Source organism: Methylobacterium sp. DB0501 (assembly GCF_011043735.1).
Lineage (GTDB): Bacteria > Pseudomonadota > Alphaproteobacteria > Rhizobiales > Beijerinckiaceae > Methylobacterium > Methylobacterium alsaeris.
In genome coordinates this window covers 56633-111266 of record NZ_JAAKGV010000017.1, presented here as the reverse complement: position 1 = coordinate 111266, position 54634 = coordinate 56633, and the positions used below count along the sequence as shown (strand labels likewise).

Sequence of the window (54634 nt, the reverse complement as noted above, 5' to 3'; positions counted from 1 at the left end):
GAGGCGTTGCAGCCGGCCTATGAGCGCCTGCGCGCCGACCGGATCCGGGCCGAGAGCGACGTCGAGCGCCTGACCGCCGAGCTGGCCGCCGCCCGGGCCCAGGCCCGCGAGGAACTCGGCACCGACGACGAGGCCGAGATCCGCCGGATGATCGAGGAGGCGCGGGCCGAGAATGCCCGCCGGGTCGAGGCCTTCGCGCAGTCGCTCCGGGCGGTGCAGGACCGGCTCGACGCCCTCGATGCGGGCCGCTGACGCCCTGTGACCCTGCCCACGACCTCCGCCGACATCCAGGACGCGCTCACCCGCGCCGGCCGCCTCCTCGCCCGGCTGGAGGCGACCCGCGACCGCGACCGAGACGCGCTGGCGGCGCGGACGAAGGCCGTCGCCGCCGCCAAGGGCCGGCTCGCCCAGCGCGACGCGATCGACACCTACCTGCGCGAGTTGCAGCAGGACGCCAACCGGCGCAGCGTCGCGACCTTCGAGACGCTGCTCACCGCCCTCGTCCGGGAGGTGCTGCCCGGCGAGAAGCCGGTGCGCCTGGACCTGACCACCGAGCGCGGCCTGCCGGCCCTCGATATCGGGGTCGAGCGCCCGGATGGCGGCCGCGAGGACGTGCTGGAGGACAATGGCGGCGCGATGACCAACGTGGTCGGGATGGCGTTACGCCTGATCGCCGTGGTCAAGGCCGGGGTCGGCCGCTTTCTCGCCCTCGACGAGGCCGATTGCTGGATCGCGCCGGACCGGGTGCCGGCCTTCTACCGGGTGCTCGACGACGGCGCCGCCCGCCTCGGCGTCCAGTGCCTGGCGATCTCCCATCACGACGTCGCCGGCTTCGAGGCCGGGTTGACGGTGAGCCGCATCGCCGGGCGCCCCGAGACCGGGGTGGCGATCGACGGACCGGCCGCCGCCTGTGCCGCGGCCTGGACGCCCGAGATGGCGGGCTTCCGCTTCATCCGCCTGATCGACGTGCAGGGGTTCGCCGATGCGACCCTGCCGCTGGCGCCGGGGGTCAACGCCCTGGTCGGGCCGAACAACCACGGCAAGTCGACGGTGATCCGGGCGCTCCGGGCGGTGTTCTACGGCGAGGTGCGCGACAGCCTGGTGCGGGCGGGCGCCGGCGCCGCGCGGGTCGAGATCGGCGTCGCCGCGGGCCGGGTGCTGCGCTACGTGCGCCAGCCGAAGCGCACGCCGGTCAACCTGTGGTCGCTGCACGAGGCCGACGGGTCCCTGGTGCAGGACAACGGCACCACCTTCGAGACCGGCGGGCGCGACGTGCCGCCCTGGGTCGAGCGGCTCTACGGCATCACCCGGGTCGAGGACCTCGACGTCCACGTGGCGCATCAGAAGTTCCCGGTCTTCCTGCTCGGCGAGAAGCCGGCCCGGCGCTCGGCCGTTTTGTCGATCGGCCGGGAGGCCGGACTGATCCGCGACATGCAGGCGCTCCAGCGCGAGCGGGTCACCGAGGACCAGCGCACGGTTCGCGAAGGCGAGCGCGAGATCACCCGGCTGCGCGAAGCCCTCGCCGCCCTCGACGGGCTCGACGCCCTGGGCCGGACCGTGCACGGCCTGCAGGACGAGGCCGGCACCCTCGCCGCGGCGTCCGCGGGCCTGCGCGCCCGCGAGGCCCTGGCCGACCGTCTCGCGAGGGCCCGCCGCCTCGCCACCGGCGCCGCCGCCCGGGCCCGGGTTCTCGCCGACCTGCCGGGGCCGGAGACGGGCGCCGAGCTGGGGCGGAGCCTCGCCGAGGCGCGCCACCGCGCGGTCGTGGGCCGGCGGGTGCTGGCGACCGCCGCCGGCCTCGCGGGGGCGGCGGGCCGCGTCGCGGCCCTGGCCGACCTGCCGGAGGTGCCCGCGCCGCGCGGGACGGGCCAGGCCGCCGCCCACGTCGCCCGGCTGCGCCGTCTGGCACGGGACCTTGCCGACGCGGAGCGGCGGGCCGCCGCCCTGCGCGGCCTGCCCGCAGGACTGCCCCAGCCGGTGCTCCGGCCGGACGCCGCCGCGACCGCCCGCCGCCTCGCCGAGATCGGCCGCCGGCTCGCCGAGGCTCAGGGACGCGGGGCCGCGTCCCGCGACGGGCTGGCGGCGGCGGAGGCCGAGATGGCGGCGGTGCTGGCCACGACCGGCGGGCGCTGCCCGGCCTGCGGCCATCCGGCCGCCCCCGCCACGCTGCTCATCGGGCACCGCCATGCCCGGGCGGGGGAGGCGGCATGATCCTCGGCCGCGAGCGGCTCGACGCCGCGCCGGTCGCGTGCGCCGGCCTCCTCGTCATCGGCGATCCGCACGTCTCGTCGCGCCGTCCCGGACGTCGCAAGGATCCCGACTGGCCGGCGCCGGTCCTGGCCAAGCTCGAGCATTGCGTCGCCCTGGCGAACGACCGCGACCTCGCGCCGGTCCTCCTCGGCGACCTGTTCGAGCGGCCGGTCGAGCCGGACGAGAGCCTGAAGTCGCGGCTGATCCGGATCCTCAAGGGTTTTCGCCATCGACCGCTCGCCAATGTCGGCAACCACGACATCCGCCACACCCGCCTCTCCGACGGCGACAGCCTGGCGATGCTGGCGGTGAGCGACGTCCTCGACGTGGTGCCGGAATCCGGGCCGGCGGCTCTCTACCGCCTCGGCGGAACGCGGCTGGGCCTCGGCGCCACGCCGTTCGGGCAGGCGATCCCGAGCGACGTGCGCGGACTCTTTCCCCAAGCCGACGACCCCAGCGCCCGCACGGTCTGGCTCACCCACCACGACCTCGCCTTCGGGGCCGGCTATCCCGGCGCGGTACCGCCGGCGGCGATTCCAGGCTGCGCGCTCGCCATCAACGGCCACGTCCACAGGCGCCACCCGCCGCTGCGGGTGGGCGAGACGCTGTGGTTCAACCCGGGCAACATCACCCGCGGCTCGATCGACCTGATCGCCCACGTCCCGGCGGTCTTCGTACTGTCGGGCGACCTCTCGCTCGCCGAGGAGCGCCTGCCCTTCACGGCGGACGTGTTCGATCTCACCGGCCGACAGGTCGCCGCCGATCCCTCGCCCGAGGCGATCGGCCGGATCGAGAGCGCCTTCGTGTCGCTGCTCCAGGCCGAGACCACCACCGACCTCGCCCGCAGCGACGACGGCGCGCTGATCCGCGAGGAGATCGAGGCGAAGTTCTCCCGCGACGAGACGCCGGAACCGGTGCGGGCGGCGATCCGGTCGCTGATGGAGGCGGCGGTGGCGAAACGGAGCGGGTGAGGGCGATCAAGACTCGATGCGGAACACGCGCGACTGGTCTTTCAGGATGTCGACCAGCGTCTGCCGTAGCTCGCGGACGTTCGCCTCCGCCTGTGCGCGGGTCGTTTTGTTGGCCTCGTCATCGGGAATTTCGGAGCAGAGCTTTTCGGCTCGCCGTAGAAGGAAGCGCGTGCCCTGATACCGCGCATAGTTGAGTCCCATGCCGGCCAGGACAGGAGACAGGCTCGCGACGCCGATGGCGAGCCAAGGAGCCGCAGCCTCGATCAAAACCCGGGTATTCGCAGCCAGCTCAAGCGATTGCGCCCAGACGATGAACCCTGATCCGGTTCCGGCGCTTGCGACACCGGAGAGAACTGCTTTGCGTCGAGGACGTGAACGGTGCTGACCGACTGCTCCACTACGCGGCTTTGTCATCTCGGATCCGACGTTTCACGATCTCATGGAAGCGCTTCAGTTCCGTCGGATTGGCACGAAGGATCGCCTCGGGAGTTATCTCGCGGACGACGCGGCCATTACGGTCTTTAATGAAGAGTCTGGATGGAAACAGGTTTCGCCACATCTCTCGGGCAAGTAGAGTTAGAGGAATAGCGATCGAAAATATCGATACTGCTATGATGACCTCTTCTGCCACGTCGCCCTCCCAAATCGACCCTGTTCGCGCATCAAATAACCAGACATTGGTTAGAAGGACTCTATCAACTCGCAGTTTTCTGCCCCGTTCCAACCCTCCTAGCAAGGAATATTTTCGATTCTGCACCGCCCAGAGGCATCGATTATAATTTCATATATTTTGCAAATATTACCGAATAATATATCTTTCTGTATATAATCCATATCAGCTTCAACGGTGAATCCATGGACAAAATTTAGCGCCCGCAACAGATCGCGGACGCATTTCATTCGTCCTGTAAGATACACTGTAGCCTATCTCGACTCCCTTCTCAGAACCCGAACGGATCCGGATACGGCAACGCCCGTCGCCGCACCGGCGTCTCGGGCAGGATCGGCCGGCTGGTATCCACCGCCACCAGCCCCTCGACCGCCAGCGCCAGCACCGCCGCGACGCCATCCTGGGCGTTGATCGCCATGGCGGCGCACTCGACCAGGCGCCCGGTGCCGCACTCGTCGAGATGGTGCAGGATCCGCACCCGGTCGCCCGCCGAGACGGAGGTGCGGCGACAGGCCATGATCAGGCGCACGGTCGAGATCCGCGGCTCGGCCCGCAGGGTCGCGGCGCTCTCGATGACGAAGCGGCGACCGTCCTCGGCCACGACCGGCTCGCCCGCCACGTAGGCTGTACGGAACGGGTGGCGGCCGAGATCGGCCTCCGCCACCACGTCGATCAGCAGGCCCGGCTCGTCGGTGCGCCATTGCTCGAAATCGGCGGCATGCTCGACCATCGTGTCGCCGAGCGCCAGGCGGACCGGGGCGGGGGCGGCGCGCAGGCGCTCCACCGCCGGGTCGAGGGCGGCGATGGCGAGGAAATCCGCCACCAGGGCCGGGCGGGGCACCGCCGGCGCGAGGGTCGCGCCGCGCCGGGAGGCCGCGCCCCGCACCGCGCTGCGGCGCAGGCCCGGTCGCTCGAGCAGGGTCGAGGAATCGAGGAGGGCGGGGGTGCTCATGCGGGACTCCGAAAAGGCGGGGGACCTTGCGTCAGGGCGACCTGGGTGCGGCGGGATACAGCCAACGAGCCACAGTCTTGCACCGAAAGCTCTTTAGGAACATTTAGCGAACATACCCGTCCGGGGCAACGGTGGCGAAATCCCCTCCCTGAAAGCGCGGCCGTTACGGACCGCGAATGATCTGGCAAGGTCGTGGCGCCAAGCGACAGGCGCGACAAAACATCATCATGCCGCACTGATTTGTCTGATCCGGATATCGCGAAAACGCTCGCGCATCCCCATTTTGCATGCTAGACGGAACAAACGTGGAACCGGTCGTCTCGCCCCGTCCGGAGCCGCTGTCAGCAGGTGAGATCGATCGAGATGAGCGCAACCACGGACAAGCAGATCGCGGATATCCTCGCCACCTACGGCGAACCGCTGGCCGGCAACGTCTGGCGCGTGCAGGGCACCGCCGTCATCTACCACAAGGCCCTGGAGCGGATCGCCGTGCAGGCCCGCATCCGCTTCGATGCGCCGGTGATCGTGCGGGCGGAGCGGGACGAGGCGGTGATTCTGGTGACCGGTCACATGCCGGGCCCGAACGGCGACCGCACCGAGTGGTCGATCGGCGAGGCCCTGATCGGTGTGAACTACCGCGTCTCCGGCAGGCAGGCGGCCTACGTCTTCGCCATGGCGGAGAAGCGGGCCAAGGACCGGGTGATCCTCAAGCTCGCCGGCCTGCACGGCCTGCTCTATTCCGAGGACGAGGCCGACGAGTTCAAGGCGAGCCGGCCCGACCTGGTGGCGGCGAACCAGTCGCGCCGGCCCGAGCCGGCGCGCGAGGCCGACGACGCCGAGCGCGAGGCGGAGGTCGCCAACGACGTCGAGGCGGCGCCCGCCGGAACCGGCGGCGCATCGGAATCCGAGCTGACCGCGCGCATCGACCAGGCGCAGTCGATCAACGCCGTCACCGACCTGATGCTCGCTCCCGAAACGCAGGCCGCGCTCGCCGCGATGCCGCCGGGCCTGCGCGACGAGGTGCGCGAGCACGCCAAGGCGCGGCTCGTGGCGCTCGGCTGGCCGGCCCGCAACCCGGCCAAGGGCCGCAAGGCCGCGGTGGCGTGACCCGTCCCCCCAAGTCGATGACGGGGCCGCCCGCGCGCGCGGGCGGCCTTTGTTCTGGGCGCCGTCCCGGCCCCTGACCGGATCGTGACCGTGGACGGATCATGTTCGCGCTTGCTCCCCGGGCGCCGGCCCGCATGATCGCGCCCCGGCGCGAGACGGCGCCGTGACAAGGGGAGGGCCGGAATGGCGATGAGCGACGACGCACGGGGCGACGATGCGGGCGACCTCGAACAGCTCGACGGCCTGGTGACCCCGCCCTTCTCGCGGCGCGGCTTCGTGATGACGAGCCTGATGACCGGGCTGACACTGGCCACCACCCGGGTCGAGGCGCAGGCGATCCATACCGACGAGACCGGCATCGTCGCCGGCGAGGTGCGGATCCCGGTCGGCGACGGGCCGATGCCGGCCTACCGGGCGATGCCGCAGGGGGCCGGACCGTTCCCGATCGTGCTCGTCGTCGAGGAGATCTTCGGGGTCCACGACTACATCAAGGACATCTGCCGGCGGCTCGCCAAGGCCGGCTATACGGCCGTGGCGCCGGAACTCTTCGCCCGCCAGGGCGACGTCTCGAAGATGACCGACGTGCAGGAGATCGTCCGCGAGGTGGTGTCGAAGACGCCGGACGCGCAGGTGATGGGCGACCTCGACGCCGCCGCCGCCTGGGCGGCGGCCGAGGCCAAGGGCGATTCCGGCAAGCTCGGCATCACCGGCTGGTGCCGTGGCGGTCGCACCGTGTGGCTCTATGCCGCCCACAGCGCCAGCCTGAAGGCCGGCGTCGCCTGGTACGGCAATTTCGGCGGCACCCGCACCGGCATCCAGCCCAGGACCGCCGCCGACGTGATCCCGGACATCCGCGCGCCGATCCTCGGCCTCTACGGCGCCGCCGACACCGGCATCCCGGTCGCCGACGTCGAGAAGGCACGGGATGCCGCCAAGGCGGCGGGCAAGGATGTCGAGATCGTGATCTTCCCGGACGCCCCGCACGGCTTCCACGCCGATTACCGCCCGAGCTACCGCAAGGGCCCGGCGGAGGAGGGCTGGACCCGCATGCTGGCGTGGTTCCGGCAGCACGGCGTCGCCTGAATATCCGCCGGTGTTGCGGCGGCCCTTGCATTGCCGCAACACCTCGGAAAGGATGAGAGCAGGGTCCCGGGAGCTATGCAACCACTGGGCCGTCCGCTCGTTCCCTGCACATGACCGAGTCCAGCGCAGCCGCGAAGACCCAGCCCGTGATCCTGGTCGTCGAGGACGAACCGGAGGAGCGTTTCCTCGCGGCCACGCTGCTGGAGGAAACCGGCTTCCGCGTCATCGAGGCCGAGACCGCCGAGAAGGCGCTCGCCATCCTGCGCGAACGCGGGGACGAGGTGAACGTCGTCTTCTCGGACGTGCGGACTCCCGGCCAGATCGGCGGCTTCGAGCTGGCGCGGATCATCGGCGTGACCTGGCCGCGGGTGCACGTCCTGCTGACCTCCGGCGATGCCGGCGACCAGCCGAGCGACCTGCGGATGTCGGCCACCTTCATCCCGAAGCCGTGGCGGGCGCTCGACATTCTCACCCTGGTCGAGCAGGCGGCGGGGTACCGCGCGGCGGGCGACGCGCACTAGACCGCCGCCCGATCGCGGTGCGATCGAAAGGCGCGTCCGGCTCTCGTGTTCGGCCGCATTGCCGGCGACGAAGCGGCATCCGCTTCGTCACACGGTGTTCTAACCCTCATCTCACCTCGAAGATCCCGTCCACCTCCACGCTCGCATTGGCCGGCAGGCTCGCGACGCCGATCGCCGTGCGGGCGTGGCGACCGGCCTCGCCGAACAGTTCCGCCATCAGCTCGGAGGCGCCGTTCACCGCCTTCGGGACGTCGGGCCAGCCCTGCTCCACCTGCACGAAGCCGCCGAGACGGTGGCAGCGCACCACGCGGTCGAGGTCGCCGTCGAGGGCGAGGCTCAAACCCGCCAGGAGATTGAGGGCGCAGATCCGCGCCGCCTCCCGCCCGGCCGCGATGTCGGTGACGGGGCCGGTGAAGCGCACCTCGCCCTCCCACTCGCAGATCTGCCCGGCCAGCCACAGGGTCGAGCCGATGCGCGAGAACGGCAGGAAGGCGCCGCGGGGCTCGGGCACCCGCGGCAACGTCAGCCCGAGGGCGGCGAGGCGGCGGGCGGGCTCGCCGCGCAGGGTAGGGGGTTGGCTCATCGAGGCCTCGTGAGGGATTGATGCAGCACCGATCTCCGCTCGATCACGTCCGGTGCGATCAAGTCCGGGGAAAGTAGGGCGCATCTCGCCTCGCCCATACGGGGGACCGCCGTCACGCCCCGCGGCCCGACCGGCTCACCCTCCGCGGGGAGGCGTCGCGGGGCCCGTGAGGCACCGCCGAGGCTCATGCGGCGCGCCCAAATCCTGTTTCGTCGACGTGAGGACGCATCGCGTTGCCCGGCGAGAGCCGGCGGCGAGGCCGCCGACGCAGTGCCCGGAGAAAATACTTACCTAAGGGAACGTCCCGGCGGGGCCGCGATTTTAATCCCTGCATCGAAGCTTTGTGACCAGAAAACTCCCATGCTCCGACCACGATTTCTCAGAGCCGTCCTCCTTCTCGGCGCCGTCGCCCTGCCGGGCGCGGCCGACGCGGCGACGGCGGTCGCCACCGCCGACATCAACCTGCGCGCCGGCCCCTCCACCGCCTATCCATCCGTCAACGTCGTGCCGGACGGTCAAGCCGTCGATGTCCGCGGGTGCCTCGCCAACCGCTCCTGGTGCGACGTCGATTACGACGGCCAGCGCGGGTGGATGTCGTCGGACTACCTCGCCTTCCTACGCGGCGGCGCGCGTTATACCGGCGAAGAGGCCGCGTCCTATATCGGCGCTCCCGTCATCACCTTCTCGTTCGGCGATTACTGGGACCGCTACTATCGCGACCGGCCCTTCTATCGGGAGCGTGAGCGCTGGGATGGAATCTACGGCGAACGCATCTTCGACAACGCGCCGCCTCCACCTCCTCCCGCGGCCGGGCCGCCGCCCGCGCCTCCGCCGGTCGCACCGCCGCCGCCCGGACATCCTCCGGGTGCGCCGCCCCCGCCCCCGCCCGGACCTGCGGCCGGCGGGCCACCACCGCCCCCGCCCGGACATCCGGGTGGACCGCCGGGTGGACCTCCCGGGGGTCCGCCGCGGCCCTGACGGAGCCCGGAGGCCCGACCCTCGCTCCGGCGGGGCGGGCCTCCGATATCGCCGGCATCGACGGCGTTTGCCGCCGGGCGAAAACGGGAAACCCCTCGTTCATCCTCCCTCCCGGCGGACGTGCCTGGGGGACCTGCCATGGGTGCCGAAGGTGGCACCGGCCCTTGTCCGACCGTGTCCCCTTGAGAAGGGCGCGGGAGGGGGCCCGCGCGTCACGTCACGGGGACGGATCGAGCGAAGACCGGATCAATAGCGCCGCGCGCCGGGGATCGGCGGCGGCACGACGAAGACCCCGCCGGGCGGCGGCATCGGAGTCGCAGAAGGGCCGCCATAGGGGGCGGGGCCGTAGCGGTCATAGCGGTCGTAGCGGGGATCGTAGCGATCCGCCCGGGACCGGTCGTCCCGCCAGCGGCCCTCCGCGTCCCGGCGGTCGCGGTCATCGCGGTCGCGCCGGCGGGGCATGATCTCGTCCGGGTCGCCGCGCGCGGCCCCCCGCCGGTCGAAGTCCCGGATGCCGTCGCCCCGGTCGTCGTCTCCGAAGCGTGGACCGTCGCTCCGCCGGACCGCCGGGCGGTCGTCGTAGTCCTCCTGCGCCGAGACCGGACAGGCGAAGAGGCCGACGAGCAGGGCCGCGGCCAAAAGGATTCTCATGGCGACAGGATTCTCATGACGACAGGCTTCTCTTGGATCGGAGCCCCGGAGCGAAAGAAAGGTCGCCAACCAAAGCATGATCCGCCGAAACGGATACCGGCTCGTCGCGGACGATGCGACGAACCAGGGGTCTGGAGCACGGCCCGATCGGGCCGTCCCGAACGACCATCGGGCGCGGTGCGATCAGGCCACCGAGCGATCGTCCCCGGCGGTGTATTCCCGCCACAGCAGCACCAGAGCCGCCATCACGGCCGGGCCGAGAAACAGGCCGAGCAGCCCGAAGCTCTCGACGCCGCCGAGGATCCCGAGCAGCACCCACAGGAAGGGCAGCCGGGTAGCGCCGCCGATCAGGGCCGGGCGGACGAAATGGTCGGCGACGAAGGTGACGACGAGGCCGGCGACCGCCACCACGATGGCCGCGGTGACACCCCCTTGCGCGGCGGCCAGCAGCGCTGCGAGTCCGAAGGCGACGGGCGCCCCGAACGGGATCATCGCGGCGAGCGCCGTGAAGGCGCCGAGCAGAACCGGATGCGGTACGCCGGCGAAGTAATAGACCACGCCGAGCAGGAAACCCTCGCCGAGGCCGACCAGAACCAGCCCGTCGACGGTGCCGTGGACCGAGGCCGCCATCTGGCGCGCCACCCGCTCGCCGCGCGGGCCGAACAGCCGGCGGGTCGCAGACAAGCCCTGCGCCGCCACCGAGGGGCCGTCGCGGAACAGGAAGAACAAGGTCAGGAGCGTGAAGCTGAACAGCATCACCCGGTGGACGATCTGGCTGCCGAAGGTGCGCCCGAACCCGACCAGCGACGAATGGTTGATCGACTGGTCGACCCGCTTCAGCACCTCGGACGAGCCCTGGGGATGGCTCAGGTTCTCCTGCCACCAGGCCGCGACCTTCGCCGCGCCGAAGGGCAGGTGAGAAACGAAGTCCGGCACCGGCCAGCCCTGCTCCTCGATCTGGCGCCAGAACGCGACGGCGTCGTGCGCCTCCCGCGCCGCCTGCACGGCGACCACGATCAGCGGCACCAGGATCACCAGGGCGACCGCCAGGGTGAGGAGGGCCGGCCACAGGATGTTGTGCCTGCCCGGCGGCTTGATCCGCACCAGCCGCTCGCGCAGGGGCCATAGGGCGATCGCCAGGATCACCGCCCAGACCAGCGCCGGCAGGAACGGGTGCAGCACCCACAGGCCGAGGGCGGCGAGCGCGACGACGAGGGCGGCGCGCGCGACGGCGGAGGTGCCGGCGGGCGGCGGCGGGGGGGCAGCGCGTCCCGGCCCGGTCGGGGGCTTCACGTGTTCCATGCCGGTCTCATCCTCCCCACGTCCTGCGCGGGTGCGTCATCCGGCTTGACCTAGGGCGCGGGCCCCCGCGCGGAAACGCCCGCGGTTGCCGGCCCGGCCCCCCTCGTGTATGCGGGCCCCTCGACCGGGCGCGGCCCGGCGGACCCGTTTCGGGTAGGCGGTTTCGTGGCCGGGGCGCGGGCGGTGTCCGGAGGTCGCGCCGTTCGAGCCAGACCTCAGCAGGAAGACGGCTGCACGTCCATGTCCGACACCTTCGACCGCGTCGCCACCATCATCGCCGACGTCGCCGACATCCCGCGCGAGACGATCACGCCGGAGAGCCACGCCATCGACGATCTGGGCATCGACAGCCTGGCCTTCCTCGACATCGCCTTCGAGATCGACAAGACCTTCGGGATCAAGCTGCCCCTCGAGCAGTGGACCCAGGAGGTCAACGAGGGCAAGGTTCCGGCCGAGCAGTACTTCGTGCTGAAGAACCTCTGCGAGCGCATCGACGGCCTGGTGGCCGAGAAGGCCGCCAAGGTCTGATTCGGGTTTAGGCGGCCGCGGGGATGCGCCTCGAATATTTCGACATGATCGACCGGGTCGTGAGCCTCGACCGCGCGAGCGGGCGCATCGCGGCTTTGGCCACGGTGCCGCAGGAGAGCCCGGTCTTCGAGGGACATTTCCCCGGCCACCCCCTGGTGCCCGGCGTCCTCCTGACCGAGACGATGGCTCAAGCCTCGGGCTACCTGCTGCTCGCCCGTGCGTCGTTCAGCCACATGCCGTTCCTGATGGGCGTCGACAAGGCACGCTTCCGCACCTTCGTGGGCCCCGGGGCCGAATTGCAGGTCGAGGCGAGCCTGGAGCATGACGGCTCCGGGTACGCCGTGACCAAGGCGGCGATCCGGTCCGAGGGCAAGCCGATCTGCAATGCCGAATTGCGGTTCAGGACCATGCCGTTCCCGGACGGGCTCGGCGCCCTGATGCGCGAGCGCACCGCCCGCATCGGCCTCCTCGACGGAGCGGAATCGTGAGCCGGCAGGTCGAGACACGGAACGTCGTCGTCACGGGCCTCGGGCTCGTCTCCTGCGCCGGCGAGGGCGTCGAGGCGCATCTCGCGGCCTATCGCTCGGGCGACGGCCCGCGCACGGATTCCGCGACCTTCGCGCCCTATCCGGTCCATCCGGTCGCGCCCCTGACGCTCGACGGGCAGATCCCGAAGAAATCCGACCAGCGGCAGATGGAGCCGTGGCAGCGGCTCGGCGTCTACGCCGCCGGGCTCGCCCTGGAGGCGGCCGGCGCCAAGGCGGATGCGGCCCTGAAGGCCGCCATGCACCTCGTCGTGGCGGCGGGCGGCGGCGAGCGCGACTACGCGGTGGACGGGCAGATCCTGACCGGCCTGCGCAATGCGGCCGATCCCGGCGCCTACCTCAACGAGCGGCTGCTGAACGACCTGCGGCCGACGCTCTTTCTCGCCCAGCTCTCGAACCTGCTCGCCGGCAACATCGCCATCGTGCACGGCGTCACCGGCGCCTCGCGCACCTTCATGGGCGAGGAATCGAGCGGGGTCGACGCCCTGCGGATCGCGCAGGCGCGCATCGCCGCCGGCCAGCTCGACATCGTCCTCGTCGGCGGCTCGTACAATGCCGAGCGGCCCGACGTGCTGCTGATCCACGAGATGGGCGGCTACCTGAGCAAGCCCTCGTACCGCCCGGTCTTCGAGCGGGCCGAGACCCCCGGCTTCATCCTCGGCTCCGGCGCCGCCTTCCTGGTGCTGGAGGCCGAAGACCACGCGAGGCGCCGCGGCGCCCGGGCGCTCGCCCGCCTCGACGCGGTGGCGAGCGACCGCACGAAGCGGCGGGACGGCAGCGTCGGCGAGAGCCTGACGGGCCTCTGGAGCAAGGCCGGACTGGCGAAGCCCGATGCCGTGATCTCGGCCGCCACCGGCTGTGCCGGCATCACCGGCGAGGAGCGCGAGGCCCTGAAGACCCTGGCGCCGCAGGTGCCGGTCCGGGCGCTCGGCGACCTCACCGGCCACACGCTGGAGGCCGCCGCTCCCTTCGGCGCGGCGCTGGCGGTCGCCCTGGTGGCGGCCGGCGAGGCGCGCGAGGTCGCCGTCACGACAGTGGGTCATCGCCGGGGCGAGGGCGTGCTGCGCCTCACCACCACGGGGGAGAGCGCATGAGCCGCGACCGCGACGCGATGGGCCGCCCCCTGGTGGCGGTCACCGGCCTCGGCGTGGTGACCTCGCTCGGCCAGGGCGTGTCCGACAACTGGGCCGCGCTGACCGCCGGCCGGTCGGGCATCCACACGATCACCCGCTTCCCGACCGAGGGCCTGCGCACCCGCATCGCCGGCACGGTCGACTTCATCGCCGCCGACCCGATGGTGGCGCCGCTCCTCTCCGAACGCTTCGCCGAGGCGGCCGCCGAGGAGGCGATCGGGCAGGCCGGCCTGTCCGGCGACTTCCCGGGTGCGCTGTTCATGGCGGTGCCGCCGGTCGAGATCGAGTGGCCGCAGCGTCAGGCGCTCGCCGAGGCCGCGGCGTCCAACGGCGACGTGACCTACGCCGACCTGCTGCGGGCCGCCGGGAGCCGGCGCTTCGACGACTGGCACGACCTGTTCATCTTCGGCACCGTCGCCGATCGCATCGCCGACCGGTTCGGCACCAGGGGCTCGCCGATCTCGCTCTCGACCGCCTGCTCGTCGGGCGCGACCGCGATCCAGCTCGGCGTCGAGGCGATCCGCCGCGGCGAGGTCGAGGCGGCGCTCTGCATCGGCACCGACGGCTCGGTGAACCCGGAATCGCTGATCCGGTTCTCGCTGCTCTCCGCCCTCTCGACCCAGAACGATCCGCCCGAGGCCGCGTCCAAGCCCTTCGCCAGGAACCGCGACGGCTTCGTGATGGGCGAGGGCGCCGCCGCCCTGGTGCTGGAGGATGCCGCCCGCGCCCGCGCCCGCGGCGCCCGCATCCTCGGCTACGTGCTCGGCTGCGGCGAGAAGGGCGACGGCTTCCACCGCACCCGCTCGAGCCCGGACGGCGCGCCGATCATCGCGGCGATCCGCGCGGCCCTCGACGATGCCGGCCTGCATCCGGACCAGATCGACACCGTGAACGCCCACGGCACCGGCACGCCGGAGAACGACAAGATGGAGGCGATGGGCTGCCTCGCGGTGCTCGGCGAGCGCATGCGCTCCGTGCCGATCTCCTCCAACAAGTCGATGATCGGCCACACGCTCACCGCCGCCGGCGCGGTCGAGGCGGCGTTCTCGCTCCTCACCATCGCCCACGGCCGGGTGCCCCCGACGCTGAACTACGCCGTGCCGGATCCGGGCATTCCCCTCGACGTGGTCACGAGCGCCCGCGACGTGCCGGTCAGGACGGTGCTGTCGAACTCCTTCGGCTTCGGCGGCCAGAATACCTGCCTGGTGTTCGGGGCGGAGCCGACATGAGTTCCACAGGCATGAGCGCGCCCGTGCACAATCGCCGCGTCCTCGTCACCGGTGGCGGGCGGGGTCTCGGCGCCGCCATCGTGCGGGCGCTGGCGGCCGCCGGCCACGACGTCGACTTCACCTATCGCGGCTCGCGGGACGCCGCAGAGGCACTCACCCTCGAGCTCACCGCGCTCTATCCCGCGCAGCGCCTGCGGCCCCACCCGCTCGACCTGTCGGACAAGGCGGCGCTCGACGATTTCTGCGGCGTGATGGAGGGCGAGGCGATCTTCGGCCTCGTCCACAATGCCGGCCAGCCCTGCGACAGCCTCGCGGCGGTGCTCGACCAGGACCGTGCGGAAGCCGCCATGCAGGTCAACTTCTGGTCGCTCACCCGCATCGCCAAGGCGCTGGTGCGGCCTATGACCCGGGCGAAGGCCGGGCGCATCGTGGCGATCGGCTCGGTGGCGGCGCTCCGGGCCAATCCGGGCAACGCGGCCTATGCGGCGAGCAAGGGCGCGCTGATCGCCTATTGCCGGACGCTGGCGATCGAGTCGGCGCGGCGCGGCGTCACCGTCAACGTGGTGGCCCCGGGCTTCGTTGATACCGACATGATGGCGCCCTACGCCGCCCACCGCGCCGGAATGGAGAAGCAGATCCCGGCCGGGCGCTTCGCCGCGCCGGAGGAGGTGGCCGAACTGGTCGCATTCCTGGTGAGCCCCGCGGCGGGCTACATCACCGGGGCGGTGCTGCCGGTGGATGGTGGCCTCACCGCGATGATGGGCATCCACCGCACCTGACGAAACGGACCATGCGGCACCCCCTCCTGAGCGCCCTCTCGGGCGCCGCCGCGGCGGCGGCCCTCCTCCTCGTTCCGGCGTCCGTCGAGGCACAGGATTTTGGCCGGCTGGAAATCTTCCGGGTCGAGGGATTGCCGCCGGGCGACACGCTGAGCATCCGCGAGGCGCCGGACGCCGAGTCCCCGGCTCTGGCGCAGGCCCCGTCCCGCGGGCGGCTGCGCGGCTTCGGCTGCACCAACGAGACCCCGAGCGGCCTGACCTGGTGCCGGGTCAAGCTCGGACCCATCGTCGGCTGGGCGAGGCGGCGGTACCTGACGCCGGAGTGAGGCGGCGTTGTCGTCCCTGGCCCACCGGTTTAAGTCCGGCTGACACGAAGGCGCGGGATTCCCTCTCCCGTGTGTTCCGCCATTTAAATGTGGTGCGCCTCTCCTCCCCCTCGTGGGGAGGAGCCGGAGATGGGGGTGGTGCCGGATCGAGCGCAGCGGTGCCTCCTGCACCACCCCCACCCCTAACCCCTCCCCGCAAGGGGGAGGGGAAGCGCGCTCGTCTCACGAAGGACCCTGATGAAAGCGCTCCAGCTCTTCGGCGACCGCGACCTGCGCCTGACCGAGGTCGCCGACCCGCATGCCCCCGGCCCCGGCGAGGTGCAGATCCGGGTCCGCGCCGTCGGTCTCAACTTCATCGACGTGTGGGGCTTTCGCGGCATGGCCTTCGCCAAGCGCAAGCTGCCGCTCACCGTCGGGGCCGAGGCCGCCGGCGAGATCGCGGCGCTCGGCGAGGGCGTCGAGGGGCTCTCGGTCGGCGACAAGGTCGCCCCCTACGGCGCGCTCACCTGCGGCCGATGCCGCGCCTGTCGCGAGGGCCGCGACAACCTGTGCGAGGACGTCGGCGGCGTGCTCGGCTTCCACGTCGACGGCTTCGCCCGCGAATTCGTCAACCTGCCGGCCCGGCTGGTGGTGCGGGTGCCCGACGGCGTCAGCTTCACCGACGCCGCCTGCGCGCCGGTCGCCTTCGGCACCGTGCAGCACATGCTGTTCGACAACGCCAGGCTCGAGCCGGGCGAGACCATCCTGGTCCATGCCGGCGGGTCGGGCATCGGCACCACGGCGATCAAGATGGCGAAGGCGATCGGCTGCACGGTGTTCACCACCGTCGGCGACGACGCCAAGGGCGAGAAGGCGAAGGCGCTGGGCGCCGACCACGTCATCAACTACCGCACCGAGCGCTTCGAGGGCGAGGTGCGCAAGGCCACGAAGCGCAAGGGCGTCGACGTGGTGTTCGAGCATGTCGGCCCGGAGACCTGGAACGGCTCGCTGCTCTGCCTCAAGCGCGGCGGCCGGCTCGTCACCTGCGGCTCGACCTCCGGCGTCTCCACCACCATGAACCTGATGCAGCTGTTCCAGCAGCAATACCGCATCACCGGCTCGTTCGGCTGCCGCCTCGCCAACATCCGCGATGCGCTCGCCAAGATGGCCGACGGGATGAATCCGGTGATCGACACCGTGCTGCCGCTCGGCGATTTCGCGCAAGGGCTGGAGCGGCTCGAGTCGCGCAAGGTGTTCGGCAAGATCCTGGTCACGCTCTGACGGCCACAGGCGCGGAGGAAGTGCGCGAGGATCACCCTCGCGCTCTTGCGCAAACGCATCCGGCGCGGGAAGAGGCGGTGTGCAGGGCGCGACGATCCCGCACACCGCTTCCCGATCGCCCGTTCTCCCGCACCGGATTACTTCGTGACCATCGTCGTGCTGCGTCTGAAGCTGAGGCTCTACCGCGCCCTGTCCCGCCTCGCCGGCCTGCCGATGGTCTTTGTGGTGCGGGCCCTGTTCGCGCTGGCCCGCCTCCTCGGCCCGGCCCGCGCCGCGGCGGCGGGCGCCGCGATCGCCCGGGCGATCGGGCCGCGGCTGCCCTCGCACCGCACGGCGCTCAAGAACCTGCGCCAGTCCTTCCCGCAGAAGAGCGAAGCCGAGATCGCCGCCATCGCGCGCGGCTCCTGGGACAATCTCGGCCGCACCGGTGCCGAATACGCCCACCTGGCCGAGATCTTCGACTACGATCCGCGGGCCGCGACGCCGGGGCGGATCGAGGTCGAGGGCATCGAGCACTTCTTCTCCCTGCGCGACGACGGGAAGCCGGGGCTGATCTTCTCGGCCCATCTCGGCAACTGGGAATTGCCGGCGATCTGCGCGGCCCGGTTCGGACTGGAGGCGAGCGCGGTGTTCCGCCCGCCGAACAGCCCGGCGGCGGCGCAGCTGGTGCAGGAGGTGCGCCGCGCCACCATGGGCGGCCTGACCGCGGCGGGGCCCGGCGCCGCCTTCGCGATGCGGGGGGTGGTGGAGCGCGGCGGCCATCTCGGGATGCTGGTCGACCAGCACTTCACCCGCGGGGTGGTGGTGGATTTCCTCGGACAGCCGGCCCTGGTCAACCCGCTGCTCGGAAAGCTCGCCCGCTACTACGACTGCCCGGTCCACGGGGTGCGGGTGATCCGCCTGGCCCGAGACCGCTTCCGCCTGGAGCTGACGCCGGCGCTGACCCTGCCGCGAGACGCCGGCGGCGCCATCGACGTGCAGGGAGCGATGCAGGCGATGACCGACGTGATCGCCGGATGGGTGCGCGAGCATCCCGAGCAATGGCTGTGGATGCACCGGCGCTGGCGCCCCGCCATGCTGCCTAGCGCCGCGGCCGCCCATGCGCCGGCCGCCCCAATCCCCCGATCCCGTGCCTCAAGCTAACGTGACTTCTCTCCGCCCATCCGCCGGGTGTTGATGGGCCATGACGCGCGCGCCCCTCCACCGCCTGCTCGCCGGCCTGATCCCGGTCGGCCTCGGCCTCCTCGGTCCGGCGCGCGCTCAGGATGCCGCTCCGCGGGCGCAAGACGCTGCCCCGCGCGCGGTGATCGAGTTGTTCACCAGCCAGGGCTGCTCCGCCTGCCCGCCGGCGGACCGGCTGGTGACCGAGCTCGCGCGCGATCCCGGGGTGATCGCCCTGACCCTCCCGGTGACCTACTGGGACTATCTCGGCTGGAAGGACACGCTGGCCAGCACCTCGTTCACCGCCCGCCAGCGCGCCTATGCGAGCATGCGCGGCGACCGGCAGGTCTTCACCCCGCAGGCGGTGGTGAACGGTGCCGCGACGGTGGTCGGCTCCGACCGGGCGGCCCTGGAACGCAGCATCCGCGACCCCGGCACCGCCGCGAGCCTGCCGGTGGCGATCCGCAGCGAGGCCGCCCCCGACCGCATCGTGATCGATGTCGGCCCCGCGCCCGAAATGGGGCGCAGCGCGGAGCTGTGGCTGCTGCCGGTCGCCCGCACCCGCGAGGTCGCGATCGCGCGGGGCGAGAACCGGGGCCGCACCGTGACCTACCGCAACGTGGTGCGCGGCATGCACCATGTCGGCAGCTGGCGCGGCGCGCCGGCCCATTACGAAGTGCCCCGCACGGTGCTCGCCTCCGCCGACGCCGATTCCTACGTCGTGGTGCTCCAAGCGGAGAATAACGGGCCGGGGCGGATCCTGGGGGCCGCCAAGGGGCCGGGGCTGTGAGGATCAAATCTCCTAGCCCACACTGAAATCCCGCCATTACCGAACAAATTAAGCGACAGTGGAGGGAGATCCGGGAGACGGCGGAAGAATTTTCGCGAAACGGCCCTACCTCTGCAAAGGTGCGGGCATGAAGTCGTCTCGCGAATTTTCACTCTGGATCCTGGATTTTCTTCCGTTGATGCTTCTTTCGTTCGGGAAAGAGGGCGGTGCTGGCCGGCGAGGAATCGATAGCCTGTCCAGTGCCGCGTGATCGTGTACGGTGGCAGCCCTGCGACCGGGCGCCCGCCGCGCCGGATCGCGACGAGCGGCGCCGGACGAATGCGTCGCCAGGAGGAGACGCCCGTGACCGGTCCGACCAACATCCCCACCTATGGCCTGCCCGACCGCAACCGCCGGGTGCTGCTCGCCCGCCGGCCCGCCGGCATTCCGCAACCGGAGGATTTCGGCCTCGACGCCGTCCCGGTGCCGCAGCCCGGCCCGGACGAGATCCTGGTGCGCAACCTCTACCTCTCGGTCGATCCGGCCCAGCGCGGCTGGGCCAGCGCCGAGGCCAACTACTCTCAGCCGGTGCCCCTCGGCAGCCCGATGCGGGCGCTGGCGGTCGGGATCGTGGTGCGCTCGAACAGCCCGGAGGTGGCCGAGGGCGAGTTCCTGTACGGCTGGTTCGGCTGGCAGGATTACGCGGCCGTTCCGGTCTCGGCGATCTTCCGCCGCTGCCGCGAAGCGGTCCCTCTATCCGCCCATGCCGGGCTGCTCGGCCTCAACGGGCTCACCGCCCATCTCGGGCTGACCGAGCTCGGCCGGCCGCGTCCCGGCGACACGGTGCTGGTCTCGACCGCCGCCGGCGCGGTCGGCAGCCTCGTCGGGCAGATCGCCCGCAACCTCGGCTGCCGCCCCCTCGGCCTCACCGGGGACGACGCCAAGGTCGCCCGCTGCCGCGAGGCCTACGGCTACGCCGCCGCCTGGAACTACCGCAAGGAGGACTGGGCCGCGTCCCTCGCCCGGGAGGCGCCGGAGGGGGTGCACGTCTATTTCGACAATGTCGGCGGGCCGATCCTCGATGCCGCCCTGCGCCGGATGGCGGTCGGCGGACGGATCGTCCAGTGCGGCACCGCCTCGGTAGCGAGCTGGACCGAGGTGCCGACGGGGCCCCGCGTCGAGCGCGAGATCCTGACCCGGCGCCTCGTCTGGAGCGGCTTCGTGGTGCTCGACCACAAGGCCCGGTTCGAGGAGGCGGTGGCGCAGCTGGCGGAGTGGTACCGGCAAGGCCGCATGACCCTCGACGAGGACGTCTCCGAGGGCATCGAGGGCGCCCCCGGCGCGATCGCCTCGCTCTACCGCGGCGAGAACCGCGGCAAGCGCCTCATTTACGTGGGGTAGCGCTCTGTGGGGGAATGGGTCAGTCGACCCACTCGCCCCGGCGCATCAGCGCCTCGGACCGGCCTTCCGCCGTCACCCCGTCGACATCGACCTCGGCCGAGCCGATCATCCAGTCGATGTGGATCAGGCTGCGGTTGGCGCCGCGGGCAGCCAGGTCCAGCTCGCTCATCCCGGCCCCGCCGTCCCGGAAGCACTTGCTGTAGGCCTGGCCGAGCGCGATGTGGCTCGCGGCGTTCTCGTCGTAGAGGGTGTTGCAGAACAGCAGCCCCGAGGCCGAGATCGGCGAGGAGGCCGGCACCAGGGCGACCTCGCCGAGGCGACGCGCGCCCTCGTCGGTGTCGATCACCTTCGCCAGCACGTCGCCGCCGGTCCGGGCCTTCGCCTCGACGATGCGGCCCTCCTCGAAGCGCACCGCGATCCCGTCGATCAGGGTGCCCTGGTAGGAGAGGGGCTTCGTCGCGCTGACATGGCCCTGCACCCGCATCCTGTGCGGCGTGGTGAAGACCTCCTCGGTCGGGATGTTGGCGTTGCAGACGATCCCGTTCTTCGCCGTGGTGGCGCCGCCGCACCATTCGTGGTCGTCGGCAAGCCCGACCGTCAGGTCGGTGCCGGGCCCGCGGAAATGCAGGGCGGCGTAGCGGCGGGCGTTGAGGAAGGCGGTGCGGTCGCTCAGGCGCCGGTTATGCGCCTCCCAGGCGCCGACCGGGTCCGGCCCGTCGACCCGCGAGGCGGCAAAGATCGCGTCCCACAGCCGGGCGACCGCCTCGGTCTCGGACAGGTCCGGGAACACCGTGCGGGCCCAGGCCGGATTGGCCGCCGAGACGATGGTCCAGTTGGTGGCGAAGTTGGCGATCTGCTCCAGGGCCGGCATGTAGGCCTTCGACCGGGAGCGGTTGGCGCGCGCCACCTTGTCCGGGTCCTGGCCGGCGAGCAGCGAAGGATCGTCGCCCGAGACGGCGAGTCGCGCGGCACCGCCGCGATAGGCCTGCGCCATGCCCTCGTAGAGCCAGCCGGCGGCGTGGTCGAAGGCGTCGTCGTGGCCGTGCTCGAAGCGCGCCAGCGTCGCCCGGTCGTCGGTGAGCAGGGTCGTCACCACCGAGGCGCCGGCCTCGTAGGCCTGGACAGTGATGCGGCGGGCGAGCGGCACTGCGTCGAGGGGCGCCGTCATCACCAGCTCCTGCCCGGGCCGGAGCCCGAGCCCGACCCTCACGGCGACCTCGGCGAGCCGGTCGAGGCGGGCGTCGAAGTCGGGGGTGTTCGTCATGGGTGCGGTTACCTTGGGTTCGGATGGGATCGGCGCGGCGTGGCCGAACGCGGTTCGACGACGGACGTATCGCGGCGCGCCGGCCGGCATTTTCCATCCTGCCCGCGACCTCACACCTCGGGATGGGGCCGCGGATCGGAAGATCGGATCATGCGATCGGACAGTGGGCTCTTACCCCACCCGCGTCCAGGCGATGCCGCCCAGATCCTCCCGGAAGGCGAAGCGGGCGAGGTGCTCGGCCACCACGCCCTGCATCCGGGTGAGGCTCTCCAGGTCCGCCGCCTCGACCCGCAGGGTCAGGCCCTCCGGGTCGGCCTCGGCGATGAAGCGGCGCTCCTCCCCGAACGGCACCACGCCGCGCTCCGGCGTGAAGGTCGTGTCGGGGAACTTGTGGCTCCAGTGCTTGCACAGCTGGGTGAGGTAGCGGCTGCCGTTCGCCGTATCGACGCGGGCTTGCGCCGCCAGGGTCACGGGGTCGCTCATGCGGCGGCCTCCGCACCCTGCAGCGCCGACCAGATCGCCTGCGGCGTCGCCGGCATGTTGATGTGGCGGATGCCGCGGGGGCGCAGCGCATCGACGAGGGCGTTCATCACGGAGGGCAGCGAGCCGGCGCAGCCGGCCTCGCCGCAGCCCTTCACCCCGAGGGGGTTGGTGGTGGCGGGCACGGCATGGCTCTCGAAGCCCATGAACGGCGCGTCGGAGGCCCGCGGCAGGCAGTAATCCATGAACGAGCCGGTCACGAGCTGGCCCTGCTCGTCATAGGCCGTGCGCTCCATGAGCGCCTGGCCGATGCCCTGGACCACGCCGCCATGGAGCTGGCCCTCGACCAGCATCGGGTTCACCAGCGTGCCGAAATCGTTGACCGTGGTGTAGCGCACCACCGTCGCGACGCCGGTCTCGGGGTCGACCTCGACCTCGGCGACGTGGCAACCGTTCGGGAAGGCCGAGGGCGATTCCTTGTGGGTGTGCGAGACGTCGAGGCTCCGCGGCGCCGACGGGTCGGGCAGGCCCGCCCGCACCTTGGCGGCGAGATCGAGGATGCCGATGCCCCGGTCGGTGCCCGCGATGGTGAAGCGACCGTCGCGGAACTCGATGTCGGCGGGGCCCGCCTCCAGCACCGAGGCCGCGGCCTCGCGGCCCTTGGCGATCACGAGGTCGCCCGCCTCGACGAGGGCGGTGCCGCTCGCCATCAGCGACTTCGAGCCGCCGGTGCCGCCGCCGGCGATGAGCTGGTCGCTGTCGCCCTGGAGCAGGCGCACCCGGTCGACCGGGATGCCGAGGCGGTCGTGCAGCACCTGGGCGAAGGGCGTCAGGTGGCCCTGGCCGTAATCGAGGGTGCCGGTGACGATCGTCACCGTGCCGTCGGCCTCGAAGCGCAGGCCGCCCATCTCGTTCGTCGGCGGCGCGGTGATCTCGAGATAGTCGCCGATGCCGATGCCGCGCAGGCGACCGTTCGCCTCGCTCTCGGCGCGGCGGGCCGCGAACCCGTCCCAGTCGGCGGCCTGGAGCGCGCGGTCGAGCACCGCCGGGAAGTCGCCGCTGTCGTAGGTGAGGCCCGACGGCGCCCTGTAGGGCATGTCGGCCGGACGGATGTGGTTGCGCCGGCGCAACTCTACCCGGTCGTGACCGGTCTCGGCGGCGGCCGTGTCGATCAGGCGCTCGATGAAGTAGTTGCCCTCCGGCCGGCCGGCGCCGCGATAGGCGCCGATCGGCGTGGTGTTGGTGTAGAGGCACTCCACCGCCACGTCGAAGACCGGGGTGCGGTACACGCCGACCATGTTGCGGGCGATGTTGACGGTCTGGAACAGCGGCGAGAGCGGGTTGAGGTACCCGCCCATATTGGCGCGGCCCTTGACCCGGAAGGCCAGGAAGTTGCCGTCCGCGTCGAGCGCGAGGTCCGCCGTCACCGCGACGTCGCGGCCGTGATGGTCGGACAGGAAGCTCTCGGAGCGCAGGTCGGTCCACTTCACCGGCCGGCCGAGGCGCTTGGCGGCCTCGAGGAGGGGCAGGTATTCGGGGTAGACCGGCGCCTTCATGCCGAACGAGCCGCCGACATTGCCGGTGACCACCCGCACCTTGTCGCGGGGCAGCTTGAGCACGCCCTCGGCGAGGCTGTTGCGCAGGCCGAACACGCCCTGCGAGCCGACATGCAGGGTGAAGCGACCGCTCTCCGGCTCGTAGACGCCGATCGCGGAGCGCGGCTCCATCGGGTTGATGACGAGGCGGTTGTTGAGGAGGTCGAGGGAGGCGACATGCGCCGCACGCGCGAAGGCCGCCTCCGTCGCGGCCTGGTCGCCGGTGCGGAAGTCGAGGGCGAGGTTGCCCGGCGCGTCGTCGTGGAGGAGCGGGGCGCCCTCCGCGGCGGCCTCGTCGGGAGTCGTGACGACGGGCAGGTCCTCGATGTCGAGCACCACGGCCTCCGCGGCGTCGCGGGCCTCGGCCAGGGTCTCGGCCACCACCAGCGCCACCGGCTCGCCGACGTAGCGCACCCGGTCGGTGCTGAGCGAGGCCTGGGGCGGCTTGCGCATCGGCGTGCCGTCCTGGTTCTTGAACGGCAGGGCGTTGCCGATCGCGCCGTAGCCGTCGAGGTCGGCGGCGGTGACGACGGCCAGCACGCCCGGCATGGCGAGCGCCGCCTCCGCATCGATGCCCCGCAGGTGGCCGTGGGCGATCGGGCTGCGCACGAACACCCCGTAGGCCTGGCCGTCGAGGGCGAGGTCGTCGGTATATCGGCCCTCGCCCCGCACCAGAACCGGGTCCTCGGCCCGCTTCACGGACTGGCCGATGCCGAATTTCTGCGGAGCCGCGAAGTCGCGGGCGTCGGGACGGGCGTTCATGCCGGGGCTCTCCGGGAGTCTTGTCAGCGTGAGCTAGCAACTCGGGCGGCCTATGCAAGACACGGGCAGGCAGGCCACCCCGGCGCGCAGGGCACGGCTCCTCGTCATGACGCAACGACATGGCCCGGAGGCGGTTGCCGGCCCTTGCGGAGTGGCGGCCCGGCACGGCACTCCTGGGTGGCCGGCGTCCGCACGACGCCCCACCGACTGGGCGGCCCGATGACCCTCTCGATCGACCTTCCCCTCATCCTCACGGCGGCCTTCGTCTCCACGGCCAGCCCCGGCCCGGCGACGCTGGCGATCGCCGACACGGCGATGCAGTCCGGGCGCCGCGCCGGCCTGATGCTGGCGCTCGGCGTCACGACCGGCTCGCTGACCTGGTCGATCGCCGCGGCGCTCGGTCTCGCGGCGGTGATGGCGTCGAGCGCCTGGGCGCTCGAGCTTCTGCGCTACGCCGGCGCCGCCTACCTGATGTTCCTGGCGGTCAAGTCGGCCCGCGGCGCGATCCGGGGATCGCCGGCCGCGGCGCGCAGCGGGGCCGCAACCGCGTCGCGCGCCGACGAAGGGAGGGGCCATGCCGGACGAGCCTATGCCAAGGGGCTCGCCCTGCACCTGACAAACCCGAAGGCGATCCTGTTCTTCGGCTCGCTCTACACGCTGGGGATCTCGGCCCGGACGACCGCGGCGGAGCTGGCCCTGGTGATCGTGGCGGTCGGCCTGCAGAGCACGCTGATCTTCACCGGTTACGCCTGGCTGTTCTCGAAGACCCGCATGGCCGCCGGGTATCTTCGCCTGCGGCGCTGGTTCGACGGTGCCTTCGCGGCGCTCTTCGCCGGGGCGAGCCTGAAGCTCCTCACCGCGCGGCTGACGCCGTGACGGAGGAGGCCGCCCTCGCGGCGCTGGCGCCGCTGTTCGAGGAGGTGTTCGGCGAGCCGGTCCCGCTCACGCCGGACCTCACCGCCGAGGATGTCGAGGGCTGGGACTCGACCCGGATGATCGAGCTCATCATCGCGGTCGAGGCGCGGTTTCGCCTCAAGCTCACCACCCGGGAGGTCGACGGCCTCGCCACGGTCGGCGATTTCGCCGCCCTGGTCGCCCGCAAGGCGACGCGGTGACGGCGGACCGCCACTGGCTGCCGGCCCCACCGGCGGATTTTTCCGCCCGTCTCGCGGCGATCGAGGCGCTGCCGGAGGCGCAGGCCTGGGACGCGCTCACGGCGCTCAGTCGAACCCGCCTCGACCCGGCGCGGACCAGCCGGCTCGACCGGGTGCTCCAGCGCCGATTCCGGGACCGCGAGGCGCACAATCTCGCGCTGCTCGGCTCCTCGACCCTGTCGCACCTCGCCGCCGGGATCCGGGTCGGGGCCTTGCGCCGCGATGTCCGGCTCACGGTGTTCGAGGGTCCTTACGGCCGGTACCGCGAGGCGATCGACGGCGAGGCCCTGCGCGCCGTCCGGCCCGACACCCTGCTCCTCGCCCTCGACGCCGCCGACCTCCTCGGGCCGAACGACCCCGCCGGGCCGGAGGCGGGAGACATCGGCGAGGCCCTCGACCGCCTGAAGCAGGTCTGGGCCGGGGCGCGGGCCCTCCATCGCTGCGCACTCATCCAGCAGACGCTGCTGCCGACGGCACTTCCGTTGTTGGGCGGCAACGAGCACCGGATGCCGGGTTCGCTCGCCGCCCGCACGACCCGATTCAACGCCGCCCTCCGGGATGCGGCGGCGGCGGAAGGCGTCGATCTCCTGGCCCTCGACGATGCGGTGTCGCGCCACGGGCTCGAGGCCTGGCACGATCCGGCCCTGTGGCTGCGGGCCCGCCAGGCGGTGACGCCGGCCGCTGGCCCGCTCTACGGCGACCTCGTCGCCCGGCTCGTCGGCGCCCGGCTCGGCCGCTCGGCCAAGGCCCTGGTGCTCGACCTCGACGACACGTTGTGGGGCGGGACGATCGGCGAGGACGGGCTGTCCGGCATCGTCGTGGGGCAGGGCAGCGCCCTCGGGGAATCCTTCCTCGCGCTTCAGGCTTACGCCCGCGATCTCTCCCGCCGCGGCATCGTGCTCGCGATCTGCTCGAAGAACGATCCCGAGACCGCTCGGCTGCCCTTCGCCGAGCATCCCGACATGCTGCTGCGCCTGCCCGATTTCGGCGCCTTCGCGGCGAACTGGGACGACAAGGCGACGAACCTCCGGCGCATCGCGCAGGAACTCGGGCTCGGCCTCGACGCCCTGGTCTTCGTCGACGACAACCCGTTCGAGCGCGCCCTGGTGCGCGAGAACCTGCCGATGGTGGCGGTGCCGGAGGTGCCCGAGGAACCGGCCCTGGTCGCCCGCTGCCTGTCCGATGCCGGCTACTTCGAGGCCGCGACCCTCACGGACGAGGATCGATTCCGGGCGCAGGCCTATGCGCGCCGGATCGGGACGGGCGGCCTCGCCGCGACCGGCCCTGCCGGCGCCGATCTCGCGAGGACCCTGGCGGGACTCGGCATGCGGCTCTCCTGGCGGTCCTTCGACGCGGTCGGGCTGCCGCGCATCGTCCAGCTCGTCAACAAGACCAACCAGTTCAACCTGACGACGCGGCGCCTGCGCGAGGCCGAGGCGGCGGCGCTGATCGACGATCCGGACACCCTGACCCTGCAGCTGCGCCTGACCGACCGCCTCGGCGACAACGGCGTCATCGCGGTCGTGATCGGGCGGCTGGCGGAGCGGGACCTCGACGTCGAGCTTGCCATCGAAACCTGGTTGATGAGCTGCCGGGTGCTCGGGCGGCGGGTCGAGGAGGGGACCCTCGCGGTCCTGGCGGCGCAGGCCGCGCGCCGCGGCGCCCGCCGGCTCGTCGGGCTCTACCGCCCGAGCGGGCGCAACGGGATGGTGGCGGACCTCTACCCGCGCCTCGGCTTCACCACCGACGGGGAGGGCGAGGGGGAGGAACGGTGGGTGCTCGATCTCGCTGCATACACGCCGCCGGGAGACCTGCCGATGGTCGTGGAGGCAGGCTGAAGGCATTCCCACTTGGGTCTCGATCTATTTTCAAGACTACGAAACCGAACGAGAATAAAAACTGGTATCAACTACAAGTATTATCGAAAATACTTTGTCACTTTCACGCTGCTCCATGCAGCTACGCCGCGCGACAATTCCCTCCCGGATCCCAGATGCTCTGCCGCCGCGCTCCATTCGTCCGGGAAAGGGTGGAGCGCCCGATCTGAAACCTCACCCCACCCCCGGCAAGCACCCCTCCGTCACCCGCCAATTCCGCGTCTCGACCGCTGTCCCTGCCGGTCCCGCCAGCATCAGCGCGACCTCCGCCCCGCTCTGGCGCTTGCGCGTCCGGGCCGCGGTGTAGACGGTCTGCCAGGTGCCCCGGCGGGCGGGATCCGCCTCGCGGCGGGCATGGGGGGCGGCCTCGACGAAGGTGAGGGCGGCGCGGGTGCCGCGAAAATCCTCGGGCAGGCGGATCTCCGCCGCGACGGTGTGGAGGCGGTTCGGCCGCAGGCCGGAGACCGGGCGGGCGCCGGTGAGCGCCCCCGGCTCGGGCGCGGCGGCGGGGAGCGTGTGGCGGACGGTGTCGGGGGCCGCGAAAAGCGGCGGACCGGCCGGCGCCAGGGGCGGGGGCGCGACCAGGCTGTGGCGCAGCGCATAGGCCCGGCCGCAAACCGCGAGCCAACCTTCGAGGTCGGCATCGGTCGCCGCCGCGTAGGGGGCGAAATGCGGCAGGGCGCCCTGCATCAGGCCCTCGCCGCGCCACACCACGTGGTTGGCTACTTGGCCGGTCACCGAACTTGCCGCACCGGCATCCGCCGCGCAGACCCGCAGCAGCGTCACCGGGCCGATCGCCCGCAACGCCGCGAGGAGCCGCCGCACCGCCGCCTCGGTCTCGCCCGGCGGTCCCTTGCGGACCAGGATCTTCTCGCCCGCGGCGAGATCGGCCAGCAGCCGTTCCTTGAGATAGGCGACCCGGCGGATCTCGCGGTCGACGATATCGGCCGGCTTCACGCGGGGCGCCGTGTCGCCGGTATGGTAGGCGAAAGCATAACGGCGGCTGTGGCAGAACAGGTAGTCGCCGGCACCGACCCGGACCTCGATGTCGCCCGGCGCACCGTAATGCGCGAACCGCGTCTCGACCGCGTGGGTGAGGTCGGCGATCGGCGCCGAGGACAGGCGGAACAGCCCGAGGGGATCGATGCCCGCATAGCGCTGGGCGATGCCGAACTCGCAATTGTCGCCGAGGCTCTCGAAGGCGCCCAGCAGCGACGCGGCGGTGAGCCCGGCCGGCGCGGCCGGGGCCCGGCCGAACAGGGACATCATGCGGCGGTGCCGGACCGTGCGGCCGTCACGGAGCCCGACGCCTTCGCCGGGAACGCCTCGGGCCCGTCCTCCCCGGCGAGCACCTTGCCGGGATTGAGAATCCCCAGCGGATCGAGGGCGCCCTTGAGGCGCCGCATCAGGTCGAGGGCGACCGGGTCCTTGTAGCGGGGCAGCTCGTCGCGCTTGATCAGCCCGACGCCGTGCTCGGCGGCGATCGAGCCGTCCATGGCGTGGACGATGTCGTGGACGATGCGGTTGAAGCGCGGCCACTCGGCGAGGAAGGCCGCCTTCTCGGCCCCGACCGGCTGGGTCAGGTTGAAGTGGATGTTGCCGTCTCCGAAATGCCCGAAGGCGCAGACCCGCACCCCCGGCAGGGCCGCCTCGCAGGCCGCCCCCGCCCGCTCCAGGAACTCCGCCACCCGGGAGACCGGCACCGAGACGTCGTGCTTGATCGAGCCGCCCTCGTGCCCCTGCATCTCCGACAGGCTCTCGCGCAGGCGCCACAGGGCGGCGGCCTGCGCCTCGCTCTGGGCCAGCACCGCATCCTCGGCGAGGCCGGCTTCGATCAGGTCGCTTGAGCGTCCCTCCAGTTCCGCGTGCGCGTCCGGGCCGGGCGAGGAGAGTTCGACGAGCGCGTAGGAATGATGATCGCCGGCGAGCGGCCGGACGGCGCCGGGCAGGTGGCGCAACACCACCTCCAGGGGGAAGCGCGGCACGTATTCGAAGGCGGTGAGCCGGGGGCCGAGCCGGTCGCGCAACGACCCGAAGGCGTCGAGCGCGGCGCGCGCGGACGCCAGGCCCAGGAAGGCGGTCGCCTTCGAGACGGGACGCGGGTGCAGCCGCAGCACGGCCGCCGTGATGATGCCGAGAGTGCCTTCCGAGCCGACGAAGAGGTTCTTCAGGTCGTAGCCGGAATTGTCCTTGCGCAAGCTCCGCAGGCCGTTCCAGACCTGCCCGTCCGCCAGCACCACCTCCAGGCCCAGCGTCAGCTCGCGGGCGTTGCCGTAGGCGAGCACCGCGGTGCCGCCGGCATTGGTGGCGAGGTTGCCGCCGATCCGGCACGAGCCCTCGGAGGCGAGCGAGAGCGGAAACAGCATGCCGGCCGCCGCCGCCGCCGCCTGGACGTTCGCCAGCACGCAGCCGGCCTCGACCGTGATGGTGGCGTCGAGCGGATCGACCGCCCGCACCCGGTCGAGGCGGGCGAGCGAGATCACCACGCCGCCGAACGGCACGCCGCCGCCGACGAGCCCGGTATTGCCGCCATGGGCCACCACCGGCACCCGCGCCTCGGCGCAGGCCGCGACCGCGAAGGCGACCTCCGCGGTGTCGCGCGGGCGCAGCACCGCGAGCGCCCGGCCCCGGTAGAGGCCGCGGGTCTCGGCGAGGTGGGGGGCGATGTCGGCCTCGGCGGTGAGGACCTGCGCCGGCCCGAGGCGGGCCGCGATCGTGTCGAGGAGGCTGTGGGTCACGGGGGGAGCGCCGGGGCGAATCGTTTGCGGGGGAGGGGGTTGCGGCGGGGCGGGATGGCGCCCCGTGGAACCGCCCTCTAGATAACGGTCGGCCCGCCCTTTTTCCAAGATGCGCGGCCCTTCGTGAACCATCGCCCGAGACAGCAGGCCCGAGACCGCAGCTCATGCTCTCCGTGATCCCGAACCCGCCGCGCACCGCGCTCCCGATCCAAGGCACCGACGACCTGTTCCCCGTGCGCCGGGTCTACTGCGTCGGGCGCAACTTCGCCGCCCATGCCCGCGAGATGGGCGCCGACCCGACCCGCGAGCCGCCGTTCTTCTTCATGAAACCCGCCGACGCGCTCCAGGTCGTGCCGGACGGCCGGACGGTCGAGCATCCCTATCCGCCGAAGACCGAGAACTACCACCACGAGGTCGAGCTGGTGGTGGCGCTGGCCAAGGGCGGCCGCGACATCCCGGTGGAAGAGGCCCTCGACCACGTCTACGGCTACGCGGTCGGCCTCGACATGACCCGCCGCGACCTGCAGGACGACGCCAAGGCGTTGCGCCGCTCCTGGGAGCTCGGCAAGGCCTCCGACCTGTCGGGCCCGGTCGGGACGCTCAGGCCGGCGGCCGATATCGGCCACCCGGACAGGGGCGCGATCACGCTGTCGGTCGACGGCACCCTGCGCCAGAAGGGCGACCTCTCCGACATGATCTGGTCGGTGGCCGAGCAGATCGCCTATCTCTCGACCTACTTCGCGCTCGAGCCCGGCGACGTGATCTTCGCCGGCACGCCGGAGGGTGTCGGCGCGGTGACCCGCGGCCAGACCATGGTCGGGACGATCGCGGGCGTCGGCGAGATCCGCCTGACCGTCGTCTGATTCCGCGGCGCCTTCGAACGGATCCGTTCGAAGGCGCGAGGCGAGCCCGAAGGGCGCCGGCGCTTGAGGCGCCGGACCGCTTCACCGTCGATGGAGCGACGGCGGGTATGCATGAGAGGAGACCCACGGATGACGCGCCGACAGGCCCTGCTGATGCGGGCCGCCCACCTCGTCTGGCGCTTCACCCGCGGGATGACCCTCGGGGTGCGCGGGGCGGCGATCGACGGCGAGAACCGCGTCTGCCTCGTGCGCCACACCTACATGGACGGCTGGCACCTCCCGGGCGGCGGCGTCGAGCCGGGCGAGACCGCGATCGAGGCCATGGCCCGGGAGTTCCGCGAGGAGACCGGGATCGTCCTCGACGCGAGCGCCGCGCCCGTCCTGCACGGCTTCTACTTCAACGACCGGGCCTCGAAGCGCGACCACGTCGCGCTCTACGTCGCCCGCGCCTTCACGGTGCCGGTGCCCAAGCGCCCGGACCGCGAGATCGCGCAAGCCGCGTTCTTCCCCCTCGACGCCCTGCCGCCGGAGACCACCCCGGCGACCCGGGCGCGACTCGCCGAGATCCGGGACGGCCTGCCGCCCGCGACGACCTGGTAGAAGACGACCTGGGAGAACTTGCCCGATGGGACCTCCCCGAAGCCGGCTCCGCAACCTCTTGCGCTCCCCGGCGGAATGGTGTTTATGCCGCTCATCGGCGCCGCCACGGTGACGCCGACGGAAAACAGCGAGCGGGTGTAGCTCAGGGGTAGAGCACAACCTTGCCAAGGTTGGGGTCGAGGGTTCGAATCCCTTCGCCCGCTCCAGTTTTTCCACGAGGCCGAACGAGTTTGGGCGGGTGTAGCTCAGGGGTAGAGCACAACCTTGCCAAGGTTGGGGTCGAGGGTTCGAATCCCTTCGCCCGCTCCAAGTTCGAACGGCCCGACACAAGTGAGCGGGTGTAGCTCAGGGGTAGAGCACAACCTTGCCAAGGTTGGGGTCGAGGGTTCGAATCCCTTCGCCCGCTCCAATTGTCCCATCACGAACAATCCCGGACCATGACCGAACGCCGGCTGACGGCCGGGCCGGCGCGCATGAGCGTGAGGCCGGCTGCGAGCCCGCCTTCGGTGGATCGTCGCGCGGAGGCGGCATCCTGGCCGCGTTGCGGCGATCGCCGCCGGTTGGGATCGACCGGCAGGGCTCGGCTCCGGAGATCACAGGGGCGACCGCCCCATTTGTCCGACAGCAATGGCCCCCGCCGCGACATTCCGGGGCTCGCCGGAGGCGAGAGCCCGGAATCCAGAACCGCGGGGGCGACCGAACGAGGCGGAACGCCGGTCGCCCGATCCCCGGCCATCTGCGTGTCTGGATTGCGCTCCACCCCTTCAGGTCCGGGCTCAGCCGCGCGGTGCCGAAATGATGCGGTGGATGTCGATCCGTCAGCGAAACGGAAGCAATCCGGGACGGGCGCTCACAGCGCCTTCAGCAGCGTCTCCGCCCCCGACAGGTCCGCCTTCGACGGCGCGTCCTCGACGTTGAGCACCCGCACGACGCCGTCCTCGACCAGCATCGCGTAGCGCTTGGAGCGGATGCCGAGGCCGAAGCCGGTGCCGTCCATGTCGAGGCCGAGCGCCTTGGCGAAGTCGCCGTTGCCGTCGGCCAGGAACTCGATGCCGTCGGCGCCGGCCGACTTCGACCACGCTTCGAGCACGAACACGTCGTTGACCGAGGTCACGGCGATCGCGTCGATGCCGCGGGACAGGATGTCGTCGCGCCGGGTGACGTAGCCGGGGAGGTGGTTGCGGTGGCAGGTCGGCGTGAAGGCGCCCGGTACCGCCACCAGCACCACCCGGCGGCCCTTGAACACGTCGTCGGTGGTCTTGGCCACCGGGCCGTCGGGGCCCATGACCCGGAAGGTCGCCTGGGGCAGGTGATCGCCGACCTGGATCGTCATCGTGGCTCTCCTCGCGGATTGGTCCGGGCCGGCCCCGCCGGGACCTCGAGCCCGGGCGGGGTCTAGCGCGGCGCCCCGGACGAGTCGAGACGAGCGCGCGCGGCACGCCGTGCGGGAGCCGCGAGGAGCCGCGCGCGTTCACCACGGCGGCGGGCTATGGACAACGCCGGGGCGGGGCGTAGCATGGGCATCATGCGCAGCAGATTTCCTCAGGACCTTCTCACCCAGGACGCCGCCGGCGCGAGGCCGGATCCGCGCCCCGACGCACGGGCGGAGGGTGGGGAGTCCCACGACCGCGGCGCACCGAGCTACCTCGACGGGCAGCTCCTCGTCGCCATGCCGGGCATGGCCGACGAGCGCTTCTCGCGCTCGGTCATCTATCTCTGCGCGCATTCGGCGGAGGGGGCGATGGGGATCATCGTCAACAAGCCGGCCGCCGACCTCAACATGCCGGACCTGCTGGTCCAGCTCGACATCATCGCCCAGGACGACGCGATCCGGCTGCCGAGCCGGATCGGCCACATGCCGGTGCTGATGGGCGGGCCGGTCGAGGCGAGCCGGGGCTTCGTGCTGCACTCGCCCGATTTCCACATCGACCAGTCGACCCTGCTGATCGACGACGGCATCTGCCTCACCGCGACGATCGAGATCCTGCGGGCGATCGCGGTCGGCAAGGGGCCGGCGAGCGCGGTGCTGGCCCTCGGCTATGCCGGCTGGCAGGCCGGCCAGCTCGAGAACGAGATCCAGGCCAATGGCTGGCTGCACTGCCCGGCCGATCCGGACCTGATCTTCAACACGTCCCTGGAGACCAAGTACGACCGGGCCCTGCGCGGCATCGGCATCGAGCCCGCCATGCTCTCGACCACCGCCGGCCACGCCTGACGACGGGGCGGCCGCGCCGCCGGACGGCATCTCGCGGCGCGCTACTGGTCCTGCGCGCCGGCCTCGAAGCCCGGGTTCATCCCCTCGACCGCCGGGGCCGGACGGCGCACGCGCGCCGCCGGACGGGGCGCGTTGCTGGCGGTCGGCGCCGCGCCCGACAGGCCGAGGCGGGTGGCGAGCGAGAGCGCCCGCGCCTCGGAGAAGCGCAGGTGACAGAAGCCGTGCGAGCCCTCGCGGACATAGGCGCGGCAGATCTGCTCGCGGTCGGACGAGAAGGCGGCCTGCTCGGTCACGATCGGCCGCACGTCCTCGCGCCGGGCGCGCTGGGTCATCACCTTGTAGTTCTCGCGCACCGCCTTGTCGGCGACGCCGCGGGCGGAATCGAATTCCTGCGCCCGCGGCAGCAGGGCGGCGGCGCCCGGACCCCACAGGCCCTTGGGCGTGGTGGCGCAGTCCGAGGCGGTGAAGACGCACGACTCCGCCTCGGCGAGCGGCATCACCATCACGCTGCCCTCCAGGATCTCGAACCGCAGCGGGCAGGCCGGCCCCGCGGAGGCGAGCTGGGTCACGCCGTTGGGCTTGCCCTGGTCGGCGAGCGCCAGCGGCTGCCCGTCACCGAGGGCGACCTTGCAGGCCTCGGTCGGCTGCGAGACCTTGGTGCCGGATAGCGTCACGCGGGCGGTGAAGCCGGCGCCGGAGCGGTCCAGGCGGAGCGAGCCGGCATTGCCGTTCTGCTGCAGCTCCTGGCCGAGCACCGCGTCGTCGTTGGGGGTCTTCAGCACCACGGGCTTCGGGGGAGCGGGCGGCGCCGGGGCCGGCCGGGGTGCGGCCTCGGGCGGCGCCTCGCCGGGGGCGCCCGGGGCCCGGCCACCCGGGATCGGGGCCGGCGGCACCGGCGGGCGCGCGGCGCGGCCGATGCCGAACAATTCCTCGAGGAAGGACTGGGCCGAGGCCGGGGCCGGTGCCACCATCAGGACCGCCGCGAGAGGCAGGGCCGCGAGAGCGGGCAGGGCCACCGGGCGGAGGAAGGGGCGAACGGACTGCATCAGGCTCCAGGCGCAAGGGCGGGATGACATCTGCGGGATGGACGTCCTGCAGGGACGTAGCATGGGCTCCGTGGCACGGGCGTGGCAAGCCCGCAACATTGTCATGGCGGCTTGGCCGTAAGGATGGGCCGCCGGGACGAGCAGGCGGCGGCTCCCGGCGCGGGCCCTCCGGCGACGGGCCGGCCGCCGGGGAACCGGCGACGATCGGGAAAACGGAAGTCCCGCGCGAGGGCCGATTCATGGTGCGCGCCACGGCCCGGCTCGCCTTGCGGCCCCGAAACGGCCTTCTTATATCCGGCTCGGCGCGGGCAACTCCCCCGCTCGCCGGGTTCCCGGCGAGGCGCGGTCCGGCCCGCCCCGGCTCAAACCATTCGATCGAGTACCGCCATGGGCCGAGCTGCTTCGGGGCTCGGCGGTCTGCTTAAAAAACACCAACGAGGGATCCCACCATGGGTAAAGTCATCGGCATCGACCTTGGCACCACGAATAGCTGCGTGGCCGTGATGGAAGGCACGCAGCCGAAGGTCATCGAGAACGCGGAAGGCGCGCGCACCACCCCGTCGATCGTTGCCTTTACGGACGACGGCGAGCGGCTCGTCGGCCAGCCGGCCAAGCGCCAGGCGGTCACGAACCCGGAGCGCACCTTCTTCGCGATCAAGCGCCTCATCGGCCGTACCTACGACGACCCGATGACGCAGAAGGACAAGGGGCTCGTCCCCTACAAGATCACCCGCTCGAACGGCGGCGACGCCTGGGTCGAGGCGGACGGCAAGTCCTACTCGCCGTCGCAGATCTCCGCCTTCACGCTGCAGAAGATGAAGGAGACGGCCGAGTCGTATCTCGGCCAGCCGGTCACCCAGGCGGTCATCACCGTCCCGGCCTACTTCAACGACGCCCAGCGCCAGGCGACCAAGGATGCCGGCAAGATCGCCGGCCTCGAGGTGCTGCGCATCATCAACGAGCCGACCGCGGCGGCGCTCGCCTACGGCCTCGACAAGAAGAAGGCCGGCCTGATCGCGGTCTACGACCTCGGCGGCGGCACCTTCGACGTCTCGATCCTGGAGATCGGCGACGGCGTGTTCGAGGTGAAGTCGACCAACGGCGACACGTTCCTGGGCGGCGAGGACTTCGACAACCGCATCGTCGAGTACCTAGCGGCCGAGTTCAAGCGCGAGCAGGGCATCGACCTGACCAAGGACAAGCTCGCCCTCCAGCGCCTCAAGGAGGCCGCCGAGAAGGCGAAGATCGAGCTGTCCTCGGCGACCCAGACCGAGATCAACCTGCCCTACATCACCGCCGATGCGAGCGGCCCGAAGCACCTGGCGCTGAAGCTCAGCCGCGCCAAGTACGAGTCGCTGGTCGACGACCTGGTGCAGCGCACGATCGAGCCCTGCCGCAAGGCGCTCAAGGATGCAGGCGTCTCGGCGGCCGAGATCGACGAGGTGGTCCTGGTCGGCGGCATGACCCGCATGCCGAAGGTCCAGGAGCAGGTGAAGACCTTCTTCGGCAAGGAGCCCCACAAGGGCGTCAACCCGGACGAGGTCGTGGCGATCGGCGCCGCGGTGCAGGCCGGCGTGCTCCAGGGCGACGTCAAGGACGTGCTGCTCCTCGACGTGACCCCGCTCTCGCTCGGCATCGAGACCCTGGGCGGCGTGTTCACCCGGCTCATCGACCGCAACACCACCATCCCGACCAAGAAGTCGCAGGTGTTCTCGACGGCGGAGGACAACCAGAACGCGGTCACCATCCGGGTCTTCCAGGGTGAGCGCGAGATGGCGGCCGACAACAAGCTGCTCGGCCAGTTCGACCTCGTCGGCATCCCGCCGGCCCCGCGCGGCCTGCCGCAGATCGAGGTGACCTTCGACATCGACGCCAACGGCATCGTCAACGTGACGGCCAAGGACAAGGCGACGGGCAAGGAGCACCAGATCCGCATCCAGGCCTCGGGCGGCCTGTCCGACGCCGACATCCAGCGCATGGTGCAGGAGGCGGAGGCCAACGCGGCCGACGACAAGAAGCGCCGCGAGCTGGTCGAGGTGAAGAACCAGGGCGAGAGCCTGATCCACGCCACCGAGAAGTCGGTGACTGAGCACGGCGACAAGGTTCCGGCCTCTGACAAGGCCGCGATCACCACCGCCATCGACGCCCTGCGCCAGTCGCTCGCCGGCGAGGACGTCGAGCAGATCAAGGCCCGCACCACCGACCTGATGCAGGCCTCGATGAAGCTCGGCGAGGCGATGTACGCCGCGAGCCAGGCCGGTCCGGACGCCGCCGCGGGCGCGGCCCCGGGCGCCGAGCCCAAGAAGGACGACGTCATCGACGCCGACTTCCAGGAAGTCGACGACAAGGACCAGAAGAAGCGGGCGTAATTCGCCTTGAGCTTGCCGCACGGATCTGAGATCCGTGCGGCCGGGAATTTGCAGATCGATCCGGTCCCCGGCGCACGGAAACGGCGCCGGGGACCGGACGTGTATGGACGATGCCCGACGGGGACACGGCGGGGCCGGGGACAGGAATGTCGAAGCGCGACTATTACGAGGTTCTGGGCGTCGCCCGGACCGCGACCGACGGCGAGATGAAGTCGGCCTTCCGCAAGCTGGCGATGGTCTACCACCCCGACCGCAACCCCGGCGACAAGGAGGCCGAGCTCAAGTTCAAGGAGCTCAACGAAGCCTACCAGTGCCTGTCCGACGGGCAGAAGCGCGCCGCCTACGACCGCTTCGGCCACGCGGCCTTCTCGCAGGGCGGCCAGGGCGGCCCCGGATTCGGCAACGAGTTCGGCGACTTCATGTCGGACATCTTCGACACGTTCTTCGGCGACGCCCGCGGCGGCCCGGGCGGCGGGCGCCCCGGGGCCGGCCCCGGCGGGCGTCCGGGCGGGGGCCGCGAGCGCGGCGCCGACCTGCGCTACAACCTCGAGATCAGCCTCGAGGAAGCCTTCACGGGCAAGACCGAGACGATCAAGATGCCGACCTCGGTCACCTGCGAGGTCTGCGCCGGCTCGGGCGCCAAGGCCGGCTCGAAGCCCAAGACCTGCCCGACCTGCGCCGGCTACGGCCGCGTGCGGGCGGCGCAGGGCTTCTTCGCCATCGAGCGCACCTGCCCGGCCTGCCACGGCCGCGGCGAGATCATCGAGGATCCGTGCCCGGCCTGCTTGGGCGCCGGCCGCGTCACCCGCGAGCGCACGCTCTCGATCAACGTGCCGGCGGGCGTCGACGACGGCCTGCGCATCCGGCTCGCCGGCGAGGGCGAATCGGGCCTGCGCGGCGGGCCGGCGGGGGACCTCTACATCTTCCTGGCGATCAAGCCGCACCCGTTCTTCCAGCGCGACGGCGCCGACCTGTTCTGCCGCGTGCCGATCTCGATGGTGACGGCGGCGCTCTCGGGCGAGATCACCGTGCCGGTGATCGACGGCTCGCACACCTCGGTCCGGGTTCCGGCCGGCACCCAGACCAACAAGCAGTTCCGCCTCAAGGGCAAGGGCATGCCGGTGCTGCGCTCGCGCGACGTCGGCGACCTCTACATCCAGGTCTTCGTCGAGACGCCGCAGAACCTCACCAAGCGCCAGCGCGAACTCTTGCAGGAATTCGACACGCACGGCACGCAGGCCGACAACCACCCGGAGAGCGCCGGCTTCTTCTCCCGGGTGAAGGAGTTCTTCGACGGCCTCAGCGGCTCCGGCCGCGCCTGATGGATTAAGCCCCCGAACCGACGCAGCCGTTGCGCGTTCTCCCGCGCGAGTGGGATTGCGGGGTTCGCGGGTCTCGGGCGGGCGCGTCAGGCTTGACGGCGGCGCGCCTTTGAACGACAGCCGTTCGCCAACCGACTTTTTTCGCCTGTTCAAGGGTCTTCGGTCTTGCCTTTGCCTCACCGATCCAGGGCCAAAGCCGTCGCGGTCTCGAGCCCGCTGCCCCATTCGCAGCCGCACAAGAAGCGCGACATCCTGGAAGACGAGGCGCGGTTCCTGCGCTCGTGGTTCGAGCGGCCCCTGGTTACCGGCGCCGTCACGCCGTCGGGCCGGATGCTGGCCCGCACCATGGCCTCCTACGTCGATCCGCGCCTGACCGGCCCGGTGATCGAGCTCGGGCCGGGCACCGGCCCGGTGACCGACGCCCTGGTGCGCCGCGGCATCGCCCAGGAGCGGCTGGTCCTCGTCGAGTACAACCCCGATTTCTGCAAGCTGCTGCGCCGGCGCTTTCCCAAGGCCACGGTGCTGCAGGGCGATGCCTACGACATCCGAGCGACCCTGGCGGGCATCGTCGACGAGCCGGCCTGCGCCACGATCTCGAGCCTGCCGCTCTTCACCAAGCCCCTCGAGCAGCGCCTCGACCTCCTGGGCGCCGTCCACGACCTGATGCATCCGGACGCGCCGTTCGTGCAGTTCACCTACGCGGTGGTGCCGCCGATCCCGGCCAAGTCCACGACCTACACCGCCAGCCGCTCGAACAAGGTGTGGCTCAACCTGCCGCCGGCGCGGGTGTGGGTCTATCGCCGACCCTGAGGGAACCGGCACCGGCGTGTGATCGACGGGTGCCCCCATTCGGAGCCTTCCTGCGAGGCTCTTTCCATTCGCACCTCAGGATGAGGTCGCGAATGGGTTCTTGAGCGCGACCCGCTTTTCTGCGAGCGCCGCTCACGCCTTCTCCCACTGCGCCTCGATGATCGTGTAGACCTTGTCGCTGAGGTTGATGTCCATCTCGACGAGGCCGAGCGTGGTCTTCACCCGGCTCAGGGTCTCGGCGAGTTGCAACACCGGCTCGGGCACCCGGCGCTCGGGCAGAGCCGGGCCTTCGAGCGTCAGGACGTCGGCCAGCATCGCCGTGTAGGCGCTCCAGAAATGCTGGTGGCCGATGACGTGGAAACGCGACAAGGCGTCGATCGCCAGCGTCCAGTGTCCCGGCTTCATCGCCTCGCCCGGGAAGGAGCAGGAGAGGTCGCGGGTGAGCGGGTTCTCCAGGAACCCGTAGGTCTCCACGTCGATGCGGTCGAAGCCCTTGCGCAGGGCCGACGTGCTGCCGAGGTCGAGCCCGGCCGCGAAGGCGCAGGGGCCCTGGAGATGGTCGACGCGCCAGGCCTGGGCCGGGTCCTTGCCGATCTCCGCCATCCGGCGCAGCCACAGGATGCGCTTGGCCAGTTCCACGTAGGGATCGACGACCAGGATCGTCTTCACGTACTCCCCGGTCTGGATCACGTCCTCGTAGCGTTTCAACAACAGGCTGCCCTGCAGCAGCATCGAGTCGCAGTACTTGATGTCGATGATGCAGCGCAGCAGGTCGAAGTGGATGTCGTGGATGCCGAAATACGCCATCCCGAATTCCGGGAAGAGCATGTCGCGGGCGGCATTGTCCTGGTTGATCGTGTAGTCGAGCGCGAGCACGCGGGCCGGGCGGTGGGCGGCACCGGCGCGGTGCCGGTAGAGCAGGATGTTGGTGTCGCCGTCGTAGATGTCGAAGCGCGTCGCCTGATCGAGGCCGGGGCAGCTCCCGCCGTCGAGCTTGAAGCCGCAGATGCCGTGGGCGTGCCAGCCAAACTCCTTCAGCTGCGGGTAATGCACCCAGGCCTCGATCACGGCCTCCTGCGTGCGGTCCATGACCACGCGGACGCGCGGCGTGCGGCGCATGTCGTCGGGCGCGATCCAGAGCTCGAAGCTCGCCGGGCCGACGACGTTGAAGTTGAATCGCATGCTGCTTGCTAGGCTGAAGACCGGGTCCCGGCAAGCGCGCCGGCGCATGGGGGTGACCCCGCCGAGAGGGTAGCAGTTTCGGTGCCTCTTCGCATCATCCTGGCAGGGCCTGCGCCTTCGGGCCCGACGGGCGGTGGGCGAGGGCCGGCGCGCTCTTGCGGCCTCGCGCCCGGCGGGTGTTGATGCGGGCATGTCCGACCTGTTCGTCTCCGCGGGCCTCGACCGCGACGCGCCCCGCCCCCTCGCCGACACCTTGCGGCCGACGACCCTCGCCGAGGTGGTCGGGCAGGAGCACCTGACCGGGGCGGGCGGCGCGCTGACCCGGCTCCTGCGCGGGCGCAACCTCGGCTCGCTGATCCTGTGGGGACCGCCCGGCACCGGCAAGACCACGGTGGCGCGGCTCTTGGCCGGCGAGACCGACCTGCATTTCGAGCAGATCTCGGCGATCTTCTCCGGCGTCGCCGAACTGCGAAAGGTGTTCGAGGCGGCCCGTGCCCGGCGGGCGGCGGGGCGCGGCACGCTGCTCTTCGTCGACGAGATCCACCGCTTCAACCGCGCCCAGCTCGACGCCTTCCTGCCGGTGGTCGAGGACGGCACCGTCACGCTGGTAGGCGCCACCACCGAGAACCCGTCCTTCGAGCTGAACGCCGCGCTCCTCTCCCGCGCCCGGGTGCTGGTCTTCCGCGCTCTCGACGAGGCGGCGATCGCCCGGCTCCTCGACCGGGCCGAGGCGGTGACCGGGCGGCCGCTGCCCCTCGATCCGGAGGCCCGCGCGGTGCTGGTGCGGATGGCCGACGGCGACGGCCGGGCGGCCCTGACCCTCGCCGAGGAGGTCTGGCGCTCCGCGGCGCCCGGCGAGACCCTGGATGCGGCCCTGTTGCAGGAGCTGATCCAGCGCCGCGCCCCGATCTACGACAAGGCGCAGGAGGGGCACTACAACCTCATATCCGCGCTGCACAAGACGATCCGCGGCTCCGACCCGGACGCCGCCCTCTATTATCTCTGCCGGATGCTCGATGCCGGCGAGGACCGGCTGTTCATCGCCCGCCGGCTGGTGCGGATGGCGGTGGAGGATATCGGGCTCGCCGACCCGCAGGCCCTGGTGGTGGCGAACGCCGCCAAGGAGGCGTTCGACTTCCTGGGCTCGCCGGAGGGTGAATTGGCCCTGGCGCAGGCGGCGATCTACCTCGCGACGGCGCCGAAATCGAACGCGGTCTACACCGCCTACAAGGCCGCGACACGCCTGGCCAAGGAGCACGGCTCGCTGCCGCCGCCGCGCACCATCCTCAACGCCCCGACCAAGCTGATGCGCAGGCTCGGCTACGGCGAGGGCTACCGCTACGACCACGACGAGCCCGACGCCTTCTCGGGCCAGGATTACTGGCCGGAGCGGCTGGGACGCCGGCATCTCTACGCGCCGACCGAGCGGGGCTTCGAGCGCCGCATCGCCGAGCGCCTGGACTGGTGGGAGAAGGCCCGCCGGGAACGGGCCGGCCAGGGACCCTGCGAGGAATCGTCCGGGGAATCTTGACCGTCGTGTGAACAACCGGTCCGGGAGGCGTTGACGCTCCACTCTCCCCTGGGTCAGCCTGTCGGGATGGAACAGAATCGACCGCCCGCGCGGGCGCGATCCAGGCGGGCGCGATGACGGTGCGGGTGCTCTCGATCGCCAATTGCAAGGGCGGCACCGGCAAGACGACCTCCGCGGTCAACCTCGCGGCCGAACTCGGCGTCCGAGGCTACCGGGTGCTGGTGGTCGATCTCGATCCGCAGGGGCATGCCGGCCTCGGGCTCGGGGTGAGCGCGCGGCTCGGATCCGCCAACGCCCACACGCCGCTGCTGCGGGCGCACACCGATTACGGCGGCGCCGCGCAGGCGACCGGGGAGGACAACGTCGCGATGGTGCCCGCCGACCGCGGCTTCGACGGGCAGCTCGGCAACAGTGACATCCACTGCATCGCCGCCGCCCTCGCTCCCTTGCGCCACGCCCACGACCTGGTGTTGATCGACGTGCCGCCGGCCGCGGCCGCGCTCACGATCTGCGCCCTGATGGCGAGCGACGGCGTGGTGGTCCCCACCACCCTCGATCCCCTCGGCCTCGAAGGCGTGTGCCAGTTCGCCCGCTCCTACCACGACACGATGCTGCGCCTCCGCGCCGCGCCGCTCGGCCTCGCCATCGCGCCGATGCGCGTCGACCTGCGCACCAATGTCGAACGCGAGACGCTGGGCCAGCTCCGCACCGCCTTCGGGCCCGGTCAGATGGTGCGAGGGGTGCGCACCGACGTGGCGGTGAGCGAGGCCTTCGCCCGGCGCCGGCCGGTGCGGCACCACCGCCCCCAGGCCCGCGCGGCGGACGATTTTTCCGGCCTCGCCGACGACCTGGTCCAGCGCTTCGGCATCGACTGTGCCGCCGCCTTCGCGGAGCCGGCCCACGGCCGTCCCGAGGGGTTTTCGCGCGGCGTCTCGTGGAGATGATCCTCGGGGACGATTTCTGCGATGATGTCCCGGCGGTGATTTGCCGGGCGTGACGGGAGGGCTTGCGGGTGCTACGAGCCGCCGCATGACGAAGCCTCCTTCTCGCGGCGGTTCCGGGCGGTCGCGGACCGGCCCGGGCGGACCCGCCCGCCCGCCGCGGGCCCGCACCGGACCGCGCAACACCGCCCGCGACGCCGCCGAGCGCGCCGCCGGCCTGGTGGTCTCCAGCCGGGCCGGCCCGGCCCCCCGCGCGGCCTTCGGCCGCGATACGAGCGACGCCTCTCCTTGGGAGCGGGACGAGGCGCCGGCCCGCGTGCCGGCCGGGAAATTTCCTCCCAAGCCAAAATCGGAGAGGCCGAGGTCGGATAAGCCGAGATCCGACCGGCCGCGCACCGGCGCGGCGGAACGGCCCGCCACCCGCACCGCGCAAGAGGGCCGTCCGACGGCCCGGCCTCGCAGGCACGAGGGCCGGGACGAGCGTCGGGAGACCGGCGACGCGCCGCGTCGCGCTCCCGCGGAATCCGGCTCCGCGGCGACCAGCCCCCCGACCCGCCGGGCGCTCCGCGAGGCGACCGCCGAGGCTCTTGCCACCGGGGTGCAGACGCTGGAGGTGACGCCGGACGAGGCCGGAATGCGGATCGACCGCTTCCTCTCGGCCCGCTTCCCGCAGCTGCCCTTCACCCGCATCCAGAGCCTGGTGCGCAAGGGCGAGTTGCGGGTGAACGGCAAGCGTGCCAAGGCCGCCGACCGGGTCGAGCCCGGCGCCAGCGTGCGCGTGCCGCCCTTGAGCCTTGAGGCGCGCGCCCCGGCTCCCGGCTCGCCCCGGGCGGAGGGGGATCTCGCCTTCCTGCGCTCCCTGATCCTCTACGAGGACCAGGACATGATGGTGCTCAACAAGCCGTTCGGCCTCGCGGTCCAGGGCGGCTCGGGCACCACCCGCCACGTCGACGGCCTGCTCGAGGCGATGCGCGACAAGGACGGCCAGAAGCCGCGCCTCGTCCACCGCCTCGACAAGGACACGGCGGGCTGCCTCATCATCGCCAAGACCCGGCTCGCCGCGGCGACGCTCGCCAAGACCTTCCGGTCGCGGGCGGCGCGCAAGATCTACTGGGCGCTCGCGGCCGGCGTGCCGAAGGTGCGCCAGGGCCGGATCTCGACCTACCTCGCCAAGGAGGAGATCGGCGATTCCGACGCCCGGATGCGGGTGGCCAAGCACGGCGACGAGGGCGCGAGCCACGCGCTCACCTACTACGCCGTGGTCGACCAGGCCGGGCAGAAGCTCGCCTGGCTGTCGCTGAAGCCGGTCACCGGCCGTACGCACCAGCTGCGCGCCCACGCGGCCCATATCGGCCACCCGCTCGTCGGCGACCCGAAATACTTCGACATCGAGAACTGGGAGCTGCCCGGGGGGCTGCAGAACCGCCTGCACCTCCTCGCCCGGCGCATCGTGATCCCGCATCCGCGCACCGCCAAGCCGATCGACGTGACGGCGCCGCTCCCGCCCCACATGGCGCAGAGCTGGAACCTGCTCGGGTTCGACGCCGCGCGCTACGACCCGATCGTGGAGGCGCCCGAGGCGTGACGACGCGCGCGGCAGGGATCTCCCTCCATGGGCAGGCTGCCCTTGGGGAGGGGGATGGACGGAGAGGCCTTGGCAGGACGCCCGCGCGCCTTATTCTCAAGGCGGCGGTCGCGAGCACGGCGCCAGCGCGGGCCCGCGGCCCATCGGGAGTGAGACAAGCCAGATGAAACCCGCCGCGCTCGCCAGCCTCGGCCTGATCGGATTCCTCTTCCTCGGGACGGCGCAGGCCCAGACTCCCGCCGCTCCCGAGCCGACGCCCGCCGCTCCGACGGCACCGGCCGCGCGCCCCGACGGCAAGCCCGCGCAAGGCCGGCAGGATGGTCGCCAGGACGGCCGTCATGAGAGCCGACAGGACGGCCGCGGCGCGGCACCCATAGACGGCCATGCGACGGCGAGCCGGCCGGCCGGAACCGAGCGCGCGGCGACGCCCCGCCGGCGCCGCCCGAGCTACGCCGCCTGCAACCGCGCCTCGCAGCGGCGCGGCCTGCATGGTGGCGCGCGCCGCCGCTTCCTGATCCGCTGCCGCCTGGGCTATGAGCGGATCCAGCCGGGCCAGCCGGCCCGCGCCAAGCAGCCCTGAGGCAAGCAGCCCTGAGGGCGGGGTGCGGGCGAGGCCTCGCTCGGCACGGAACGAGGCGGCCCGAACACCCATGCTCCTGATCGTCTTCGACGTCGACGGCACCCTGGTCGACAGCCAGCACATGATCGTGGCGGCCCAGCGCGAGGCCTTCGCCGCGGTGGGGCTGCCGGCGCCGACGCGGGAGCGCTCGCTATCGGTGGTCGGGCTGTCGCTGCCGCAGGCCTTCACGGCTCTCGTCGGATCGGATGGGCCGGTGGTGGCCCTCTCCGAGGCCTACAAGCAGTCGTTCGGCCGGCTGCGGGCCCGGGCCGAGATCCGCGAGGCGCTGTTTCCCGGTGCCGCCGCGCTGCTGGCCCGGCTCAACCGCGAACCGAAAGTGCAGCTCGGCATCGCCACGGGAAAATCCCGCCGCGGCGTCGACCACCTCGTCGCGCTCCACGGCTGGGCGGGCTGGTTCTCCACGGTGCAGACCGCCGACGACGCCCCCTCGAAGCCCCACCCGGCGATGCTGGAACAGGCGATAGCCGAGACCGGGGCCGAGCCGGCGCGGACCGTGATGATCGGCGACACGACCTACGACATGATGATGGCGCGGGGCGCCCAGGTCGGGGCGTTCGGCGTCGCCTGGGGCTACCACACCCCCGAGGCTCTGCGGAACGCCGGCGCGCACGCGGTGATCGACAGCATGGCCGCCCTCGAATCCGTCCTGATGGACCGGATCGCGGCGGCCTGACGAGCGCCTCGCAACGACGACCCCGAGACCTTATCTTCGCCCCATGAGCAACGACGTGACCCAGGACTGGCTCGGGGACCCGGAGGCTTCGCCCGATCCGGTCCGCGCCGCCCGCCAATCGGCGAAGCCCGCGCTGCCCAAGCGCTTCTACGAGGAAGCCGGCGTCGCGCCGGCCGAGGACGGCTTCCGCCTCGTCCTCGACGGCCGCCCAGCCCGTACCCCGGCCCGCCGCTACCTCGCCGTGCCCCAGGCCGCCCTCGCCGAGGCCCTGGCGGCGGAGTGGGGCGCGCAAGGTGAATTCATCGATCCGGCGCGGATGCCGCTCACCCGCCTCGTCAACTCGGCCCTCGACGGGGTGTCCGAGCGGCGCGAGGCGGTGATCGACGATCTCTCGGCCTATGCGGGCACCGACCTCGTCGTCTACCGGGCCGGCGACCCGGCCCGTCTCGTCGCCGCGCAAGCCACCGCCTGGGACCCGGTGCTGGCCTGGGCCCACGAGGCGCTCGGCGCCCGGTTCGTGCTGAGCGAGGGCGTGATGCACGTCACACAGCCGGAGGCGTCGCTGCAGGCCCTGCGCCGCGCTATCGCGGCGGTGGAGAGCCCGACGGCCCTGGCAGGCCTGCACTCGATGACGACGCTCACCGGCTCGCTGCTGATCGCGCTCGCCGTCCTGCACGGCCGCCTGACCCCGCAGGAGGGCTGGACCGCCGCGCATGTCGACGAGACCTTCCAGGCGGAGGTCTGGGGTCGGGACGCGGAAGCGGAAGCGCGCCTGGACAGGCGCCGGGAGGAATTCGAGGCGGCGGCACGGGTGGCGGCGTTGAGCGCCTGAGCGACCTGATTTCCACCATGTCGTTCCGGGCTCCGCTGCGCGGTCCCGGAACGACATGGTGGAGGGTGGAGGTCGGGTCGATCAAGAGCGCTCATGAGCCGGGGCAAGGCGCCCCGGCCACGATCGACCTACTTCTTCAACGAGCCGGTCGCGATGTCGGCATTCGGGTCCATCATCGACGGCACCGTCGGGCCGAAGGCGACGAGGCCGCTCGCGTCGATGCCGCGGACCTCGACCTCGGCGCCCGGCGCCATCCGGGGCAGGGCGGCGAAGAGCGGCATGCCGGCCGGGACGCTCGTGGAGAAGCCCGGCACGTCGAGGGCCGGGATACCGGCCTGATCGAGGCTGGTGCCCTCGGCGCGGGCGGCAGCGGAGCCGGCGAGCACGAGGCCGGCCGCGATGACGGTCTTGAAGAGCATCTTCGGAACTCCGGGCTTTGGGCAGATCGGTGCGACAGATCTCGCCAAGGTGTGTCTTGGCTGGACAATGCGCGAACCCCCGCCCGGGTTCTCCGAAAGATAAGCTTATCCGGCGGCCCGCCACGCCTGCTCCAGCACGACCGTGGCCGGCAGCTGGTGGAACAGGTGGAAGCCGCGGGTCTCGGCGCCGCGCTCGGCGATCTCGGCCACGAAGCCGGGCGGCGCCTCGGACGGCGAACTGATGCTGCCGGCATAGGTCCAGGCCTCGCCGGAGACGAAGGCCGGCACCGGGAAGTCGTTCGGCACCGCGCACACCAGGTCTGGCTCCGCGCGCCGGCGAAACAGATTGTAGGTCGGCCAGCGGCGCACGGTGCGCGGCCACAGGCGGGTGGATTCTGCGCGTGTGAACCCTGAGCCCACGCTGCTCGCAATCATGGAACGGTCTCCCCCCGGTTCCGACCCGTTGCATCTTGAAGCCGATGCATATCCGTCGTGATCGGTCCCGCTGATCACATTCGATAAGGTTTGCGGCTTTTCTATGCAATACTGCCGATCCGGCCGAGCCTCGACTGAGCCGTACGACGGAAGGTGCAGCCGCCTACCCCTTTTGGGGGAGACGATCGCGGGCATTTCAATTTTTTGAATAAGGGGCTCAGTTTTTTCAATTTTCCTTCCGGAAGCGGCGCCCGCATAGTCGCTCTCGACAGGGCGACCCGGGGCCCGGACGGCGGCGTGCCGCCGGCTGGTCTTCGGGTTCGACCGTCCGATCCCCGTCACCCGCCGCCGAGCGGGGATCGCGCAACCGATTTCACGAGACCGGACGACGAGAACGTCCGGGCTTTGAGCCCACAGGGCCGGAGGAGACACCATGGCTGGATCGAGACGTCCGGGACGCAACTTCCTTTTCGTTCCGGGTCCGACCAACATTCCCGAGCGGGTCTCGCGCGCGATGATCGTGCCGTCCGAGGACCATCGCTCGTCGTCCTTTCCCGAGCTGACCCTGCCGCTGTTCGAGGAGACCAAGAAGGTCTTCAAGTCCCGCGAAGGCCAGATCTTCCTCTTCCCCTCGACCGGCACCGGCGCCTGGGAAGCGGCGCTCACCAACACCCTCTCCCCCGGCGACCGGGTGCTGGCGTCGCGCTACGGCCAGTTCAGCACGCTGTGGATCGACCTTGCCCGCCGGGTCGGCCTCGACGTCGAGGTCCAGGAGGAGGAGTGGGGCACCGGCGCCAATCCCGAGCGGATCGAGGAGGCTCTGCGGGCCGACCGCGAGCACCGGATCAAGGCGGTGCTGGTGGTCCACAACGAGACCACCACCGGCGTCACCTCCGATATCGGCGCGGTGCGCAAGGCGATCGACGCCGCGAACCACCCGGCCATGCTCTACGTCGACGGCGTCTCGTCGATCGGCAGCATCGACTTCCGGGCCGACGAGTGGCGGGTCGATTGCGCCATCACTGGCTCGCAGAAGGGCCTGATGCTGCCGGCGGGCCTCGGCCTCGTCTGCGTCAGCAAGCGGGCGCTGGAAGCCGCCAAGACCGCCGAGTGCCGGCGCGTCTACTTCGACTTCAACGACCAGGCCAAGGCCAACGCCACCGGCTACTTCCCCTACACGCCGGCCCTGCCGATGCTGTACGGCCTGCGCGAGGCCCTGGCTTGCGTCGAGGACGAGGGGCTGGAGAACATCTTCACCCGCCACCGCCGGCTCGCCGACGGCACCCGCGCGGCGGTCAAGGCCTGGGGCCTGACGCTGTGCGCCAAGGATCCGAAGTGGCACTCCGACACGGTGAGCGCCGTGATGGTGCCGGAAGGGATCAACGGCGCGGACGTGATCGACATCGCCTATCGCCGCTACAACCTCGCGCTGGGCGCCGGCCTGTCGCAGGTGGCGGGCAAGCTCTTCCGCATCGGCCATATCGGCGACCTCAACGAGCTGATGCTCCTCGGTGCGCTGGCCGGCGTCGAGATGGCGATGCAGGATGCCGGCATCCGCATCACGCCCGGCAGCGGCGTCGCCGCGGCGACGGAGCACTTCCGGAACACCCGCGAAGGGTGAGGCAAGGGCCTCTCCTCTCCCCGCCCGCGGGGAGAGGAGACGGAGCGCCCGACCTTAGACCGGCTGCCGGGACCCGGCCCGGCATGCCATCCTGACACGTCCCGCCCGCCCCGAGAGCGGGAGCTACCAAAATCCGCCGGAGACGCCCGATTCATGTCCCACCGCATCGTCTTCCTCGACCGCGAGACCCTGGACGCGACCCTGCGGCCGCCGAGCTTCGAGCATGAATACGTCGAGCACGCGGTGACGGCACCCGACGAGATCGTGGAGCGGCTGAAGGGCGCCGAGATCGCCATCGTCAACAAGGTGCCGATGCGGGAAGAGACCCTGTCCCAGCTGCCGGACCTGAAGCTGATCGCGGTCGCGGCGACCGGGACCGACGTGGTCGACAAGGCCTTCGCCAAGTCCCGCGGCATCACGGTCGTCAACATCCGCAACTACGCCTTCAACACCGTGCCGGAGCACGTGATCGGTCTGATCTTCGCCCTGCGCCGGGCGATCGTGCCCTATACCAACTCGGTCCGGCGCGGCGACTGGGCCAAAGCACGCCATTTCTGCTATTTCGATTACCCGATCCGCGACGTCGCCGGCTCGACGCTGGGCATCGTCGGCTACGGGGCGCTCGGCAAGTCGATCGGCCAGCGCGCCGAGGCCTTGGGCATGCGGGTCCTCGCCTACGACGTGATGCCCCAACCGGGCCTCGTCGATCTCGACACGATCATCCGCGAGAGCGACGTCATCACGCTCCACGCGCCGCTGACCCCTGAGACCCGCAACATGATCGGGCGGGACGAGCTGGCGCGGATGAAGCGCGACGCGATCCTCATCAACACCGCCCGCGGCGGCCTCGTCGACGAGGCGGCGCTGGCCGATGCCCTGACCGCCGGCACGATCGGCGGCGCCGGCTTCGACGTGCTGACCAGCGAGCCGCCGCGGGACGACAATCCGCTCCTCGCCCTCGACCTGCCGAACCTCATCATCACCCCCCACGTCGCCTGGGCGAGCAAGCAGGCCATGCAGATCCTGGCCGACCAGCTCGTCGACAACATCGAGGCCTTCGTGGCCGGGCGGCCGCAGAACGTGGTGGAGTAGGGCGGGACGGGACGCTAACCCGCTCTCGCCGACCCTGAAGATGCCCCGCGCCGGCTCGGACGCCCGCGGCGGAAAGGACGACGATGAAGAAGCTTCTGTTCCAATTCGACACCGACCCGATGCCCAGCGTGTTCGACGTGGTGGTGGGCTACGACGGCGGCGCCGACATCATCACCGGCTACCCCAACGTGACGCCCGAGACTGTCGGGGCGCTCGTCGACGGCACGATCTACACCCGCGGCGGCTCCGAGAAGAAATCTACCGCGATCTTCGTCGGCGGCGGCAGCATGGCGGCCGGCGAGGCCGTGTTCAAGGCGGTGCGCAAGCGCTTCTTCGGACCGTTCCGGGTGTCGTGCATGCTCGACTCCAACGGCTCGAACACCACCGCGGCGGCGGGCGTCGCCCTCGTCGCCAAGGCGGCGGGCTCGCTCCAGGGCAAGCGCGCCCTGGTGCTCGCCGGGACCGGCCCGGTCGGCATGCGCTCGGCGGCGCTCCTCGCCCAGGAAGGCGCGACCGTGACCCTCGCCGGGCGCAACCTCGCCAAGGCGCAGGAGGCCGCCAAGGCGATCGAGACCCGGTTCAAGGTCGCGATCCGGGCGATCGAGACGCCGGACGCCGAATCCCGCGGCGCGGCTCTGGCCGAGGCCGAGGTCGCCTTCGCCGCAGGCGCGATCGGGCTCGAACTCGCCTCCGAGGCGCAGTGGAGCGCCGCCAAAGATCTCGCCTTCCTGGGCGACTACAACGCACAGCCGCCGCTCGGCTTCGGCGGGATCGAGGCGACCGACAAGGGCAAGGAGCGCCACGGCAAGGTCGTGTTCGGGGCGCTCGGCATCGGCGGCCTGAAGCTCAAGCTGCACCGCGCCTGCGTCGCCAAGCTGTTCGAGAGCAGCGAGCTGGTCCTCGACGCGGAAGAGATCTACGCGCTCGCGAAAGAGATGGCGTGATGGCCCAGGCAGTGGACACGATCCCGGGCTTTCTCGACGCCCTGGCGAGCGAGCGCCCGACCCCCGGCGGCGGCGGCGCGGCGGCGATCTGCGGCGCCATGGGGGCCGCCCTGGTCTCGATGGTCTGCAACCTCACCATCGGCAAGAAGAAGTATGCCGAGGTCGAGGCCGAGATGATCGCGACCCGCGACCGCGCCGAACACTTGAGGGCCGAACTGACCGGCATGATCGCCGAGGACGTGACGGCCTTCGACGCGGTGATGGGCGCCTACGGCCTGCCGAAGGCGAGCGACGACGAGAAGGCGGCCCGCGCGGCCGCGATCCAGGACGCCCTGCGCCTCGCCACCGACGTACCGCTCGCCTGCGCCAGGACCTGCCGGGCGGTGATCGACCTGTGCGAGGGGATCGCCGAGCGCGGCAACCTCAACGTGGTCAGCGATGCCGGCGTCGCCGTGCTGGCGGCCCAGGCCGGCCTGCGCAGCGCCGCCCTGAACGTCTACGTCAACGCCAAGGCGATCGAGGACCGGGCCTTCGCCGAAGGCCGCCTCGCCGACCTCGCCCGGGCGCTGGACGGCGCCGATGCCCTGACCGAGCGGGTCTACGGGCTGGTGAAGTCGAAGCTGACCTAAGGGTCGGCGCGCCCGGAGAAGCAACCGGGCGATCCATCGAAGCAACGCACCGCGCTTTTCCAGCCGGGCGCGAGGGACCCCCCTCGCGCCCGGAGCGGGAAGCCTTTGCCCAGACGACAGGAGGACGCCATGGACGTGCATGAGTACCAGGCCAAGGAGCTGCTTGCGAGCTTCGGCGTGCCGATCCCGAAGGGTGCCGTCGCCTTCAGCCCCGACCAGGCGGTCTATGCCGCCACCGAGATGGGCGGTGGGCACTGGGCGGTGAAGGCCCAGATCCATGCCGGCGCCCGCGGCAAGGCCGGCGGCATCCGGCTCTGCCGCACCACCCACGAGGTCCGCGACGCGGCGAACGACCTGCTCGGCCGGCGCCTCGTCACGCACCAGACCGGCCCCGAGGGCAAGCCGGTGCAGCGGGTCTACATCGAGACCGCCGACCCGTTCGAGCGCGAACTCTATCTCGGCATCGTCCTCGACCGGAAGGTCGAGCGGGTGCGGGTCGTGGCGTCGAAGTCCGGGGGCATGGACATCGAGGAGATCGCCGCGACCGATCCCGACGCGCTGCTGCAGGTCGTGGTGGAGCCCGCGGTCGGCCTCCAGCCGTTCGAGGCGCGGGAGCTGGCCTTCCAGCTCGGCCTGAACATCAAGCAGGTCGGCGCCGCCGTGAAGACGATCATGAGCGCCTACCGGGCGTTCCGCGATTGCGACGCGGTGATGCTGGAGATCAACCCGCTGGTCGTGACCCGCGACGACCGGATCCTGGCGCTGGACGCCAAGATGTCGTTCGACGACAACGCGCTGTTCCGGCGCCGCAACATCGCCGACATGCACGATCCGTCGCAGAGCGACCCGCGCGAGGCCCAGGCCGCCGAGCACAACCTGAACTACATTGGTCTCGACGGCGAGATCGGCTGCATCGTCAACGGCGCCGGCCTCGCCATGGCGACCATGGACATGATCAAGCACGCGGGCGGCGAGCCGGCGAACTTCCTCGATGTCGGCGGCGGCGCCTCGCCGCAGCGCGTCGCCACCGCCTTCCGCCTCGTTCTCTCCGATCCGAACGTGCGGGCGATCCTGGTCAACATCTTCGCCGGCATCAACCGCTGCGACTGGATCGCCGAGGGCGTCGTCCAGGCCGCCCGCGAGGTGAAGATCAACGTGCCCCTGGTGGTCCGGCTCGCCGGCACGAACGTCGAGGCCGGCAAGGCGATCCTCGAGAAGAGCGGCCTCGACCTCATCACCGCCGACACCCTGACGGAGGCCGCGGAGAAAGCCGTGGCCGCGATCCGCACCAAGAACTGAGGAGACGCCCGATGAGCATCCTGATCGACGAGACGACCCGGATCCTGGTCCAGGGCATCACCGGGGACAAGGGCAGCTTCCACGCCCGCGAGATGATCGACTACGGCTCGAAGGTCGTGGCCGGCGTCACCCCGGGCAAGGGCGGCCGCACCGAGCACGGCGTGCCGGTCTTCGACACCGTCCGCCAGGCGGTGCAGGAGACGGGCGCGGAGGCGAGCATCACCTTCGTGGCGCCGCCCTTCGCGGCCGACGCCATCATGGAGGCGGCGGATGCCGGCATCCGTCTGATCTGCTCGATCACCGACGGCATCCCGGCCCAGGACATGATGCGGGTGAAGCGCTACCTGCGCCGCTACCCCCGGGAGCGCCGGCCAATGGTGGTCGGTCCGAACTGCGCCGGCCTGATCTCCCCCGGCAAGGCGATGCTCGGCATCATGCCCGGCCACATCTACCTGAAGGGCAATATCGGGGTGATCTCCCGCTCCGGCACCCTCGGCTACGAGGCCGCAGCGCAGATGAAGGCGGTGGGTCTCGGCATCTCGACCTCGGTCGGCATCGGCGGCGACCCGATCAACGGCTCGTCGTTCCTCGACCACCTCGCCCTGTTCGAGGAGGATCCGGACACCGCGGCGGTGCTGATGATCGGTGAGATCGGCGGCCCGCAGGAGGCCGAGGCCGCGGCCTGGATCCAAGCCAACATGAAGAAGCCGGTGGTCGGCTTCGTCGCCGGCCTGACCGCCCCGAAGGGCCGCCGGATGGGCCATGCCGGCGCGATCATCTCGGCGGCCGGCGACAGCGCCGCCGAGAAGGCCGAGATCATGCGTTCCTACGGCCTCACCGTGGCCCCGAGCCCGGGCGCCTTCGGGACGACCATGGCGCAGGTCATGGCCGGACACCGCCAGGCGGCGTGACAGCCTCTCTCCTCCCCCTCGTAGGGAGGAGCCGGAGCTGGGGATGGTGCCGGATGAGGCTCAGCGGTGCCTCCTGCACCACCCCCACGCGGGATCTTCGATCCCCATGACCCCTCCCCACAGGGGGAGGGGACACTCCCTCGACCCCCACGGGGAGCCCCCGATGATCCACACTCCCGTTCCCGACACACCTTTCGTCCCGCCGCTGATCACCGGCACGGAGGACCGCGTCGCCCTCGACGTGCTGTTCCGCTCGCTGGTGGATGTCTGCCGGCGCCACCAGCCGGAGCTGGAAGCGGTGCTGCGCGGGCAGGCGGACATTGCCGGGCTGTCGCCGGAGCTGACCGCGCGGGCTTTGCAGGTCCAGGGCATCTGGTTCCAGCTGATCGCGATCGCCGAGCAGAACACCGCCATGCGCCGGCGCCGCCACGTCGAGCGCAATGCCGGGCGCGACCGGCTCAAGAATTCGTTCAGCGCCGTCCTGGCCCGGGCCGCCGCGCAGGGCGTGCCGGCCGCGACCGTCCATGAACTCTTGGCCTCGCTGCGCGTGCGCCCGACCCTGACGGCGCACCCGACCGAGGCCAAGCGCGTCACCGTGCTGGAGAA

Annotated in this window: 55 protein-coding genes and 3 tRNA genes (2 of these 58 cut by a window edge); 42 read left to right on the top strand and 16 right to left on the bottom strand. The window is 71.5% G+C overall.

The window, feature by feature from the left end; all coding sequences use genetic code 11:
* The 3 genes in view from G4G93_RS23430 to G4G93_RS23420 are tightly spaced (at most 6 nt apart) and all read left to right on the top strand, a layout consistent with a single transcriptional unit that may run on beyond the window.
* Nucleotides 1–252, top strand: the 3' portion of a protein-coding gene (locus tag G4G93_RS23430) for a hypothetical protein (RefSeq protein ID WP_165087702.1). 75 nt of this gene lie to the left of the window's left edge; only the last 252 of its 327 coding nucleotides appear in the window; its start codon lies beyond the left edge, outside the window; it ends in the stop codon at nt 250–252.
* Nucleotides 253–258: 6 nt separating this feature from the next.
* Nucleotides 259–2211: an AAA family ATPase gene (locus G4G93_RS23425; RefSeq protein WP_312892232.1), complete on the top strand. Its 1953-nt coding sequence runs from the start codon at nt 259–261 to the stop codon at nt 2209–2211.
* On the top strand, nt 2208–3221 hold the full coding sequence (locus tag G4G93_RS23420; protein WP_165087699.1) for a hypothetical protein: 1014 nt from the start codon (nt 2208–2210) through the stop codon (nt 3219–3221). The genes G4G93_RS23425 and G4G93_RS23420 overlap by 4 nt, the downstream gene beginning before the upstream one ends.
* Before the next feature lie 6 nt (nt 3222–3227).
* Here the strand turns inward: G4G93_RS23420 and G4G93_RS23415 are convergent, their stop codons facing one another.
* From G4G93_RS23415 to G4G93_RS23405, 3 genes are all read right to left on the bottom strand, one after another.
* Nucleotides 3228–3635, bottom strand: a complete 408-nt coding sequence (locus G4G93_RS23415) for a hypothetical protein (protein ID WP_165087697.1) — start codon at nt 3633–3635, stop codon at nt 3228–3230.
* Nucleotides 3619–3852: a hypothetical protein gene (locus tag G4G93_RS23410; protein WP_165087694.1), complete on the bottom strand. Its 234-nt coding sequence runs from the start codon at nt 3850–3852 to the stop codon at nt 3619–3621. The genes G4G93_RS23415 and G4G93_RS23410 overlap by 17 nt, the downstream gene beginning before the upstream one ends.
* 310 nt (nt 3853–4162) lie before the next feature.
* The gene (locus G4G93_RS23405; protein WP_165087691.1) at nt 4163–4843 is read right to left on the bottom strand and encodes a hypothetical protein; all 681 of its coding nucleotides are present in this window, start codon (nt 4841–4843) and stop codon (nt 4163–4165) included.
* A gap of 363 nt (nt 4844–5206) precedes the next feature.
* Between G4G93_RS23405 and G4G93_RS23400 the strand changes: the two genes are divergently transcribed.
* The 3 genes from G4G93_RS23400 to G4G93_RS23390 all read left to right on the top strand — a co-directional run bounded on the left by G4G93_RS23400 (nt 5207) and on the right by G4G93_RS23390 (nt 7554).
* Nucleotides 5207–5950 carry a trna delta -isopentenylpyrophosphate transferase gene (locus G4G93_RS23400; RefSeq protein ID WP_165087689.1) on the top strand — a complete coding sequence of 248 codons (744 nt, stop codon included), beginning with the start codon at nt 5207–5209 and terminating at the stop codon, nt 5948–5950.
* 189 nt (nt 5951–6139) lie between these two features.
* Nucleotides 6140–7033, top strand: a complete 894-nt coding sequence (locus G4G93_RS23395) for a dienelactone hydrolase family protein (RefSeq protein WP_165087952.1) — start codon at nt 6140–6142, stop codon at nt 7031–7033.
* Between the two features lie 110 nt (nt 7034–7143).
* On the top strand, nt 7144–7554 hold the full coding sequence (locus G4G93_RS23390) for a response regulator (protein WP_165087686.1): 411 nt from the start codon (nt 7144–7146) through the stop codon (nt 7552–7554).
* A 106-nt stretch (nt 7555–7660) separates the two neighbouring features.
* On the opposite strand, the gene G4G93_RS23385 is transcribed toward G4G93_RS23390, so the two are convergent.
* On the bottom strand, nt 7661–8137 hold the full coding sequence (locus tag G4G93_RS23385) for a RidA family protein (RefSeq protein ID WP_165087684.1): 477 nt from the start codon (nt 8135–8137) through the stop codon (nt 7661–7663).
* A gap of 360 nt (nt 8138–8497) precedes the next feature.
* Here G4G93_RS23385 and G4G93_RS23380 point away from each other — a divergent pair, with 360 nt between their 5' ends.
* Nucleotides 8498–9115 carry an SH3 domain-containing protein gene (locus G4G93_RS23380; protein ID WP_165087681.1) on the top strand — a complete coding sequence of 206 codons (618 nt, stop codon included), beginning with the start codon at nt 8498–8500 and terminating at the stop codon, nt 9113–9115.
* Nucleotides 9116–9361: 246 nt separating this feature from the next.
* Here the strand turns inward: G4G93_RS23380 and G4G93_RS23375 are convergent, their stop codons facing one another.
* The gene (locus G4G93_RS23375) at nt 9362–9766 is read right to left on the bottom strand and encodes a hypothetical protein (RefSeq protein WP_165087678.1); all 405 of its coding nucleotides are present in this window, start codon (nt 9764–9766) and stop codon (nt 9362–9364) included.
* A gap of 183 nt (nt 9767–9949) precedes the next feature.
* Nucleotides 9950–11068: an AI-2E family transporter gene (locus G4G93_RS23370; RefSeq protein WP_165087675.1), complete on the bottom strand. Its 1119-nt coding sequence runs from the start codon at nt 11066–11068 to the stop codon at nt 9950–9952.
* A 240-nt stretch (nt 11069–11308) separates the two neighbouring features.
* On the opposite strand from G4G93_RS23370, the gene G4G93_RS23365 reads away from it, so the two are divergent.
* From G4G93_RS23365 to G4G93_RS23320, 10 genes are all read left to right on the top strand, one after another.
* Entirely contained in the window at nt 11309–11596 is a 288-nt protein-coding gene (locus tag G4G93_RS23365) for an acyl carrier protein (RefSeq protein WP_048462449.1), read from the top strand.
* A 23-nt stretch (nt 11597–11619) separates the two neighbouring features.
* Entirely contained in the window at nt 11620–12084 is a 465-nt protein-coding gene (locus G4G93_RS23360) for a 3-hydroxyacyl-ACP dehydratase FabZ family protein (protein ID WP_165087672.1), read from the top strand.
* A complete protein-coding gene (locus G4G93_RS23355; protein ID WP_165087669.1) occupies nt 12081–13235 on the top strand; it encodes a beta-ketoacyl-ACP synthase in 1155 nt (384 codons plus the stop codon). Before G4G93_RS23360 ends, G4G93_RS23355 begins: the two co-directional genes overlap by 4 nt.
* Complete coding sequence (locus tag G4G93_RS23350) at nt 13232–14503, top strand: beta-ketoacyl-ACP synthase (protein WP_165087666.1); 1272 nt, start codon at nt 13232–13234, stop codon at nt 14501–14503. The genes G4G93_RS23355 and G4G93_RS23350 overlap by 4 nt, the downstream gene beginning before the upstream one ends.
* Before the next feature lie 11 nt (nt 14504–14514).
* Nucleotides 14515–15282 carry an SDR family oxidoreductase gene (locus tag G4G93_RS23345; protein WP_165087663.1) on the top strand — a complete coding sequence of 256 codons (768 nt, stop codon included), beginning with the start codon at nt 14515–14517 and terminating at the stop codon, nt 15280–15282.
* Nucleotides 15283–15293: 11 nt separating this feature from the next.
* Nucleotides 15294–15608: an SH3 domain-containing protein gene (locus G4G93_RS23340; protein ID WP_165087660.1), complete on the top strand. Its 315-nt coding sequence runs from the start codon at nt 15294–15296 to the stop codon at nt 15606–15608.
* Nucleotides 15609–15845: 237 nt separating this feature from the next.
* Nucleotides 15846–16868 (top strand): zinc-binding dehydrogenase, encoded by a 1023-nt coding sequence (locus G4G93_RS23335; RefSeq protein WP_165087658.1) that lies wholly within the window; start codon nt 15846–15848, stop codon nt 16866–16868.
* A gap of 156 nt (nt 16869–17024) precedes the next feature.
* Nucleotides 17025–18011 carry a lipid A biosynthesis lauroyl acyltransferase gene (locus G4G93_RS23330; protein ID WP_165087949.1) on the top strand — a complete coding sequence of 329 codons (987 nt, stop codon included), beginning with the start codon at nt 17025–17027 and terminating at the stop codon, nt 18009–18011.
* 40 nt (nt 18012–18051) lie between these two features.
* The gene (locus G4G93_RS23325) at nt 18052–18819 is read left to right on the top strand and encodes a thioredoxin family protein (RefSeq protein WP_165087655.1); all 768 of its coding nucleotides are present in this window, start codon (nt 18052–18054) and stop codon (nt 18817–18819) included.
* A gap of 342 nt (nt 18820–19161) precedes the next feature.
* On the top strand, nt 19162–20199 hold the full coding sequence (locus tag G4G93_RS23320; RefSeq protein ID WP_206289969.1) for an NADP-dependent oxidoreductase: 1038 nt from the start codon (nt 19162–19164) through the stop codon (nt 20197–20199).
* A 19-nt stretch (nt 20200–20218) separates the two neighbouring features.
* Here the strand turns inward: G4G93_RS23320 and G4G93_RS23315 are convergent, their stop codons facing one another.
* From G4G93_RS23315 to G4G93_RS23305, 3 genes are all read right to left on the bottom strand, one after another.
* The gene (locus G4G93_RS23315; RefSeq protein WP_165087652.1) at nt 20219–21463 is read right to left on the bottom strand and encodes an aminopeptidase; all 1245 of its coding nucleotides are present in this window, start codon (nt 21461–21463) and stop codon (nt 20219–20221) included.
* Nucleotides 21464–21634: 171 nt separating this feature from the next.
* Entirely contained in the window at nt 21635–21946 is a 312-nt protein-coding gene (locus G4G93_RS23310; protein ID WP_165087650.1) for a DUF2218 domain-containing protein, read from the bottom strand.
* On the bottom strand, nt 21943–24300 hold the full coding sequence (locus tag G4G93_RS23305; RefSeq protein ID WP_165087647.1) for a xanthine dehydrogenase family protein molybdopterin-binding subunit: 2358 nt from the start codon (nt 24298–24300) through the stop codon (nt 21943–21945). Before G4G93_RS23305 ends, G4G93_RS23310 begins: the two co-directional genes overlap by 4 nt.
* Before the next feature lie 219 nt (nt 24301–24519).
* On the opposite strand from G4G93_RS23305, the gene G4G93_RS23300 reads away from it, so the two are divergent.
* Genes G4G93_RS23300 through G4G93_RS23290 form a run of 3 tightly spaced genes read left to right on the top strand, consistent with a single transcriptional unit; the run spans nt 24520 to nt 27292 of the window.
* The gene (locus tag G4G93_RS23300) at nt 24520–25176 is read left to right on the top strand and encodes a LysE family translocator (RefSeq protein ID WP_165087644.1); all 657 of its coding nucleotides are present in this window, start codon (nt 24520–24522) and stop codon (nt 25174–25176) included.
* Nucleotides 25173–25415: an acyl carrier protein gene (locus tag G4G93_RS23295; protein ID WP_165087642.1), complete on the top strand. Its 243-nt coding sequence runs from the start codon at nt 25173–25175 to the stop codon at nt 25413–25415. Before G4G93_RS23300 ends, G4G93_RS23295 begins: the two co-directional genes overlap by 4 nt.
* Nucleotides 25412–27292: an HAD-IIIC family phosphatase gene (locus G4G93_RS23290; RefSeq protein ID WP_165087640.1), complete on the top strand. Its 1881-nt coding sequence runs from the start codon at nt 25412–25414 to the stop codon at nt 27290–27292. The genes G4G93_RS23295 and G4G93_RS23290 overlap by 4 nt, the downstream gene beginning before the upstream one ends.
* Nucleotides 27293–27505: 213 nt before the next feature.
* Here the strand turns inward: G4G93_RS23290 and G4G93_RS23285 are convergent, their stop codons facing one another.
* Nucleotides 27506–28600: a hypothetical protein gene (locus G4G93_RS23285; RefSeq protein WP_165087637.1), complete on the bottom strand. Its 1095-nt coding sequence runs from the start codon at nt 28598–28600 to the stop codon at nt 27506–27508.
* Nucleotides 28597–30069 (bottom strand): FAD-binding oxidoreductase, encoded by a 1473-nt coding sequence (locus G4G93_RS23280; RefSeq protein ID WP_312892230.1) that lies wholly within the window; start codon nt 30067–30069, stop codon nt 28597–28599. Before G4G93_RS23280 ends, G4G93_RS23285 begins: the two co-directional genes overlap by 4 nt.
* A gap of 164 nt (nt 30070–30233) precedes the next feature.
* Between G4G93_RS23280 and G4G93_RS23275 the strand changes: the two genes are divergently transcribed.
* From G4G93_RS23275 to G4G93_RS23255, 5 genes are all read left to right on the top strand, one after another.
* Nucleotides 30234–30932: a fumarylacetoacetate hydrolase family protein gene (locus G4G93_RS23275; protein ID WP_165087632.1), complete on the top strand. Its 699-nt coding sequence runs from the start codon at nt 30234–30236 to the stop codon at nt 30930–30932.
* 129 nt (nt 30933–31061) lie between these two features.
* Nucleotides 31062–31532, top strand: coding sequence for an NUDIX domain-containing protein (locus G4G93_RS23270; RefSeq protein WP_165087629.1), 471 nt, complete (start codon nt 31062–31064; stop codon nt 31530–31532).
* Between the two features lie 131 nt (nt 31533–31663).
* Nucleotides 31664–31738 (top strand) — tRNA-Gly (locus G4G93_RS23265).
* Between the two features lie 28 nt (nt 31739–31766).
* Nucleotides 31767–31841 (top strand) — tRNA-Gly (locus G4G93_RS23260).
* Between the two features lie 25 nt (nt 31842–31866).
* Nucleotides 31867–31941: transfer RNA gene (locus G4G93_RS23255), tRNA-Gly, on the top strand.
* Nucleotides 31942–32382: 441 nt separating this feature from the next.
* Here the strand turns inward: G4G93_RS23255 and G4G93_RS23250 are convergent.
* On the bottom strand, nt 32383–32865 hold the full coding sequence (locus G4G93_RS23250; RefSeq protein ID WP_165087627.1) for a peroxiredoxin: 483 nt from the start codon (nt 32863–32865) through the stop codon (nt 32383–32385).
* A 192-nt stretch (nt 32866–33057) separates the two neighbouring features.
* Between G4G93_RS23250 and G4G93_RS23245 the strand changes: the two genes are divergently transcribed.
* Entirely contained in the window at nt 33058–33747 is a 690-nt protein-coding gene (locus tag G4G93_RS23245; RefSeq protein WP_281409732.1) for a YqgE/AlgH family protein, read from the top strand.
* Nucleotides 33748–33788: 41 nt separating this feature from the next.
* On the opposite strand, the gene G4G93_RS23240 is transcribed toward G4G93_RS23245, so the two are convergent.
* Entirely contained in the window at nt 33789–34793 is a 1005-nt protein-coding gene (locus G4G93_RS23240) for a hypothetical protein (protein ID WP_165087624.1), read from the bottom strand.
* A 449-nt stretch (nt 34794–35242) separates the two neighbouring features.
* Between G4G93_RS23240 and dnaK the strand changes: the two genes are divergently transcribed.
* From dnaK to G4G93_RS23225, 3 genes are all read left to right on the top strand, one after another.
* A complete protein-coding gene (dnaK, locus tag G4G93_RS23235; protein ID WP_165087622.1) occupies nt 35243–37162 on the top strand; it encodes a molecular chaperone DnaK in 1920 nt (639 codons plus the stop codon).
* 146 nt (nt 37163–37308) lie between these two features.
* On the top strand, nt 37309–38484 hold the full coding sequence (dnaJ, locus tag G4G93_RS23230; RefSeq protein WP_165087619.1) for a molecular chaperone DnaJ: 1176 nt from the start codon (nt 37309–37311) through the stop codon (nt 38482–38484).
* Between the two features lie 165 nt (nt 38485–38649).
* Nucleotides 38650–39294, top strand: a complete 645-nt coding sequence (locus tag G4G93_RS23225) for a class I SAM-dependent methyltransferase (RefSeq protein WP_206289968.1) — start codon at nt 38650–38652, stop codon at nt 39292–39294.
* Nucleotides 39295–39426: 132 nt separating this feature from the next.
* On the opposite strand, the gene G4G93_RS23220 is transcribed toward G4G93_RS23225, so the two are convergent.
* The gene (locus G4G93_RS23220; RefSeq protein WP_165087614.1) at nt 39427–40476 is read right to left on the bottom strand and encodes a hypothetical protein; all 1050 of its coding nucleotides are present in this window, start codon (nt 40474–40476) and stop codon (nt 39427–39429) included.
* Nucleotides 40477–40666: 190 nt separating this feature from the next.
* Here G4G93_RS23220 and G4G93_RS23215 point away from each other — a divergent pair, with 190 nt between their 5' ends.
* The 6 genes from G4G93_RS23215 to G4G93_RS23190 all read left to right on the top strand — a co-directional run bounded on the left by G4G93_RS23215 (nt 40667) and on the right by G4G93_RS23190 (nt 46678).
* Complete coding sequence (locus G4G93_RS23215; RefSeq protein WP_165087611.1) at nt 40667–42007, top strand: replication-associated recombination protein A; 1341 nt, start codon at nt 40667–40669, stop codon at nt 42005–42007.
* A gap of 113 nt (nt 42008–42120) precedes the next feature.
* Nucleotides 42121–42951 carry a ParA family protein gene (locus G4G93_RS23210; RefSeq protein ID WP_165087608.1) on the top strand — a complete coding sequence of 277 codons (831 nt, stop codon included), beginning with the start codon at nt 42121–42123 and terminating at the stop codon, nt 42949–42951.
* 85 nt (nt 42952–43036) lie between these two features.
* Entirely contained in the window at nt 43037–44533 is a 1497-nt protein-coding gene (locus tag G4G93_RS23205; RefSeq protein ID WP_165087605.1) for an RluA family pseudouridine synthase, read from the top strand.
* Between the two features lie 163 nt (nt 44534–44696).
* Nucleotides 44697–45113 carry a hypothetical protein gene (locus tag G4G93_RS23200; RefSeq protein ID WP_165087476.1) on the top strand — a complete coding sequence of 139 codons (417 nt, stop codon included), beginning with the start codon at nt 44697–44699 and terminating at the stop codon, nt 45111–45113.
* Nucleotides 45114–45183: 70 nt separating this feature from the next.
* Nucleotides 45184–45846 (top strand): HAD-IA family hydrolase, encoded by a 663-nt coding sequence (locus G4G93_RS23195; RefSeq protein WP_165087603.1) that lies wholly within the window; start codon nt 45184–45186, stop codon nt 45844–45846.
* A gap of 43 nt (nt 45847–45889) precedes the next feature.
* Nucleotides 45890–46678 carry an ATP12 family chaperone protein gene (locus G4G93_RS23190; protein WP_165087600.1) on the top strand — a complete coding sequence of 263 codons (789 nt, stop codon included), beginning with the start codon at nt 45890–45892 and terminating at the stop codon, nt 46676–46678.
* Between the two features lie 128 nt (nt 46679–46806).
* On the opposite strand, the gene G4G93_RS23185 is transcribed toward G4G93_RS23190, so the two are convergent.
* Nucleotides 46807–47097: a hypothetical protein gene (locus G4G93_RS23185; RefSeq protein ID WP_165087598.1), complete on the bottom strand. Its 291-nt coding sequence runs from the start codon at nt 47095–47097 to the stop codon at nt 46807–46809.
* A gap of 105 nt (nt 47098–47202) precedes the next feature.
* Nucleotides 47203–47532 carry a hypothetical protein gene (locus G4G93_RS23180; protein ID WP_165087595.1) on the bottom strand — a complete coding sequence of 110 codons (330 nt, stop codon included), beginning with the start codon at nt 47530–47532 and terminating at the stop codon, nt 47203–47205.
* Between the two features lie 433 nt (nt 47533–47965).
* Here G4G93_RS23180 and G4G93_RS23175 point away from each other — a divergent pair, with 433 nt between their 5' ends.
* The 7 genes from G4G93_RS23175 to G4G93_RS23145 all read left to right on the top strand — a co-directional run.
* The gene (locus tag G4G93_RS23175; protein WP_165087592.1) at nt 47966–49153 is read left to right on the top strand and encodes an aminotransferase class V-fold PLP-dependent enzyme; all 1188 of its coding nucleotides are present in this window, start codon (nt 47966–47968) and stop codon (nt 49151–49153) included.
* 153 nt (nt 49154–49306) lie between these two features.
* Nucleotides 49307–50245: a D-2-hydroxyacid dehydrogenase gene (locus G4G93_RS23170; protein WP_165087590.1), complete on the top strand. Its 939-nt coding sequence runs from the start codon at nt 49307–49309 to the stop codon at nt 50243–50245.
* Between the two features lie 83 nt (nt 50246–50328).
* Entirely contained in the window at nt 50329–51189 is an 861-nt protein-coding gene (locus G4G93_RS23165) for an NADP-dependent methylenetetrahydromethanopterin/methylenetetrahydrofolate dehydrogenase (protein WP_165087587.1), read from the top strand.
* On the top strand, nt 51189–51818 hold the full coding sequence (gene fchA / locus G4G93_RS23160) for a methenyltetrahydrofolate cyclohydrolase (protein ID WP_165087584.1): 630 nt from the start codon (nt 51189–51191) through the stop codon (nt 51816–51818). The genes G4G93_RS23165 and fchA overlap by 1 nt, the downstream gene beginning before the upstream one ends.
* Before the next feature lie 129 nt (nt 51819–51947).
* On the top strand, nt 51948–53117 hold the full coding sequence (locus G4G93_RS23155; RefSeq protein ID WP_165087581.1) for a malate--CoA ligase subunit beta: 1170 nt from the start codon (nt 51948–51950) through the stop codon (nt 53115–53117).
* An 11-nt stretch (nt 53118–53128) separates the two neighbouring features.
* Nucleotides 53129–54028 (top strand): succinate--CoA ligase subunit alpha, encoded by a 900-nt coding sequence (gene sucD / locus G4G93_RS23150; protein WP_165087578.1) that lies wholly within the window; start codon nt 53129–53131, stop codon nt 54026–54028.
* Nucleotides 54029–54191: 163 nt separating this feature from the next.
* Nucleotides 54192–54634, top strand: the start of a protein-coding gene (locus G4G93_RS23145; RefSeq protein WP_165087576.1) for a phosphoenolpyruvate carboxylase. 2305 nt of this gene lie beyond the right edge of the window; the window shows 443 of its 2748 coding nt (coding positions 1–443); it begins with the start codon at nt 54192–54194; its stop codon lies off the right edge, out of view.

Coding starts and splice junctions, on each gene's coding strand:
- G4G93_RS23245 (WP_281409732.1), top strand. CDS start 33,058: ATGCGCAGCAGATTTCCTCAGGACCTTCTCACCCAGGACGCCGCCGGC.
- dnaJ (WP_165087619.1), top strand. CDS start 37,309: ATGTCGAAGCGCGACTATTACGAGGTTCTGGGCGTCGCCCGGACCGCG.
- G4G93_RS23220 (WP_165087614.1), bottom strand. CDS start 40,476: ATGCGATTCAACTTCAACGTCGTCGGCCCGGCGAGCTTCGAGCTCTGG.
- G4G93_RS23270 (WP_165087629.1), top strand. CDS start 31,062: ATGACGCGCCGACAGGCCCTGCTGATGCGGGCCGCCCACCTCGTCTGG.
- G4G93_RS23405 (WP_165087691.1), bottom strand. CDS start 4,843: ATGAGCACCCCCGCCCTCCTCGATTCCTCGACCCTGCTCGAGCGACCG.
- G4G93_RS23170 (WP_165087590.1), top strand. CDS start 49,307: ATGTCCCACCGCATCGTCTTCCTCGACCGCGAGACCCTGGACGCGACC.
- G4G93_RS23205 (WP_165087605.1), top strand. CDS start 43,037: ATGACGAAGCCTCCTTCTCGCGGCGGTTCCGGGCGGTCGCGGACCGGC.
- G4G93_RS23180 (WP_165087595.1), bottom strand. CDS start 47,532: ATGATTGCGAGCAGCGTGGGCTCAGGGTTCACACGCGCAGAATCCACC.
- G4G93_RS23190 (WP_165087600.1), top strand. CDS start 45,890: ATGAGCAACGACGTGACCCAGGACTGGCTCGGGGACCCGGAGGCTTCG.
- G4G93_RS23275 (WP_165087632.1), top strand. CDS start 30,234: ATGCTCTCCGTGATCCCGAACCCGCCGCGCACCGCGCTCCCGATCCAA.
- G4G93_RS23400 (WP_165087689.1), top strand. CDS start 5,207: ATGAGCGCAACCACGGACAAGCAGATCGCGGATATCCTCGCCACCTAC.
- G4G93_RS23155 (WP_165087581.1), top strand. CDS start 51,948: ATGGACGTGCATGAGTACCAGGCCAAGGAGCTGCTTGCGAGCTTCGGC.
- G4G93_RS23390 (WP_165087686.1), top strand. CDS start 7,144: ATGACCGAGTCCAGCGCAGCCGCGAAGACCCAGCCCGTGATCCTGGTC.
- G4G93_RS23340 (WP_165087660.1), top strand. CDS start 15,294: ATGCGGCACCCCCTCCTGAGCGCCCTCTCGGGCGCCGCCGCGGCGGCG.
- sucD (WP_165087578.1), top strand. CDS start 53,129: ATGAGCATCCTGATCGACGAGACGACCCGGATCCTGGTCCAGGGCATC.
- G4G93_RS23415 (WP_165087697.1), bottom strand. CDS start 3,635: ATGACAAAGCCGCGTAGTGGAGCAGTCGGTCAGCACCGTTCACGTCCT.
- G4G93_RS23395 (WP_165087952.1), top strand. CDS start 6,140: ATGAGCGACGACGCACGGGGCGACGATGCGGGCGACCTCGAACAGCTC.
- G4G93_RS23210 (WP_165087608.1), top strand. CDS start 42,121: ATGACGGTGCGGGTGCTCTCGATCGCCAATTGCAAGGGCGGCACCGGC.
- G4G93_RS23370 (WP_165087675.1), bottom strand. CDS start 11,068: ATGGAACACGTGAAGCCCCCGACCGGGCCGGGACGCGCTGCCCCCCCG.
- G4G93_RS23285 (WP_165087637.1), bottom strand. CDS start 28,600: ATGATGTCCCTGTTCGGCCGGGCCCCGGCCGCGCCGGCCGGGCTCACC.
- dnaK (WP_165087622.1), top strand. CDS start 35,243: ATGGGTAAAGTCATCGGCATCGACCTTGGCACCACGAATAGCTGCGTG.
- G4G93_RS23365 (WP_048462449.1), top strand. CDS start 11,309: ATGTCCGACACCTTCGACCGCGTCGCCACCATCATCGCCGACGTCGCC.
- G4G93_RS23200 (WP_165087476.1), top strand. CDS start 44,697: ATGAAACCCGCCGCGCTCGCCAGCCTCGGCCTGATCGGATTCCTCTTC.
- G4G93_RS23315 (WP_165087652.1), bottom strand. CDS start 21,463: ATGACGAACACCCCCGACTTCGACGCCCGCCTCGACCGGCTCGCCGAG.
- fchA (WP_165087584.1), top strand. CDS start 51,189: ATGGCCCAGGCAGTGGACACGATCCCGGGCTTTCTCGACGCCCTGGCG.
- G4G93_RS23195 (WP_165087603.1), top strand. CDS start 45,184: ATGCTCCTGATCGTCTTCGACGTCGACGGCACCCTGGTCGACAGCCAG.
- G4G93_RS23300 (WP_165087644.1), top strand. CDS start 24,520: ATGACCCTCTCGATCGACCTTCCCCTCATCCTCACGGCGGCCTTCGTC.
- G4G93_RS23310 (WP_165087650.1), bottom strand. CDS start 21,946: ATGAGCGACCCCGTGACCCTGGCGGCGCAAGCCCGCGTCGATACGGCG.
- G4G93_RS23380 (WP_165087681.1), top strand. CDS start 8,498: ATGCTCCGACCACGATTTCTCAGAGCCGTCCTCCTTCTCGGCGCCGTC.
- G4G93_RS23360 (WP_165087672.1), top strand. CDS start 11,620: ATGCGCCTCGAATATTTCGACATGATCGACCGGGTCGTGAGCCTCGAC.
- G4G93_RS23375 (WP_165087678.1), bottom strand. CDS start 9,766: ATGAGAATCCTTTTGGCCGCGGCCCTGCTCGTCGGCCTCTTCGCCTGT.
- G4G93_RS23175 (WP_165087592.1), top strand. CDS start 47,966: ATGGCTGGATCGAGACGTCCGGGACGCAACTTCCTTTTCGTTCCGGGT.
- G4G93_RS23250 (WP_165087627.1), bottom strand. CDS start 32,865: ATGACGATCCAGGTCGGCGATCACCTGCCCCAGGCGACCTTCCGGGTC.
- G4G93_RS23335 (WP_165087658.1), top strand. CDS start 15,846: ATGAAAGCGCTCCAGCTCTTCGGCGACCGCGACCTGCGCCTGACCGAG.
- G4G93_RS23385 (WP_165087684.1), bottom strand. CDS start 8,137: ATGAGCCAACCCCCTACCCTGCGCGGCGAGCCCGCCCGCCGCCTCGCC.
- G4G93_RS23325 (WP_165087655.1), top strand. CDS start 18,052: ATGACGCGCGCGCCCCTCCACCGCCTGCTCGCCGGCCTGATCCCGGTC.
- G4G93_RS23240 (WP_165087624.1), bottom strand. CDS start 34,793: ATGCAGTCCGTTCGCCCCTTCCTCCGCCCGGTGGCCCTGCCCGCTCTC.
- G4G93_RS23185 (WP_165087598.1), bottom strand. CDS start 47,097: ATGCTCTTCAAGACCGTCATCGCGGCCGGCCTCGTGCTCGCCGGCTCC.
- G4G93_RS23350 (WP_165087666.1), top strand. CDS start 13,232: ATGAGCCGCGACCGCGACGCGATGGGCCGCCCCCTGGTGGCGGTCACC.
- G4G93_RS23345 (WP_165087663.1), top strand. CDS start 14,515: ATGAGCGCGCCCGTGCACAATCGCCGCGTCCTCGTCACCGGTGGCGGG.
- G4G93_RS23215 (WP_165087611.1), top strand. CDS start 40,667: ATGTCCGACCTGTTCGTCTCCGCGGGCCTCGACCGCGACGCGCCCCGC.
- G4G93_RS23420 (WP_165087699.1), top strand. CDS start 2,208: ATGATCCTCGGCCGCGAGCGGCTCGACGCCGCGCCGGTCGCGTGCGCC.
- G4G93_RS23165 (WP_165087587.1), top strand. CDS start 50,329: ATGAAGAAGCTTCTGTTCCAATTCGACACCGACCCGATGCCCAGCGTG.
- G4G93_RS23305 (WP_165087647.1), bottom strand. CDS start 24,300: ATGAACGCCCGTCCCGACGCCCGCGACTTCGCGGCTCCGCAGAAATTC.